The sequence below is a fragment of the Streptomyces sp. NPDC044002 genome (genome assembly GCF_056434525.1).
This window is the reverse complement of record NZ_JBWKEZ010000007.1, coordinates 167,029-224,699: the sequence shown is the minus strand read 5'-3', so window position 1 is coordinate 224,699 and position 57,671 is coordinate 167,029. Positions and strand designations below refer to the sequence as shown.

35 protein-coding genes (2 of these 35 only partly in view) are annotated in these 57,671 nt (G+C 75.1%); 26 read left to right on the top strand and 9 right to left on the bottom strand.

The genetic code is table 11. From position 1 onward, the window contains the following. The 8 genes from AC07A6_RS08240 to recQ all read left to right on the top strand — a co-directional run. Window positions 1-118, top strand: partial view of a zinc ribbon domain-containing protein YjdM gene (locus tag AC07A6_RS08240; protein ID WP_362466900.1) — the end only. Its footprint begins 239 nt before the window's first position; 118 of the gene's 357 nt are visible here — the last part of the coding sequence; its start codon lies off the left edge, out of view; its stop codon occupies window positions 116-118. 399 nt (window positions 119-517) lie between these two features. After that, window positions 518-703, top strand: a complete 186-nt coding sequence (locus AC07A6_RS08235; RefSeq protein ID WP_478776514.1) for a thiazolylpeptide-type bacteriocin — start codon at window positions 518-520, stop codon at window positions 701-703. Window positions 704-806: 103 nt separating this feature from the next. Beyond that, window positions 807-3,572: a lantibiotic dehydratase gene (locus tag AC07A6_RS08230; RefSeq protein ID WP_478776513.1), complete on the top strand. Its 2,766-nt coding sequence runs from the start codon at window positions 807-809 to the stop codon at window positions 3,570-3,572. A 29-nt stretch (window positions 3,573-3,601) separates the two neighbouring features. Further along, window positions 3,602-4,741: a hypothetical protein gene (locus AC07A6_RS08225; protein ID WP_478776512.1), complete on the top strand. Its 1,140-nt coding sequence runs from the start codon at window positions 3,602-3,604 to the stop codon at window positions 4,739-4,741. Then, on the top strand, window positions 4,738-6,657 hold the full coding sequence (locus tag AC07A6_RS08220) for a hypothetical protein (protein ID WP_478776511.1): 1,920 nt from the start codon (window positions 4,738-4,740) through the stop codon (window positions 6,655-6,657). Before AC07A6_RS08225 ends, AC07A6_RS08220 begins: the two co-directional genes overlap by 4 nt. After that, window positions 6,657-8,591, top strand: a complete 1,935-nt coding sequence (locus AC07A6_RS08215; RefSeq protein WP_478776510.1) for a TOMM precursor leader peptide-binding protein — start codon at window positions 6,657-6,659, stop codon at window positions 8,589-8,591. The genes AC07A6_RS08220 and AC07A6_RS08215 overlap by 1 nt, the downstream gene beginning before the upstream one ends. A 50-nt stretch (window positions 8,592-8,641) precedes the next feature. Further along, on the top strand, window positions 8,642-10,327 hold the full coding sequence (locus tag AC07A6_RS08210; protein WP_478776509.1) for a thiopeptide-type bacteriocin biosynthesis protein: 1,686 nt from the start codon (window positions 8,642-8,644) through the stop codon (window positions 10,325-10,327). Window positions 10,328-10,696: 369 nt separating this feature from the next. After that, window positions 10,697-12,694: a DNA helicase RecQ gene (recQ, locus tag AC07A6_RS08205; RefSeq protein ID WP_478776508.1), complete on the top strand. Its 1,998-nt coding sequence runs from the start codon at window positions 10,697-10,699 to the stop codon at window positions 12,692-12,694. Window positions 12,695-12,992: 298 nt separating this feature from the next. On the opposite strand, the gene AC07A6_RS08200 is transcribed toward recQ, so the two are convergent. Then, on the bottom strand, window positions 12,993-15,374 hold the full coding sequence (locus tag AC07A6_RS08200; protein WP_478776507.1) for an ATP-binding cassette domain-containing protein: 2,382 nt from the start codon (window positions 15,372-15,374) through the stop codon (window positions 12,993-12,995). Window positions 15,375-15,645: 271 nt separating this feature from the next. Here AC07A6_RS08200 and AC07A6_RS08195 point away from each other — a divergent pair, with 271 nt between their 5' ends. Continuing rightward, complete coding sequence (locus AC07A6_RS08195; RefSeq protein ID WP_478776506.1) at window positions 15,646-16,587, top strand: NAD-dependent epimerase/dehydratase family protein; 942 nt, start codon at window positions 15,646-15,648, stop codon at window positions 16,585-16,587. An 83-nt stretch (window positions 16,588-16,670) separates the two neighbouring features. Next, entirely contained in the window at window positions 16,671-19,964 is a 3,294-nt protein-coding gene (locus AC07A6_RS08190) for an aminotransferase class I/II-fold pyridoxal phosphate-dependent enzyme (protein WP_478776523.1), read from the top strand. A 7-nt stretch (window positions 19,965-19,971) separates the two neighbouring features. Here the strand turns inward: AC07A6_RS08190 and AC07A6_RS08185 are convergent, their stop codons facing one another. The 5 genes from AC07A6_RS08185 to AC07A6_RS08165 all read right to left on the bottom strand — a co-directional run bounded on the left by AC07A6_RS08185 (window position 19,972) and on the right by AC07A6_RS08165 (window position 24,279). Beyond that, window positions 19,972-20,544 carry a toxin gene (locus tag AC07A6_RS08185; protein ID WP_362466923.1) on the bottom strand — a complete coding sequence of 191 codons (573 nt, stop codon included), beginning with the start codon at window positions 20,542-20,544 and terminating at the stop codon, window positions 19,972-19,974. Further along, entirely contained in the window at window positions 20,541-20,993 is a 453-nt protein-coding gene (locus tag AC07A6_RS08180; protein WP_478776505.1) for a helix-turn-helix domain-containing protein, read from the bottom strand. Before AC07A6_RS08180 ends, AC07A6_RS08185 begins: the two co-directional genes overlap by 4 nt. Window positions 20,994-21,299: 306 nt before the next feature. Then, a complete protein-coding gene (locus AC07A6_RS08175) occupies window positions 21,300-22,454 on the bottom strand; it encodes an MAB_1171c family putative transporter (protein ID WP_362466925.1) in 1,155 nt (384 codons plus the stop codon). 41 nt (window positions 22,455-22,495) lie between these two features. Then, the gene (locus AC07A6_RS08170; protein ID WP_478776504.1) at window positions 22,496-23,224 is read right to left on the bottom strand and encodes a TetR/AcrR family transcriptional regulator; all 729 of its coding nucleotides are present in this window, start codon (window positions 23,222-23,224) and stop codon (window positions 22,496-22,498) included. Window positions 23,225-23,331: 107 nt separating this feature from the next. Then, window positions 23,332-24,279, bottom strand: coding sequence for a methionyl-tRNA formyltransferase (locus AC07A6_RS08165; RefSeq protein ID WP_478776503.1), 948 nt, complete (start codon window positions 24,277-24,279; stop codon window positions 23,332-23,334). 269 nt (window positions 24,280-24,548) lie between these two features. Between AC07A6_RS08165 and AC07A6_RS08160 the strand changes: the two genes are divergently transcribed. The 8 genes from AC07A6_RS08160 (at window position 24,549) to AC07A6_RS08125 (ending at window position 44,649) form a co-directional block, all read left to right on the top strand. Continuing rightward, window positions 24,549-25,907, top strand: a complete 1,359-nt coding sequence (locus AC07A6_RS08160) for a lysine N(6)-hydroxylase/L-ornithine N(5)-oxygenase family protein (protein WP_478776502.1) — start codon at window positions 24,549-24,551, stop codon at window positions 25,905-25,907. 23 nt (window positions 25,908-25,930) lie between these two features. Continuing rightward, window positions 25,931-26,989 carry a FecCD family ABC transporter permease gene (locus AC07A6_RS08155; RefSeq protein WP_362466932.1) on the top strand — a complete coding sequence of 353 codons (1,059 nt, stop codon included), beginning with the start codon at window positions 25,931-25,933 and terminating at the stop codon, window positions 26,987-26,989. After that, on the top strand, window positions 26,986-28,047 hold the full coding sequence (locus AC07A6_RS08150) for a FecCD family ABC transporter permease (protein ID WP_386270763.1): 1,062 nt from the start codon (window positions 26,986-26,988) through the stop codon (window positions 28,045-28,047). The genes AC07A6_RS08155 and AC07A6_RS08150 overlap by 4 nt, the downstream gene beginning before the upstream one ends. A gap of 38 nt (window positions 28,048-28,085) precedes the next feature. Then, a complete protein-coding gene (locus tag AC07A6_RS08145) occupies window positions 28,086-28,937 on the top strand; it encodes an ABC transporter ATP-binding protein (RefSeq protein ID WP_478776501.1) in 852 nt (283 codons plus the stop codon). Between the two features lie 103 nt (window positions 28,938-29,040). Beyond that, window positions 29,041-30,177, top strand: a complete 1,137-nt coding sequence (locus AC07A6_RS08140) for an iron-siderophore ABC transporter substrate-binding protein (RefSeq protein WP_478776500.1) — start codon at window positions 29,041-29,043, stop codon at window positions 30,175-30,177. Then, window positions 30,174-31,982, top strand: coding sequence for an ABC transporter ATP-binding protein (locus AC07A6_RS08135; RefSeq protein WP_362466936.1), 1,809 nt, complete (start codon window positions 30,174-30,176; stop codon window positions 31,980-31,982). The genes AC07A6_RS08140 and AC07A6_RS08135 overlap by 4 nt, the downstream gene beginning before the upstream one ends. A gap of 42 nt (window positions 31,983-32,024) precedes the next feature. Then, window positions 32,025-42,962 (top strand): non-ribosomal peptide synthetase, encoded by a 10,938-nt coding sequence (locus tag AC07A6_RS08130; protein ID WP_478776499.1) that lies wholly within the window; start codon window positions 32,025-32,027, stop codon window positions 42,960-42,962. Next, on the top strand, window positions 42,949-44,649 hold the full coding sequence (locus AC07A6_RS08125; RefSeq protein ID WP_478776498.1) for an ABC transporter ATP-binding protein: 1,701 nt from the start codon (window positions 42,949-42,951) through the stop codon (window positions 44,647-44,649). The genes AC07A6_RS08130 and AC07A6_RS08125 overlap by 14 nt, the downstream gene beginning before the upstream one ends. A gap of 15 nt (window positions 44,650-44,664) precedes the next feature. Here AC07A6_RS08125 and AC07A6_RS08120 read toward each other — a convergent pair whose 3' ends face one another. Continuing rightward, complete coding sequence (locus tag AC07A6_RS08120) at window positions 44,665-45,795, bottom strand: alpha/beta hydrolase-fold protein (protein WP_478776497.1); 1,131 nt, start codon at window positions 45,793-45,795, stop codon at window positions 44,665-44,667. A gap of 94 nt (window positions 45,796-45,889) precedes the next feature. Between AC07A6_RS08120 and AC07A6_RS08115 the strand changes: the two genes are divergently transcribed. Next, window positions 45,890-46,102, top strand: a complete 213-nt coding sequence (locus tag AC07A6_RS08115; RefSeq protein WP_478776496.1) for an MbtH family protein — start codon at window positions 45,890-45,892, stop codon at window positions 46,100-46,102. 15 nt (window positions 46,103-46,117) lie between these two features. Here the strand turns inward: AC07A6_RS08115 and AC07A6_RS08110 are convergent, their stop codons facing one another. Further along, a complete protein-coding gene (locus AC07A6_RS08110) occupies window positions 46,118-47,116 on the bottom strand; it encodes an Lrp/AsnC family transcriptional regulator (protein WP_386274267.1) in 999 nt (332 codons plus the stop codon). 546 nt (window positions 47,117-47,662) lie between these two features. On the opposite strand from AC07A6_RS08110, the gene AC07A6_RS08105 reads away from it, so the two are divergent. The 7 genes from AC07A6_RS08105 (at window position 47,663) to AC07A6_RS08075 (ending at window position 57,283) form a co-directional block, all read left to right on the top strand. Beyond that, window positions 47,663-49,129, top strand: coding sequence for an MFS transporter (locus AC07A6_RS08105; RefSeq protein WP_478776495.1), 1,467 nt, complete (start codon window positions 47,663-47,665; stop codon window positions 49,127-49,129). Continuing rightward, a complete protein-coding gene (locus AC07A6_RS08100; RefSeq protein WP_478776494.1) occupies window positions 49,126-50,334 on the top strand; it encodes a M20 family metallopeptidase in 1,209 nt (402 codons plus the stop codon). Before AC07A6_RS08105 ends, AC07A6_RS08100 begins: the two co-directional genes overlap by 4 nt. A gap of 84 nt (window positions 50,335-50,418) precedes the next feature. Next, complete coding sequence (locus tag AC07A6_RS08095; protein ID WP_362463510.1) at window positions 50,419-50,841, top strand: CBS domain-containing protein; 423 nt, start codon at window positions 50,419-50,421, stop codon at window positions 50,839-50,841. A gap of 102 nt (window positions 50,842-50,943) precedes the next feature. Further along, window positions 50,944-52,359, top strand: coding sequence for an amidase (locus AC07A6_RS08090; protein WP_478776493.1), 1,416 nt, complete (start codon window positions 50,944-50,946; stop codon window positions 52,357-52,359). A gap of 105 nt (window positions 52,360-52,464) precedes the next feature. Further along, complete coding sequence (locus AC07A6_RS08085) at window positions 52,465-54,018, top strand: alpha/beta fold hydrolase (RefSeq protein WP_478776492.1); 1,554 nt, start codon at window positions 52,465-52,467, stop codon at window positions 54,016-54,018. A gap of 13 nt (window positions 54,019-54,031) precedes the next feature. Further along, on the top strand, window positions 54,032-55,621 hold the full coding sequence (locus AC07A6_RS08080) for an alpha/beta fold hydrolase (RefSeq protein ID WP_478776491.1): 1,590 nt from the start codon (window positions 54,032-54,034) through the stop codon (window positions 55,619-55,621). A gap of 165 nt (window positions 55,622-55,786) precedes the next feature. Further along, on the top strand, window positions 55,787-57,283 hold the full coding sequence (locus AC07A6_RS08075; RefSeq protein ID WP_478776490.1) for a DHA2 family efflux MFS transporter permease subunit: 1,497 nt from the start codon (window positions 55,787-55,789) through the stop codon (window positions 57,281-57,283). Here the strand turns inward: AC07A6_RS08075 and AC07A6_RS08070 are convergent, their stop codons facing one another. Then, on the bottom strand, window positions 57,284-57,671 hold the 3' portion of the coding sequence (locus tag AC07A6_RS08070; RefSeq protein ID WP_478776489.1) for a GNAT family N-acetyltransferase. Its footprint extends 101 nt past the window's final position; 388 of the gene's 489 nt are visible here — the last part of the coding sequence; its start codon lies beyond the right edge, outside the window — the gene reads right to left on this strand; it ends in the stop codon at window positions 57,284-57,286.

Sequence of the window (57,671 nt, the reverse complement as noted above, 5' to 3'; positions counted from 1 at the left end):
GGGCACCAAGGTCCGGGGCATCCGCCTCGTCGACGGCGTGGACGGTCACGACATCGACTGCAAGATCGACGGCTTCGGCGCCATGCAGCTGAAGTCGAGCGTGGTGAGGAAAGGCTGATTTCCCACTGACGCCCCTGCCCTTTTCCGCCCCCGTCCACCTCTGGTGGACGGGGGCGTCGCCGTATCCGGACCGGCCATTGCCGCCCCATTTCGGCCACACCGGCTCAAGCCTGCCGATCCGGCGCCCGGTGGGGAGGGTTTTTCCGTGAAATCCCGCCACTTGCCGTACGGGTTCGGAAATGCGGCTGGATCTCCGCTCTAGCGGACCTTCGGGCACCTGCGTGATCCTGAATCCCGGGTCGGCCGCACCAGTGGCCGGAAGTCATCGACATCCGGCCGGGCCGCAACCCGAGTAAATCCGGCATTCCCTCCGGCGGCCCGCGAGCCGTTTCACCGGCCTGCGGAAAACCGCCCGGCGAACACTCCGGCTTTCCCATCCATATTCAGGGAGACACCCATGTCCGACACCGTGCGCACCCCCGAATTCGCCCTCGAGGACCTCGACCTGGACCTCGGGGACCTCACCGTCACCGCCATGCGGGACACCGTCGCGCTTCCCGAGGGCGGCGCGTCCTGGGGCTCCTGCTCCTGCCAGGCCTCCTCCTCCTGCAACAAGCCGCACATGGACATGCCGCTCGGCTGACCGTCCGCGACCGACCCGCACACCCGACCCACGCAAACCGCTTCCCGCCGCACCCCGAGTGCGGCGGGAAGCCCGCGCGCCACACCCACAGGAGGGGACCGGCATGCCGCAGCAGCAGCAGCACCGCACGCCGGCCGAGGCCGAAGCCGACGGCTACCGGGTGTGGGCCGCGCCGTACGCGCTGGTCCGCGCCACCGCACTGACCCATCCCGCCCAGAGCCCGGACGCCGCCGCGTTCCGCACCCTGCTCGCCCGCCTTCAGGAGACGGAGCGGCGACTGCTGGAGACCGCCGCACCGCTCTGCGACGACCTCCACGACAGCCGGGCCGGGCACCCCGCCGCCCTCCACCGCGACGTGGTCCTCCCGCTGCGCCGCGCCCTGCACAACGGACGCGAACCCCGGCCCGCCCTGCTGGAGCGCCTCGGCGACCTCCCGCAGCGGCTGCCCCGGCTCGCCGGCTGGCTCGCCCTGCGCGAACGCCGCACTGCGCTCCTCGCCGCCCTCGCGGCCGCCGCCGCACCCGCCCTGGCAGCCGAACGCGGCGCCCTGGCCGCCCTCTGCCGCGAGCCGGCCCTCGCCAAGGCCGTCGCCCTCACCAGCACCGACCTGCTGCGCGCCGTGGAACGGGCCGCCGCCGGGACCCAGGACCGCAGGACCCGCAAGGAGGAGGCGGCCGTCCTGCGCTACGCCCTGCGGGCCAGCACCAAGACCAGCCCGCTGTCCTGGTTCACCGCCGTCGGCTGGGGCCCGCTGCCCCCGGACCCGGCCCCCGCCGTCCCCTCCTGGGGGCGGGCGCCCCTGCTCGACGGCCCGCTCCGGTCCGTCGTACGGCCCAGCCGGGCCCTGACCAGCGCCCTCACCCTCGCCCTCCTGGACGCCCCGCACCGCCGGGCCGCCCTGCCCCACCGCATCACCAGCACCGCCCGCACCACCGGCGGGCGGGCCGCGTACTCCCGGGACCGGACCGCTTTCGCCGGGGGCCGCTACCTCGTGGCCGCGGAGGACGAGGCCGAGCTGCCCGCCACCGGCCCGCTGCGCCTGGTCACCGAACGGGCCGGGAACCCGGTACCGCTGGACGAGCTGACCGGACTGCTGGCCGCCGCCCTGAAGGGGGCCCCGACGGGGGCCGGCGGCGACGGCCGGGCCGCCGCGGCCGGCTTCCTCGCCCGGCTCGCCGACGCCGGGCTGCTGGTGCCCGGCGAACCCGTCCCGCCCCAGGACCCCGACCCGCTGGACCGCCTCGCGCACTGGCTGCGCTCCCCGGGCGGCGCCGACGCCGAGCACGCAGCCGACGCCGAGGACGCCGCCGACGACGCCGCCCACGCCGGGCGCCTCGGCGAACTCGCGCGGCTGACCTCCGGCTTCGCCGACACCCCCGCCACCGGCCGCCCCGCCCTGCTCTCCGTCCTCTCCGACCGCTGGACGCGCGCGCTGGCCGCCGCCGGCCGCCCCGTCCCCGCCGTGTCCGCCCCGCTCAGCACCGTCTCCGAGGACGTCGTCGCCCCGCACCCGCTCGACCTCGGCGGATTCCTCGGCGCCGCCGACCACGAGGCGCTCCGCGAGGTGTCCCCGCTGGCGGAGCTCTTCGACCTCGGCCACCTCCTGCGCCGCGTCGTCCGCGACCGCTTCGTCGCCCGCTACGGACCCGGCGGGACCTGCCCCCACCCGTGGGAGTTCGGGGCCGAGGTCGCCGAAGCCTGGGAGGCCGCCGGCCGGCTCTCCGCCCTCGACCCGGCCGACGCCCTCCCCACCGGCACGGGCCCGCTGGCGGCCCTGCGCGCCGAGGCCGTCGCCGCCGTCCGGGAAGCCGCCCACGGAGCCCCGTACGGCGACCCGCACGGAGCCCCGCACGGCGACCCGTACGCCGACCCGGCCGAGGCCGCCGAGCTCGTCCTGCCCCCGGACCTCCTCAAGGGCCTCGGCGACCGGCTCCCCGACTGGGCCCTGTCCCGCCCGCTCAGCCACGCGTACTTCCTCCAGCGCGACCCCCGCCACGGCCTGCTCTGCGTCAACCAGGTCTACGGCGGCTGGGGCCGTTTCACCAGCCGGTTCCTCGACACCCTCGACCCCCGCGCCGCCACCGAGGTCTCCCGGCAGGTCCGCCGCGCCCTCGGCCCCGACGCCCGGGCCGCACAGATCCGGCCCGTCGGCGGGTTCAACGCCAACCTCCACCCCCTCCTCGTCCCCGACGAGATCGGCCCCGACCGCCGCTGGAGCTCCCTCGGCGAAGCGGACCTGGACCTCGTCCACGACGAGGCCGACGACCAGGTGCGCATCCGGCTCCGCGAGACCGGCGAACTCCTCGACGTGCTCTACCCCGGCTTCCTCTCCCCGGTGCTGCTGCCGCGCCGCCTCGGCGCCCACCTCGCCGACCAGCCCCACGGCATCGTCGACCTCCGCCCGCTCGTCCCCCGCACCGCCCTCACCGCGCCCGGCGGCGGCACGGTCACCCGCACGCCCAGGCTGCGCCACCGCCACGTGGTCCTGCGCCGCCGCCGCTGGCTGCTCCCGCCCGGTGCCGTCGAGCGGCTGCGCGCCGACCTCACCGCCGGCGGCGAGGTCCCGGCGGAGGCCGCCGCCCGCTGGCGCGCCGCGCTGGGCCTGCCCGAACAGCTCTTCCTGCACCCCGCCGCCACCGCCCCCACCGGCCGCCCCGCCGAGGACTTCCTCAGCGGGCTGAGCCGCCCCAAGCCCCAGCTCGTCGACCTCGGCAACGCCCTGCACCTGCGCTGCCTGGCCAAGTGGCTCTCCCGCCACGGCGGCGGCGCCGTCCTCGAAGAGGCACTGCCCGCCCCCGGCGCCCAGGACGCGCCCGCCCGCGCCGTCGAACTCGTACTGGAGGTCTACCGGGCCGGACGGACCCGATGACCCGCCCCCGGACAGCAGAGGAACCGACCATGCCGGCACCCACCAGCCGCGCCCTCGACGTGATCGCCTACCACCACCACCCGGTCAAGGCCCCCCTGCTGCGCGGGGCGCTGCTCCCGCTCGCCGCCGCCGCCGCGCGGCAGGGGCTCGCCGCCCACGTCGAGCGGCACTGGCTGTACGGCCCCCACCTGCGGCTGCGCCTCCAGGGCCCGGCCGGCCGGGTGGAGGCCGCCGCCGAGTCCGCCGCCTCCACGATCCGCGACTGGCTGCGCCGGCACCCCTCGCGGAGCGACCGCACCGAGGCCGAACTGCTGGCGGCGGCCGCCGAGGCCGGGCGCGCCGAACTCGTTCCCCCGCCCTACGGGCCGATCACCCCCGACAACACCGTCCGCGTCGAGCCCGCCGACCGGTCCTCCGTACGCGCCCTGCTCGGCGACGACGGCGCCGCCCTGCGCGACGACCTGCTGCGCGGCGGGCTCGACGCGCTGCGGGCGGGCGCCGGCTTCCTCGGCGACAGCGGCGACGACGGGCGGGCCCGGATCCGGCTCGCGGTGACCGCGCTCGCCGCACATGCCGCCGCCCACCCCGACGGCCTGGCCGGCGGCCACTGGTCGTACGTCTCCCACCTGGAGGACTTCCTCCTCCACGACGACCCCGACGGACGGCTGAGGGCCTCCTTCGACCGGCAGTGGGAGCGCGCCGGTGACACCGTCACCGCGCTCGTCGGACGGATCGCCGACGGCGGCGCCCACGGCTGGGAACGGTCCTGGGCCGACTTCTCCGCCGGCGCCCGCCGGCTGGCCCGCTCCCGCCACGAGGCGGGCGCCGACCTGCACGGCAGCGCGCCCGCCTACCGGGACCGGGCCGCCGCCACCGGCGACCGGGCGGCGGCCGAACGCTGGAACCCGGACGCCCGCACCCGCTACAGCGAGTTCCACCGGCTGCTGAGCCGCGCCGACCCGGGCGGGGCCATGTTCACCGACCCCGGCTACCTGGTCCACCGGGCCGGCACCAACGCCCTCTACCGGCTCCTGGCCATCTGCGACGTCCGTCCCTTGGAGCGGTACCTCGCGGCGCACCTGGTGGTCCGCACGGTCCCCGCGCTGACCGGCTCCGACTGGCGCACGGAACTCGACGCGCTCGTCGCCGCCGCGGAGCGCGGCGCATGACCGCCGCGGAGCGGGCGACGGCCACCGCCGCCCGGGACGCGCGCAGGCTCCGGCCGGGCGTCGCCGTGACCCCGCTGCGGGCCGGACTCCACCTGCGGGGCCGGGCCGGCAGCGTCACCCTGGAGGGCAGCGCCGCACTGCCCGCCCTGTGGCAGTGGCTGGAGGGGCCGCTGCGCGCCGGCGCACTCGGCGTCCACCTCGACGCGGCCGGGGCCGGCCCGGCGCTGCGCACCGCCGTGGAGACCCTGCTCGGGCAGCTGGACGCCCACGGCCTGCTGGTGTCCGAGCCCGACGGGTCCGCCGGGACCGCGTACGGGGACCAGCGCCACGACCCCGTCGCGCTGTGGCTCGGGGCCACCGCCGAGCGGCCCGCCGCCGCCCGCACCGCCCTCGCCGCGGCGCGGGCCGAGGTCCTGGCCGGCGACCCCGGGGGGCCCTTGGCCCGGGCTGCCGCGCGGGCGCTGGAGCTGGCCGGCGTACCTGCCGCCCGCACCGCCGACCCCGCGCTGCCCGAGGGCCGGGTACTGCTCCACCTGCACGGCACCGGGCCGGTCCGCGCCCTCGCAGCAGGGCTCCGCCCCGACGGCGGCTACGCCACCGCCCCCGGCAGCCCGGCCCGGGCCCGCGCCGACGCGGCAGCCCTGGAGGCCCGGCTGGACCGCGGGGCGGGCGGCGGCGAGGGCGGCGCGGGGGGCGGTGCCGGGAGCCGCGGCGCGGACATCCCCGGGACGGGCGGCAACGGCAGCGCCGAGGGCCGGGCCGCAGGCAGCGCCGGGAGCCGCCGCGAGGGCAGCGCCGGCACGGGCGCCGGGGGCGGGGCAGCCGCCCCGGCGCTCGCCCCGCTGCTCGGCGGCGCCGCCGCGCACCGGCTGCTGTGCGCGGCGGCCGGGCTCCCCGACCCGGCGGGCGAAGGCGGCGACGACCGGCTGCTGCCCGGCCTCCCGGCGGTGCTCCTCGCCGAGGCCGCGCCCCCGCGGGCCGAGTACCGCACCTGGCTCGGGCCCCGCCCGCCGGCCCCCGACCGGTGGACGGGCCTCGCCCCCGCTGCCACCCTCGGCGAAGCCCTCCGGCGGCTGTCGGCCCTGACCGACGAGCGGTGCGGCGCCCTGCCCGCCCCGCTCGCGGCCGGACTGCGCCAGCTCCCGGTACCCCTCGCCACCTGCGAACTCCCCGGCGACGGCCCGGCCCGCCGACGCCTCACCGCCGGGGCGCCACGGCTGGACCTGGCCCGCCTGGAGCTGCTGTGCCGGACGGCGGAACTGCTGCTGCCCGGGCCGGGCCGCACCGTCGGCGCGAACCCCGGCCACGCCCGGGGCCGGGCCCTGCGCGCCGCCTTCGCCCGCCGCGCGGCCCGGACGCCCGGCGGCACCCCGGGGGCCGTGGACGTCGCCGCACCCGAGTGGTCCGGGCACCCGCAGTTCCGGCACTGGTGGCACACCCTGACGGCCCGTCTGGAGGTGCCCGCCGGGATCCGGGTGCGGCGGGCCGGTACGGACGGGGTGCACCACGCCGTGGTCCGCCGGGACGGCGGGGACGAGGGGGTGCTGGGGGAGGCCGTGGAGGCCACCGCGGCCGACGCGGCCGCCTTCGCCGCGCTCGCCGCCGTGGCCGCCGTCCAGGCCGGCGGGCCCGGCGGCGTCCCGCCCTCCGGCGGCGCCGTCGCCCCGCTGGCCGCGGCCGGTGCCCGCGCCGCCGGCTGGGAGGACGACGGCTGGACCGGCCGCTGGCTGGCCGGCATCGCCGGCCGCGAGGAGGCCTTCCAGGCCGCCCTGCGCCGCCCGGCCGGAGCGCCCCGGGACACCGCCACCGCCACCGCCACCGCCACCGCCACCGCCGGCCCGGCCCGGGACGGCGAACTCCCCGAGCTGCTGCGGGCCTTCGGGTTCACCGTCCTGCACACCCCCGAGGAGCCGTGATGACCACAGCCGTCCGCCCCGCCCCGGCCGCGGCGGCCCTCCGCGCCGCCCTGCCCGTCCCGGTCCTCGACGCCGCAGCCGCGCTGGCGGCCACCGCCGGCCCGGCCGCCGTCCTGCTCACCGACTGGACGCGGGGGCTCGCCGAGGACCTGAGCCGGCACGCGCTGGCCCACCCCGTGGCCCTGGTGCCCGTACGCTTCGACGGGCCGCTCGCGGTGGTCGGGCCGCTGCTCGCACCCGGCGCGCCGGCCTGCCTGTGCTGCGCCGAGTACCAGCGCCTGGCCACGGCCGGCGGACGCGTTCCCCGGCAGAGCCCGCAGCTGGCGCTGGCCGGCGTACCGTCCCCGGCGCTGGCCGAGTCCCTCGGCGCCCTCGTACGCGACCTCCTGGACGGCCACGCCCGGCCGGAGCCCGCCCAGGACCCGCCGACGGCCGCCGTCCACCTGCTCCACCAGGGACGCGGCACCTGGTCCGGCCACCGGATCCGCCCGGTCGGCGGCTGCGCCGTCTGCCACCCGCTGCCCGCCGACTCCGCCGCCCCGGCGGCCCCGCTGCCCGCGGCGCCCCGCCCGCTGCCCGACCCGTACCTGCTGCGCGCCCCCAACCCCCGCACCACGGCCGAAGCCTTGCGCGCGGCCCTGTACGACGAGCGGTTCGGGCCGGTCCGCGGCCTGTTCCGCGCGGAGGACTCGGCCTTCTGCCTGACCAGCGCCCTCGTCACCGACGACCGGGACGTCGACGACGGCGGCTACGGCCGGGCCGGGGACTTCGCCGACAGCGAGCGGATCGCCCTCTTCGAGGCCGTCGAGCGGTACGCCGGGATGCGCCCCACCGGCCGCCGCTCCGACCTGCGGGCCTCCTTCGCCGCACTCGGCCCCGAACGCGCCCTGGACCCCGAACGCCTCGGCCTGCCCGACCCCGCCCACCACGGGCACCCGGCGTCGCCGACCGTCCCCTACACGCCCAGCCTGGAACTGGACTGGGTACGGGGCTGGTCGCTCACCCGGCGCCGGGAGATCGCCGTCCCCGAACACGTCGCGTACTGGGACCCGCCCGGCGAGGGCCGCCCGCGCGTCGTGTACGAGTCCTCCAACGGCTGCGGCCTCGGCAACAGCCCCGAGGAGGCCGCGCTCTACGGCCTGTTCGAGGTCGCCGAGCGGGACGCCTTCCTGATGGCCTGGTACACCGCCACCCCGCTGCGCCGCGTCCAGCCGCCGCCCGAGGACACCGACACGGCCCTGCTCGCCGACCGGGCCGCCCTGGCCGGCTACCGGCTCCTGCTGCTCGACGCGACGAACGACTTCGGGATCCCGGCCGTCGTCGCCGTCTGCCGCTACGAGGGCTCCCACCCCGACGCCCCGCGGATGTTCCTCGCCGCCGGCGCCCACCACGACCCGCGCACGGCGATCCGCTCCGCGGTGGCCGAGGCCGTCACCAACGTGCTGGAGTCCGCGCAGCGCGCCCTCGCCGAGGACCGCCCGCGCGATCCCGAACGGCTGCGCCCGATGCTGGACCGTCCCGAGCTGGTGGTCACCCTCGACGACCACGTCGGGGTGAACGCCCTGCCCGAGGCGGCCCCGAGGCTGGAGTTCCTCTACGCCGACACCCCGTGCCTGACCGTCGCCGAGACCTGGCCGGGAGCGCCCGAGCCGGTCACCGACCTCTCCGCCCTGCTCGCCGCGACGGTGGACCGGCTGGAGGCGGCCGGCCTGGAGGTGGTCACCGTCGACCAGACCGAGCCGGGACTGCGCCGGCGCCTCGGCCTGCACTGCGTGAAGACCGTCGTGCCCGGCTCACTGCCGATGACCTTCGGGCACGTCAACCGCCGCACCCTGGGCCTGCCCCGGCTGCTGGAGGTGCCCCACCGGCTGGGCCGCACGGACCGGCCGCTGCGCCACGAGGACCTCGCCCTCCACCCGCACCCCTTCCCCTGACCCCCCCGTCCCCCCTGCCGAACCGAACGAGGACCGGACGTGACGCCGTGATGACCCCCGACACCTGGCACAGCCACCACCTCTACCTGCACTCCGCCACCGAGGACACGGACGCGTTCCTGGTCCACGGGGCGGCCCCGCTCCTCGACGGGCTCGTCGCGGCGGGCGAGGCCGCCGGATGGTTCTTCATCCGCTACGGCGAGGGCGGACCCCACGTACGCGTCCGGGTCCGCGGCCTCGGCGCCGCTGCCGCCGCCGCGCTCCCCGGCGAACTGGCCCGTGCGGCGAAGGCGGTGCCCGAGGTGCCGGGCCCCTGGCCGTCCCGCCACGGCGAGGTCCGCGCCGTCCCGTACGAACCGGAGACCGATCGCTACGGCGGCCCGCGGGCGCTGCCCGTCGCCGAGGAGGTCTTCGAGGCCTCCACCCGGGCGGCCCTCGACACCCTGCGCGCCCTGCCCGCCGGCGGCGGAACCGGAGCCCGGCTGACCGCCGCCGCCGACCTGGCGCACACGACGGTGCACGCGCTCGGCACGGACCCGCTCACCGCGGCGAGATGGCTGCGCGGGCACGCCGCCGGCTGGCGGTGGGTCACCGAGGTGCCGCTGCTGCCCGCCGCGTCCGTCCACACCCGGGTCAACACCGTGTACGCGGCGCAGCGCACCGGCCTCGGGCGGCGGGCCGGGGAACTGCGCGAGCGGCTCGGCGCGGGCACCGCGGCGCCCCGCCTCCTGCGGTGGGCGGCCGCGGTCCGCGGGGCCGACGGACGGCTGCGGGACCTGGGGGAGGAGCTGCGGGCCTGGGTGTGGGGCTCACAGCTCCACATGCTGTTCAACCGGCTCGGGATCACCCCCGACGAGGAGCGGGCCGTGTGCCGGCTGGCCGCCCGCACCCTGCTGGAGACGGAGGAGACGGAGGAGGCACCCGACTACTTCCCGGAGGGCCGCACCGCCGCCGACTTCCGCTACCTGGAGAGGAGCAAGTTCCAGATCGGCCGTGGCGAGGACAGCGAACTGCGCGACCTCCCGGAGGGCGCCGGACGGGCGTGGACGGACCGCGCGTGGGCCGCGGGGCCCGAACTGGCCCTGCCCGCCGCCCCGCTGCCCGAGGTGCCGCTGTCCGCCGTGCTGGCAGCCCGCACCTCGATGCGCGGCCGGCTCCGGGGACCGCTGGACGCCGCGACCCTGGGCTCACTGCTGTGGCACTCCCTCGCCGAGAGCGCCCGCACCGAGCAGCCGGACCCGGACGGCGGCCCGCCGCTGACCCTGTCCCACCGTCCGTACCCGAGCGCGGGCGCCCTCTACACCGCCCGGGTACGGCTGCTGGTGTTCGACGTGGCGGGGGTCCCGGCGGGTACGTACGACTGCCTGCCGGAGCGGCGCGCCCTGCGCCCGGTCGGCCCGGCGCCGGCCGTGGCCGACCTCAAGGCGCTCTCCACGTACCTGTCCCGGCCGGACACGGCCCCCCACTGGATCGGCGTCGACGAGGCGCCCGCGGTCCTGGCCGTGTACGCGGACCTCGGCCTGCTGCGCCGCCGCTACGGCCTGCGCGCCCTGCGCCTGGCCCTGCTGGAGGCCGGCCACCTCACCCAGACCCTGCTGCTGACCGGCGCGGCGCTGGGCCTGGCCGGTACACCGCTGGGGGGATTCCATGACGACCTCGCGCACGAACTCCTGGGCCTGGACGACCTGGAGCAGCCGCTCCAGTACCTGCTGCCGCTGGGGCGGCGCACGCCCTGAGCGCCCGGGAGCCTCAAGAACATCGGGCCGCCTTGGTCCACGCCGCCCTGCACGGCGCGGACACCCCGGCACTGGTCCTGACCTACGCCTGGGAGCGGCTGGTCGTCGACCCCGTCCCCGGCCCCGGCGCGCCACCGACCTCCACGGCACCGAACCCGCCGCGCCGGACGTCGTCCTGGTCACCCCCGGGACCCGGCCCGTCGCCCCGGCCGGCTCCCTGCTCCCGCGGCTGTCCGGCGCACGGCGGCCCCGTGAGCGGCTTCTCGGAGATCGAACGCGAACGCCGCCGCCCCGCTGTGGCGGCTGGGTCCGGCCACCGGCCGTCCACAGGCGGGACGGGGTGTCGGCGGGGGCCGCTAGGCTTCTCGAATGGCTCTTTCGGACGCTTCCCCCGAGATCTCGGACTCCCTGCAGGTACTGCACCGCGTGTTCGGCTACACCTCCTTCCGCGGTGAGCAGGAGCAGATCATCGAGCAGGTCGCCGGGGGCGGCGACGCCCTCGTGCTGATGCCGACCGGTGGCGGCAAGTCGCTCTGCTACCAGATCCCGGCGCTCGTCAGAGAGGGCACCGGCATCGTCATCTCGCCGCTGATCGCGCTGATGCAGGACCAGGTGGACGCGCTCACCGCCCTCGGGGTGCGGGCCGGGTTCCTCAACTCCACCCAGGACCCGTACGAGCGGCAGGCCGTCGAGCAGGCCTTCCTCGCCGACGGGCTGGACCTGCTCTACCTGGCCCCCGAGCGGCTGCGCACCGAGGGCACCCAGCGGCTGCTCGACCGGGGCAAGGTGTCCCTGTTCGCCATCGACGAGGCGCACTGCGTCGCCCAGTGGGGCCACGACTTCCGGCCGGACTACCTGGCCCTGTCGATGCTGCACGAGCGGTGGCCGAAGGTGCCGCGGATCGCCCTGACCGCGACCGCCACCGAGGCCACCCACGCCGAGATCGCGAAACGGCTGGGCCTGGAGGACGCCCGGCACTTCGTCGCCAGCTTCGACCGGCCGAACATCCAGTACCGCATCGCCGCCAAGGACAAGCCGCTGGCGCAGCTGCTGGAGCTGATCAGGTCCGAGCACGACGGGGACGCCGGCGTCGTCTACTGCCTGTCGCGGTCCTCGGTGGAGAAGACCGCGGCCTTCCTGGTGGAGCAGGGCATCGACGCCGTGGCCTACCACGCCGGGATGGACGCCCGCACGCGCGCCGCGAACCAGGCGCGCTTCCTGCGCGAGGACGGCGTCGTGGTGGTGGCCACGATCGCCTTCGGCATGGGCATCGACAAGCCCGACGTGCGCTTCGTGGCCCACCTGGACCTGCCCAAGTCCGTCGAGGGCTACTACCAGGAGACCGGCCGCGCCGGCCGCGACGGCGAGCCGGCCACCGCCTGGCTCGCGTACGGCCTCCAGGACGTGGTCCAGCAGCGCAAGCTCATCGACGGCTCCGAGGGCGACGAGAACCACCGCCGCTCCCTGGCCGCGCACCTGGACGCCATGCTGGCGCTGTGCGAGACCGTCGACTGCCGGCGGGTCCGGCTGCTCGCGTACTTCGGGCAGTCCGGCGAGCCCTGCGGCAACTGCGACACCTGCCTGACGCCCGCCGAGTCCTGGGACGGGACGGTCGCCGCGCAGAAGCTGCTGTCCACGGTGTGGCGCCTTGCGCGGGAGCGGCGCCAGAAGTTCGGCGCCGGGCAGATCATCGACATCCTCCAGGGCAAGAAGACCGCCAAGGTCATCCAGTTCGACCACGACGCCCTGTCGGTGTTCGGCGTCGGCGCGGACCTGAGCACCGGGGAGTGGCGCGGGGTCGTCCGCCAGCTGCTGGCGCTGGGACTGCTGGCGGTGGAGGGCGACTACGGCACCCTCGTGCTGACGGACGCGAGCGGCGAGGTGCTGGGCGGGCGCCGCACCGTCCAGATGCGCAAGGAGAAGGCCCCGGCCGCCGCCTCCCGGAAGAAGGACTCCGGCTCGCGCTCCGGCAAGAGCGCCCGGGTCCCGGTCGACCTGCCCGCCGGGGCCGTGCCGGTCTTCGAGGCCCTGCGGGCCTGGCGGGCCGCGACGGCGCGCGAGCAGGGCGTCCCGGCGTACGTCGTCTTCCACGACGCCACGCTGCGGGAGATCGCGACGCTCCTGCCCGGCACGGTGGAGGAGCTGTCCGGGGTGGGCGGCGTCGGCGAGGCCAAGCTCGCCAAGTACGGCGAGGGCGTCATCGGGGCCCTCGCCGACTTCACCGCCGCCAAGGCGACCCAGGCCACCCAGGCTGCCGCGGCCCCGGCCCCGGCCCCGGCCGCCGCCGAAGCGGAACCCCCGCTCTCCCACGAGGACGAACCGCCCTTCGACCTGGACGAGGACCCGCCCTGGGACGACTGGCAGTAGCCCCGCCGAACCGGAACGGGATCGTCAGGCCCGCGTCAAAGATCGGTCTCCTTGTGCAAAGGGCGCGTCAGGAAGTGCGCCCAGGGGAGTCGGCCGGCCACAGACTGGTGGTGCGACGGAGCCGGACGACGGCCGGCGGCACGCCGAACGGAGCACGGTCCCACCGTGGGGGTACGGACCGGGCGACGCGGGCGCGTGCCGTCTCCGTTCGCACAGCACGGGCCGTCCGGCCTCCGGTGTGGGGATACCGGTGCCCGGACGGCCCGCGTACTGCCGGGGGAGTGCCGCCGGGAGCCGATCACGCTCCGGCGTAGGCGGCGAGGTGCTCGGCGGTGAGGGTGGAGCCGTCGGCGACGAGGTCGGCCGGCGTGCCCTCGAACACGATCCGGCCGCCGTCGTGTCCGGCACCCGGCCCGAGGTCGATGATCCAGTCCGCGTGCGCCATGACCGCCGGGTGGTGCTCGACGACGATCACCGACTTGCCGGAGTCGACCAGCCGGTCCAGCAGCCCGAGCAGCTGCTCCACGTCCGCCAGGTGCAGGCCCGTCGTCGGCTCGTCCAGGACGTAGACCCCGCCCTTGTCCGCCATGTGGGTGGCCAGCTTCAGCCGCTGCCGCTCGCCGCCCGACAGCGTGGTGAGCGGCTGGCCGAGGGTGAGGTAGCCGAGCCCGACGTCGGAGAGCCGGCCCAGGATGCGGTGCGCGGCCGGGACGCGGGCCCCGCCGGAAGCGAAGAACTCCTCCGCCTCGCGCACCGGCATCGCCAGCACCTCGCTGATGTCACGGTCCCCGAGCCGGTAGTCCAGCACCGACGCCTGGTAGCGCTTCCCCTCGCAGTCCTCGCAGGTGGAGGAGACGCCCGCCATCATCCCCAGGTCCGTGAAGACCACGCCCGCGCCGTTGCAGGCCGGGCAGGCACCCTCGGAATTGGCGCTGAACAGCGCGGGCTTCACCCCGTTGGCCTTGGCGAACGCCGAACGGATCGGGTCGAGCAGCCCTGTGTACGTCGCGGGGTTGCTGCGGCGCGAGCCGCGGATCGGGCCCTGGTCGACGGAGACCACGCCCTCCTCCGCCGGGATCGAGCCGTGCACCAGCGAGCTCTTGCCGGAGCCGGCGACCCCGGTGACCACCACCAGCACCCCGAGCGGGACGTCCACGTCGACCGCCCGCAGGTTGTGCTCGTCCGCCCCGCGGATCTCCAGGGCGCCCGAGGGCGTCCGCACCGTCTTCTTCAGGCCGGTGCGGTCGCCCAGGTGGCGGCCCGTGACCGTGCCGGAGGCCCGCAGCCCCTCCACGGTGCCCTCGAAGCAGACCGTGCCGCCCGCGGTGCCCGCCCCGGGACCGAGGTCGACGACGTGGTCGGCGATCGCGATGGTCTGCGGCTTGTGCTCCACGACCAGCACCGTGTTGCCCTTGTCGCGCAGCCGCAGCAGCAGGTCGTTCATCCGCCGGATGTCGTGGGGGTGCAGGCCGGTGGTGGGCTCGTCGAAGACGTAGGTGACGTCGGTGAGCGCCGAGCCGAGGTGGCGGATCATCTTGACGCGCTGCGCCTCGCCGCCCGAGAGGGTGCCTGCCGGGCGGTCGAGCGCGAGGTAGCCCAGGCCGATCTCCACGAAGGAGTCCAGGGTGTGCCGGAGCTTGTCCAGCAGCGGCGCCACCGAGGGCTCCTCCAGGCCGCGCACCCAGGCGGCCAGGTCGCTGATCTGCATCGCGCAGGCGTCCGCGATGCTGATCCCCCCGATCTTCGAGGAGCGGGCCTCCGCGGTGAGCCGGGTCCCCTCGCACTCGGGACAGGTGGCGAAGGTCGTGGCCCGCTCCACGAACGCCCGGATGTGCGGCTGGAGCGCTTCGACGTCCTTGGACAGCATCGACTTCTGGATCTTCGGGATCAGTCCCTCGTAGGTGAGGTTGATGCCGTCGACCTTGATCTTGGTCGGCTCCTTGTGGAGGAGGTCGGCCAGTTCCCTCTTGGTGAACTTCCGGATCGGCTTGTCCGGGTCGAAGAAGCCGCAGCCGCCGTAGATCCGCCCGTACCAGCCGTCCATGCTGTAGCCGGGAATGGTGAGCGCGCCCTCGTTGAGGGACTTGGAGTCGTCGTAGAGCTGGGTCAGGTCGATGTCGGAGACGGTGCCGCGGCCCTCGCAGCGCGGGCACATGCCGCCGGTGCGGTTGAAGGTCGCCTTCACCGTCTTCTTGGTGCCCTTCTCGACGGTGATCGCCCCGCTCGCCCGGACCGAGGGCACGTTGAAGGCGTACGCGCCGGGCGGGCCGACGTGCGGGTCGCCGAGGCGGCTGAAGAGGATGCGCAGCATCGCGTTGGCGTCGGTGGCGGTGCCGACCGTGGAGCGGGGGTCGGCGCCCATCCGCTGCTGGTCGACGATGATCGCCGTGGTCAGCCCTTCGAGCACGTCGGCATCGGGCCGCGCCTGCGTGGGCATGAAGCCCTGGACGAAGGCACTGTAGGTCTCGTTGATCATCCGCTGGGACTCGGCGGCGATCGTGTCGAACACCAGCGAGCTCTTCCCCGAGCCGGAGACGCCCGTGAACACCGTCAGCCGGCGCTTGGGGATCTCGATCGCGACGTCCTTGAGGTTGTTGACGCGTGCGCCGTGCACGCGGATCAGACCGTGGCTGTCGGCGATGTGGGGCGCGGGCGACCCCGTGTCCGTCCTCTTGGCCATGCTCTTCGTGTCTCCATCGCTCGCTCCGGCCCGTGCGGCGTGACCGCCGCCCTACGGCAGCCACGCTATGCGGGGTCCAAGGTCCGGCGCTTCTCGAATCCTGATCCGTTCCTGATCCGTCCGCCGCGTCCCGCCCCGCACCCGTGGCCCGTTCCACTGCGCAAAGCCCTCCTGACCGGCGCAAACCGCTGGGCGTCTTCAAGCCAAACGGACCGGTGCGACCGGAGGGTGCCGTACCGGGGACCGGTGCCCGCCGCGCTACTGTGCGTACGTGAACTCTCATGTCGTCATAGGTTTCGGGCCCGCCGGGGCCGCCACCGCTCGGCTGCTCGCCGAACGGGGCCACTCAGTCAAGGTCGTCACCGCCTCGGGCCGGGCCCCGGAGCCCGGCATCGAGCACATCGCAGTGGACGCCCGGGACAGCGGGCGGCTGACCGAGGTGGCGCGGGACGCCGTCGCCCTCTACAACTGCGCCTCGCCGCCCTACCACCGCTGGGCCGCTGAATGGCCCGCGCTGGCCGCCTCGTTGTGCACGGCCGCCGAGGCCACCGGTGCCGTCCTGGTCATGCTCGGCAACCTCTACGGGTACGGCCCGGTGGACGTCCCCATGACGGAGGACCTGCCGCTCGCGGCGACCGGCCCCAAGGGGCGGGTCCGCGCGGCCGTCTGGGAGCGGGCGCGCGCCCTGCACGAACAGGGCCGCGTCAAGGCCGTCGAGGTGCGGGCCTCGGACTTCTTCGGACCCGGCGTCACCGACGGCGGGCACCTGGCCGCCCGCGTCCTGCCCCCGCTGCTGCGCGGCAAGCCCGTCTCCACCCTCGGCGACCCGGACGCCCCGCACAGCTGGACCTACCTCCCCGACGTGGCCCGGGCCCTGGCCGAGGCCGCGGGCGACGAGCGCGCCTGGGGCCGGGCCTGGCACGTGCCGACCGGACCCGCGCTGTCCGTCCGCGAGATGACGCGCCGGCTGGCCGACGAGGCGGGCACCGGACCGGTCGCGGTGCGCGGGCTGCCCGCCGCCGTCCTGGCCGTCGGCGGGCTGTTCTCCCCGTTGCTGCGCGAACTCAAGGAGATCCGCTACCAGTTCGACCGTCCCTTCGTCGTCGACACGAGCGCCTGGGAAACCGCGTTCGGCGTGCGGGCCACGCCCGTCGACGAGCAGGTGAAGGCGACCGTGGCGTGGTGGCGCGAGCGCCTGGCAGCCGGCCGATGACCCCGCCCGGCCAGTCCTCCCCGCACCTGTCCCTTCCGGCCCCGCCTTCCGTGGTGACGCGCGACGACATCGCCGTCGTCGGCATGGCGTGCCGGTTCCCCGGCGCCCGCGACGTCAACCAGTACTGGCGGCTCCTGACGGACCCGCAGCCGCAGTTCTCCGGCATACCCGACTCGCGGTGGCGCGCCGCCGCCTTCCTCAGCGACGACTTCCGCGACACCTCCGCCGCCTACACGGACACCATGGCCCTGCTGCCGGACGTGGACCGGTTCGACGCCGCGCACTACGGCATCCCGCCGCGCCGGGCCAGGGCCATGGACCCCCAGCACCGGCTGCTGATCGACCTCGCCCGCGAGGCGGTCCAGGACGCCGGGTGGGAGGTCGACGGCTTCGACCGCGAGGAGACCTCGGTCATCACCGCCCTCACCGAGAGCGGCTACCGCCAGCTCAGCACCATGCGGCTGCGCATGCGCCAGCTGGCCGGCGGCGAGTTCGGGGCCCGGGCGGCCGACCCGCACTGGCAGGAGACCGTCCGCGCGGTCGACGGCCTGCACGGCACCTCCGCCGCCGGGCTGCTGCTCAACATGGGGCCGAACACCATCAGCTCGGTCTTCGACCTGCACGGCGAGAGCTACGCCCTGGACTCCGCCTGCTCCGGCGGCCTCATGGCCGTGGCCAACGCCGTGTACGCGCTGCGCGCGGGCCGCACCCGCATCGCGCTGGCGGGCGGCGCGCAGCTGGTGCTCACCCCCGACCTGCTGGTGGGCCTGTGCCGGATCGGCGCGATCTCCCGCAGCGGCCGGTGCCTGCCCTTCGGGGCGAAGGCCGACGGGTTCGTCCTCGGGGAGGGCGCCGGGATCCTGGTCCTGCGGCCCCTGTCCGACGCCCTGGCCGCCGGCGACCGCGTGTACGCGGTGATCCGGGGCATCGGCACGGCCAACGACGGGACCGTGCAGGGCGGGATGCACCCCCAGGCGGCCGGCCAGCTCCGCGCCCTGCGCCGCGCCTACCGGGACGCCGGCCTGGCACCGGACGCGGTGGACTACCTGGAGGCGCACGGCACCGGCACCACGGTCGGCGACCCCGTCGAGCTCGACGTCCTGCGCGAACTGCGCGGCGAGGGCGCCCGCCCGGCCCATCTCGGCGCCGTGAAGGCGGTGGTCGGCCACTCGCTGAACTCCGCCGGCATGGCCGGGCTCATCAAGTCCGTGCTGGCCGTGCACCGGGGAGTGATCCCGCCCCAGCCGGAGTTCGAACCGGCCGACGGCGCCCTGCTGGACTCCGCGGGGCTGACCGTCCCGACGGCACCGGTCCGCTGGCCGGAGACCGGCGGACCGCGGCGGGCCGGGGTGAGCGCCTTCGGCTTCGGCGGCACCGGCGTCCACATGGTGGTGGAGCAGGCCCCCGCCCCGGCCGTGCCCGCCGCGCCGGGGCAGGGGCCGCACGTGCTGGTGCTCACCGCCCGCGACCGGGCGGGGCTGGCCCGGCACGCCCGGGAGCTGGCCGCGGTGATCGCCGAGGACCGGCCGGAGCCGGCCGCGGTGGCGGACACCCTGGCCCGCCGGGCTCCGCTCGGGGAACGTCTGGCGCTGGTGGTGGAGGACGCCGACGACGCCGTGGCGCGGCTGACGGAGGCCGCCGCCGGGGTGGAGGCGGGGCGTACGCCGGACCCCGGGGCGGAGCGGCCCGCGGTGCCCGGGCCGCGGGTACCGCCGTGCACGCTGCCGCCGAGCCCGCTCGCCCCGCGCCGGCACTGGGCCGTGGACGAGTCGGCCCGCGAGGCGGCCGGGCCGGACGCGCCCGGAGCGTGGGCCGCGGAGCGGACGACGGCGGCCCCGGCGGCCGCCCCCGGCGCGGAGTCCGTCGCCACCGTCGTGCTGGAGGAGGTCTCGCGGGCCGGTGTCTTCCCGCTCTCGGACCTGAGCACGGGCATGTCGCTCGTGACCGACCTCGGCTTCGACTCCCTGATGCTCCAGGAGCTGGAGGTCAGCATCGGCAAGCGGGTGCCGGGCTTCCGCGCCGCGGAGCTGTTCACGCCCGGCCTCACCATCGGCCGGCTGATCGCCGTGGCGGCCGGGGAGGGGGACCAGGACGCGCCGGAGCTCCCGCCGGCCTTTGAGGAAACGATTTTTCTCGACGTGCCGCCGCAGTGGAGCCCCGACTCCGCCCGGGTCGACGAGTTCCCCGAGGTGGCCCGGTTCGAGGAGCGGCTCGAAGCGGTCGAGGGCAGCCCCGCGGGGTACCCGTACTTCCGGGTCCACGAGGGCACCATCACCGACACCACGGTGATCGGCGGCCGCCCGTACCTGTCCTTCGGCAGCTACAACTACCTCGGCCTGTCCGGCCATCCGGCGGTCAACGCGGCCGTGCACGAGGCGGTGGACCGCTACGGGACCTCCGTATCGGCGAGCCGGGTGCTCTCCGGCGAACGCGAACTGACCGTGCGGCTGGAGCGGGCGCTCACCGAGTTCCTCGGCGTCGGGGACTGCCTCACGCTGGTCAGCGGCCACGCCACCAACGTCACCGCGATCGGTCACCTCGTGGGCCCCGGCGACCTCGTGGTCCACGACGCGCTCGCCCACGACAGCATCCTCCAGGGCTGCGCCCTGTCGGGAGCCGCCCGCCGCCCCTTCGCCCACAACGACATGGGCGAGCTGGAGCGGATGCTGAGGCTCAACCGGTCCCGGTTCCGGCGGGTCCTGATCGCCGTCGAGGGCGCGTACAGCATGGACGGGGACCTCGTCGACCTGCCCGCCGTGATCGAGCTGAAGAAGCGCTTCGGCGCCCTGCTGATGGTGGACGAGGCGCACAGCATCGGCACCGTGGGCGAACACGGCCGGGGCGTCGGCGAGTTCCACGGGGTCGACCGCTCCGACGTGGACCTGTGGATGGGCACCCTCTCCAAGGCCTTCGCCAGCTGCGGCGGCTACCTCGGCGGCTCGGCCCGGATGGTGCGCTGGCTGCGCCACACGCTCCCCGGCTTCGTCTACAGCGTCGGCCTGACCCCGGCCAACGCGGCGGCGGCACTGGCCGCCACCGAGCTGATGACGGCGCAGCCGGAGCGGGTCCGGGCGCTGCGGCGCAACTCCGCGCTCTTCCTGGACCTCGCCGCCGCGGCCGGGCTGTCGACGGGCCCCAGCGCGGGCACTCCGATCGTGCCGTGCATCCTCGGGGACTCGGCGAAGACCCTGCGGGTCGCGCACGGCCTCTTCGAGCGGGGCGTGATCGCCGACCCCATCTTCCACCCGGCGGTGGAGGAGGGGCTCTCGCGGCTGCGGTTCTTCGTCACCAGCGAGCACCGCGAGGACGACATCAGGCGTGCCGTCGCCCTGCTGGCCGGGGAGGTGGCGTCCGCCTCGGGAGGTGCCGCCGGGTAAGCGCACCTCAGATCAGGGTGCGTTCGATGCGGCTGAGGGTGGCGCTCTTGGCGGGGGCGTCACCCTCCTGCGCGTCAGGGTCGGTGCCGTGCGGCTGTTCGGCGCCGCCCATGCGCTGCGAGAGCAGGTAGGCGATGATCTCCGCCTCCTGTTCCTGGACGTCGTCGTAGGTCGCGCGCAGGAGCATGTCGCGCACGATGTCGGGGTCGAGGTCGGGGAACAGGAGGCGGGCGGCCGCCTCGTCCAGTCCGCCGGCCCCGCGGTGGCAGCAGATGATGTGGCCCAGCTCGTGCAAGATGATGTGCTCCTGATGCGCGCTGGTGGTGTTGGCGTCGTAGAAGATCAGGTCCTCGTCGCGGGCGGCGACCCACATGCCGCACGGGTGCGACGAGGGCATCTGCATCGGGACCAGGATGATCGGGCGGTCGCGGACCTCGCCGAGGTGGCGGCAGAGCTCGGCGACGTCGGGGGCCTCGGGGAGGTCGAGTTCGGCGAGCCTGCGGGCCCCGGCCTTGCGCAGCTTCTTCAGCCGGCTGCGGCGGTCGTGGTCGGCGGCCCGCTCCTTCCAGACGCCCCTCATTCGGGGTCGTTGGAGTCGGTGACGGGGGGAAGGCCCTGCAGCTGCCGGTACTGGTCCATGATGGCCGTGATCGCGGCGAGGTTCTCCTTCTTCATGCCCGCCGCGCGCATCGCCACGGCGCGGACGCCGGACTGGCGCAGTGCCTCGATGGCGGCCACCTGGCTGAGCACGGACTCGGCGACCTTGTCGTCGAAGAAGTAGGCGACCGAGACGCCGAAGAAGCGCGCGAGGGCGGCCAGGAGGTCGGGCGAGGGGTTGGAACGCTTGCCGGTCCGCAGCTGGGACAGGTAGACACCGCCGACCTTGAGTTCGGGGTTGGCCCGCTTGAGCTCCTCCGCCACCTCGGCGTTCGTCCAGTGCTTGCCCTTGGGGCGGACGGTCTTGAAGAGGTCGTCGAGGCGCGTCGCGAGCAGGGGCCGGTCGTCGGCCTCGGTCTCGGTGTCGGTCATGGTGATCCTTCCTCCCGTCACCTCCTCGGTATAGCCCTTGGCTATACGTCAGTTTCACAGATTAGCGGTCAGTTGACAATTGGGCTGGACTCCGCCAACGTTGGGTCTCGCCGATAGCTGGCAGTTAACTCGACTCACGGGGGTTTGTCGGTTGGCTTGCCGGTGAAAAACGGACTGGCCCGGCCCTCGGGGGATGGGCCGGGCCAGTCCGGGCGGTGAACCGCCCGTCCCGCCCCGTGCGGAGACGGGGGGTAACGGGGGAGCTGCCCGCCCGGTTTGACGGGGGATGCAAACCGGGCGGGCGCTTCAACTCGCGGTGCCGAGCTTACTGTAGGCAGCCGCCACTTTGGTGAGCCATGCGACCTCCGCCGTGAAGTTGTCGGTGTCGCGGTCGTCGAAATCGCCGGCGTCCTTGTTGTCGTGAGGGACGGTGCCGTTCCGCTTCGCCAGCAGGGCCTGCTTGATCTGCGCCGCTTCCGTGAACGCCTGCCGCAGCTCCTCGCTGGCGTCCTTGCCGGGCCCCCCCGAACCGGGGGCGGTGCGGTCGATGTAGGGGCGCAGATCCCGCCACCCGTCGCGTATCTCCACGACCCGGCGGTGCAGCCGGTAGTCCATCTCGGAGACCGAGGCGCCCGGCGGCTCCAGCGCGATGTCCGGGGAGGACTCGTACAGGTCCCGCCACAGCGGGTACAGCGCCCGGTAGGACCGGTAGCTGCGCGCCCAGTCCAGCAGCCGGGTGGCCGAGGGGCCCCAGGAGGAGTTGGTCAGGCTCAGCGACAGGATCACGATGCCCGTCGCGCTGAAGATGTTCGACGCGAGCTTCCAGACGCCGATGTCGATCCCCGCCGCCGACGTCAGGATGTTGACCGTCCTCGCCGAGCAGTACAGGAAGAGGACCACGGCGGCGACGCGCAGCATCCGCAGCGCCTGCCGCAGCGAGGCGTTGTCGGTCATCTCGGCGTAGGGGCCGCACTGGCGGAAGATCGTGACGCAGGGAACCGCCTGCGACACGATGAAGGCCAGCAGGTACGTGAGCACCAGCGGCTGGCCGCTGCCCGTGTCGAAGTCGGAGGACGGCCGGTTCGTGCCGTCCGCGAGCAGGAACAGCGCGACGAGCCCCACGTTCAGCGCGAAGCCGGTGACGGTCCACCAGCGCGCCCTGCGCAGCGCCTCCTCGTCGGCGTCCGCCCACTTCAGCAGGATGATCTGCGAGCTGACGCAGAAGGCCACCGCCGCCAGGTGCATGAGGAGGATGGCGAGGTTGCCGACGCCGAGGATGCTGCCGCCGCCCATGGCGACGGCGCCCATGGTGAAGGTCAGGCACTGGAGCAGGAGGGTGGTGATCAGCGCGCGGTAGGCGCTGTCCCGCCAGCTGCGGCGCGCCTGGCACAGCCGGTAGACGAGCGCCGCGTACGACGAGAGCGCCGCGATGACGAAGCAGAGGGTTCTGGTGGTGTTCACGTCCTGGATTTTCTGCGGGTGCCGTGTAGGGGGCGGACGGGTCAGGCGGTCTTCTCGGTCAGGGGGACGTCGAGTCCGACGCTCTCGGCCGCCACGGCGATCGCGTAGTCGAAGAAGGCGGCCTCGTCGCTGACGCTGTCGTGGGTGCGGCTGAAGACCTGGAAGACCAGCAGGCCGATCAGGTTGCTCCACAGCACGATGCCGCGCTCGATGATGTCCGAGAACGGAGCCCCGGGCACGCCGCCGAAGGCCGCCACGGCCTCGGGCAGCAGGAGCCGGCGGGCGGGCGGCGTCCGCCGGGGCGGGGTGAGTTCACCGGCCTCCAGGGCCGAGCGGATGACCCCGGCGAGCACGGCGGGCGTCCGGGAGGCGGGCGGGACCGTGTCCTGCGGCGCGTGGTAGCCGGGTACGGGCGAGCCGTAGATCAGGGTGAACTCGGCCGGGTTCTCGAACGACCACTGCCGCAGCGCCCGCGTGGCCGCGAGCAGCCGCGCACCCGCCGGGGCCCCCGCGGCCGCGGCGTCGGCGTCGGCACGCTCCATCGCGGCGCCGGAGGCGTCGTACGCGTCGATGACCAGGGCGGTCAACAGGTCGTCGCGGTGCGGGAAGACGGCTTCCACTTCCGTGACGGCGAGGCCGCACTCGTGCGCGACGGCCTCCGGGGACAGCCCTGCGGCCCCCCGCTCCGCCAGCTGCGCACGCGCGGCGTCCAGGATCCGGGCCGCCTGGCCCGTGCGTTCGGGATTCGAACTCTTTGCGGAAACGTCCATGCCGGAACCGTACCGGCCGGGGGTCGGCGGCCGTGAGCGCGCCCGCCCGGACGCCCGGGCCGGGCGCCCGGTTCAGGCCACCGCGCGCGCCCGCCCGCCCCCGGGGGTCAGGGCGTGCGGGTCAGGTAGCCGCCCATGGAGGTGAAGTACTCGGCCGCGGGCAGTTCCCGCCCGTCCTCGGTGCGCACGCGCGTGATGGCCAGGCCGTGGTTGCGGCCGGTGGCGGCGTCGGCGCCGGCGACGATCACCACGCCGTCGCCCTCGCGGTAGAAGATCCGGCCGGGCGTGCCGCCGTACCGGGCGCGGGAGACCCTGGCGGCCAGGACCTCGACGCGCCGGCCCCGGTGGAAGGTGAAGGCGCTGGGGTACGGGTCGGACTGGGCGCGGACCAGGCGTTCGAGGGTCTGGGCGGGCCAGGTCCAGTCGATGCGGCCGTCCTCGACGGAGCGCTTGTGGAAGAAGCTCGCCTGCGCGCGGTCCTGGCGGGTGAACTCCCGCTGTCCGGAGGCGATCAGGCCGAGCGCGCCGATGGTGACCGGGGCGATCAGGTCGACGGTCTTGTGGAAGAGGTCGGTGGCGGTGTCCTCCGGTCCGACCGGGACCGCCTCCTGCCGCACGATGTCGCCGGCGTCGAGTTCGTCGTTCATCATGTGCGCGGTGACGCCCACTTCGGTCTCCCCGTTGATCAGGGCCCAGATCAGCGGGGAGAAGCCGGCGTACTTCGGGAGCAGCGAGTCGTGCACGTTCAGCGTGCCGTGGCGGGGGAGGCCGAAGACGCGCGGGGGGATCCAGGTGCGCCAGTTGTTGGCGACGATGACGTCCGGGTCGGCCGCCTTGAGGCGCTCGAACAGCTCCTCGTCGTCGGGCCGGTTGCGCAGCAGCACCGGGACGCCGTGCTCCTCGGCGAGGTCGGCGACGGAGTCGCTCCAGATCTTCTCGTAGACGTGCTCGCTCCTGGGGTGCGTGACGACCAGCACCACGTCGTGTTCGGAGTCCAGGAGGGCTTGCAGGGTGCGGTGCCCCCACGTCTGGTAGCCGAACATGACGACCCGCATGGAGTTCCTCCTCAGCGCAGGGGGTTGGCCGCCGGTCAGTTAAGCAAGGCTTGCCTAAGCGCGCAACGGGGCGCATTGAGGGGCGCGTTGGCGTCGGCGTGCTCCCGCCGGCCCCGGCAGGCCCCTCGACAGCCGCGAGAACATCAGCTTAGCCTTACCTAAGTTTCGGGCCGGGCCCCGGCCGGCGGGCCCCCTTCCCGTACGTCCCCGCTGCCCGACCGACGGCCGCCGCGCGGCGCTGCGGCCACCCCCCGCACGATGGGAGTGACATGGCACAGGCTCGTCCCGGCGACGCCCCTCCGATCCACGACCTCGTAGGCATCGGCTTCGGGCCCTCGAACGTGGCCATGGCGATCGCGCTCAGCGAGCACAACGCACGCGTCGGCAGACAGGACGCCGTCACCGCCCAGTTCTTCGAGGTGCAGCCGCGCTTCGGCTGGCACCGGGGCATGCTCATCGACGACGCCACCATGCAGGTGTCCTTCCTCAAGGACCTGGTGACCCTGCGGAACCCGGCCAGCGGGTTCAGCTTCCTGTGCTACCTCAAGAGCAGGGGCCGGCTGGTCGACTTCATCAACCACAAGAGCCTCTTCCCCCTGCGGGTGGAGTTCCACGACTACCTGGAATGGGCGGCGGCCCAGGTCGACGACATGGTCTGCTACGGCCACGAGGTCGTGGGGGTGACCCCCGTCCTGTCGGACGGGGTCGTGGAACACCTCGACGTCACCGTCCGCTCGGGCGAGGGGCTCGCCCTGCACCGGGCCCGCAACCTCGTCATCGGCACCGGGCTGCGCCCCCTGATGCCGGAGGGCGTGGAACGCACGGAGCACGTCTGGCACACCTCCGAACTGCTGACCAGGGTCGAGGAGATGGCGGGGGCCGCGCCCTCCCGGTTCGTCGTCGTGGGTGCGGGGCAGAGCGCCGCGGAGAACGTGGCCTACCTGCACCGGCGCTTCCCCGGGGCCGAGGTCTGCGCCGTCTTCACCCGCTACGGCTACAGCCCCGCCGACGACAGCGGTTTCGCCAACCGGATCTTCGACCCGGAGGCGGTCGACGAGTTCTTCACCGCCCCCGAGGACGTCAAGCGCGGCCTGATGGACTACCACCGCAACACCAACTACTCGGTGGTGGACATCGACCTGATCGACGACCTGTACCGGCAGATGTACCAGGAGAAGGTCCTCGGCACCGAGCGCCTGCGCTTCCTCAACGTCTCCCGGCTGACGGAGGTGAAGGAGGCCCCCGGCGCCGGCGTACGGGCCACCGTGCGGTCCCTGGTCACCGGCGAGGAGACCCTCCTGGACGCCGACGCCGTGGTCTTCGCCACCGGCTACCGGCCCGCCGACCCCCTCGGCCTCCTCGGAGAGGTCGCCGACCGCTGCCTGCGGGACGAGGAGGGGCGCGTACGCGTCGGACGCGACTACCGCATCGGCACCGAACCGGGCGTGCGCTGCGGCATCTACGTACAGGGCGGAACCGAGCACACGCACGGCATCACCTCCTCCCTGCTGTCCAACACCGCCGTCAGGGTCGGCGAGATCCTCGACTCGCTCCTCGGCCGGAGTCCCGGATCCGGCTCCGTCGCGGCCAGGACCGTCGCGGACGGCACCGGCCGCACCGCCCGCTAGCGGAAGGGAGGGTTCACGAGGACATGGGCACGAGCACGGTGGAACGCCGGGCCGCCGGGGGTGCCTCCCGGGTGCCGCGCCGACGGCGGGTGGGGCCGGGCACGCTGGTGGCGGTCCTGCTGGCGGCCGCCCTGGTCTCGCTGGCCGTCGGCGCCCGCGCGCTGACCCCCGCGGAGGTCTGGCAGGGCCTGTTCGCGGCGCCGGACCCCGACCGCAGGCTCACCGAGATCAGGCTCATCGTGCAGACCGTACGGGTGCCCCGGACGGTGCTCGCGATCGTGGCGGGCACCGCCCTGGGGGTCGGCGGGGCGCTGATCCAGGGGTACACGCGCAACCCGATCGCCGACACGGGCCTGCTGGGGGTGAACTCCGGAGCCTCGTTCGCCGTGGTGACCGTCATCGCGGTGTTCGGGCTCACCAGCCCGTTCCAGTACGTGTGGTTCGCCTTCCTGGGGGCGGCGGTGGCCGGGGCCGTCGTGTTCGGGCTGGCGAGCATCGGGCGGGGGGCCGGCCATCCGCTGACCCTGGCACTGGCCGGGCAAGGGGTGACGGTGTTCCTCGCGGCGATGACCACGGCGGTCGCGCTGTCGGACCAGGCGTCGCTGAACGCGCTGCGGTTCTGGAACGCGGGCTCCGTTTCCGGGGTCGGCTTCGACGTCATCCGGCCGGTGGCCGCGTTCGTCGCGGCCGGGCTGGTACTGGCCCTGGTCACCCTGCCCGCGGTCAACCTGCTGAACCTGGGGGACGACGTGGCGCGCGGGCTCGGCGTGAACATCACGCTGGTGCGGACCGCCGGCATCGTCGCGATCACCCTGCTGGCGGGCGCGGCGACGGCGGCGTGCGGCCCCATCGCGTTCCTCGGCCTGATGGTGGCCCACGTGGCCCGGTACCTGGCCGGGCCGGACTACCGCCGGCTCGTGCCGTATGCGGGCCTGCTCGGCGCGATCGTCCTGCTGGTCTGCGACATCGCGGGACGTCTGGTGGTGCGGCCGGGCGAGCTGGACGCGGGGGTCCTGGTGGCCCTGCTCGGGGCGCCGTTCTTCGCGGTGCTGGTGTGGCGCGGGAGGTTCAGGAGCGCGTGAACGGGGCGGACGTGAGGGCAGTGGTGGCGCCGGGCGTGCGGCTCGGCCGGGTGTCGTTCGTGTGGCGGCCGTGGATCGCGGCGGTCACCCTGCTGCTGGCCGCGGCGGTCTTCCTGCTGGGCTGCCTGTCCATCGGCGTGGGGGAGTTCCCCATCGCCCTGCCGCAGGTGATCGCCACCGTCCTGGGCGGCGGCGAAAGGGTCGACCAGTTCGTGATCATGGACCTGCGGATGCCGAGGGCGCTGGCCGGGCTGGTCGTGGGCGTGGCCCTCGGGGTGTCCGGGGCGATCACCCAGTCCGTCGCGCGCAATCCGCTGGCCAGCCCGGACATCCTGGGGATCACCGGCGGCGCCGGCATGGTGGCGGTCTTCCTGGTCACGGTATCGGGAGGGGCCGCCGCGGCGGTCGCCGACGCGGTGGGCCTGTCGGCCGCGGCGCTCGCGGGCGGGCTCGGCGCGGGCCTGCTGGTCTACTTCCTGGCGTGGCGGCGGGGGATCGACGGCTTCCGGCTGATCCTGATCGGCATCTCGGTCAGCGCCGTCACGGAGGCGGTCACGACCTGGCTGCTGGTCACGGCCGACATCCGGGACGTGGCCCGGGCGCAGGCGTGGCTGATCGGCTCGCTGGACGGCCGCTCGTGGGGCGAGGTCCGGGTGGCGTTCTGGTGCACCGTCGTGCTGCTGGGGGTGGTGGCGTGCGCGGCCTTCCAGTTCAAGCCGCTGCACCTGGGCGACGAGATCGCCGCCGGGCTGGGCGTGCGCCACTCGGCCGTACGGGCCGTGCTGCTGCTGTGCGCGGTGCTGCTGGCCGGTGTCGCGGTGAGTGCGGCGGGCCCGGTCCCGTTCGTGGCGCTGGTGGCGCCGCAGGCGGCGATGCGTCTGGCGAGGTGCCCGACGCCGCCGTTGGCGGCCTCCGGGCTGGTGGGGGCGCTGCTGCTGATCGGGGCGGACCTGGTCGCCCGTACGGCGCTGCCCGTCACCCTTCCCGTCGGCGTGGTCACGGCCGCGGTCGGCGGACCCTTCCTCGTATACCTGCTGGTGCGGGCCAACCTCCGCTAGCGGGCACGGATTCGGGCACACACGGAACAGGGGGACCAGTGGCAGCGGAGCACGGAACCGGGGGCGCCGGCGGGGCCGGCGGCGCCTCCCGGCTGGCCGCCAGGGGCGTCACGGTCGGGTACGGCGGCCGGAGCGTCATCGAGGACCTCGACGTGGAGATCCCGGCCGGGGTGGTCACCACCATCATCGGACCCAACGGCTGCGGGAAGTCGACCCTGCTGCGGACCCTGTCGAGGCTGCTCAGGCCGACCGGCGGAACAGTGGTGCTGGACGGCGAGGACATCGGCCGGCTCCGCACCAGGGACGTGGCGAAGAAGCTCGGCCTGCTGCCGCAGGCGCCGGTCGCGCCGGACGGGCTCACGGTGTCCGACCTGGTCGCCCGGGGCCGGCACCCGCACCAGGGCTGGCTGCGGCAGTGGTCCTCGGACGACGCCGCCGTGGTGGAGCGGGCCCTCGCCATGACCGGGGTGTCCGACCTGGCCGACCGCGCGGTGGACACCCTCTCGGGAGGGCAGCGCCAGCGCGTGTGGATCTCGATGGCGCTGGCCCAGGGCACCGACCTGCTGCTGCTCGACGAGCCGACCACCTACCTGGACCTGGCGCACGCGATCGACGTCCTCGACCTGGTGGACGACCTGCACGAGGGCGGCCGCACGGTGGTCATGGTGCTGCACGACCTCAACCTCGCCACCCGCTACAGCGACAACCTCGTGGTGATGAGGGCCGGTTCGGTCCTGGCGCAGGGCCACCCGCGCGAGGTCGTCACCGCCGGCCTGCTGCAGGAGGCGTTCGGCCTGCGCGCGGAGGTCATCGAGGACCCGGTGGGCGACCGCCCGCTCATCGTCCCGATAGGCCGCGCGCACGTGCGGCGGGGCCCGGCTCGGACATAGATACGGGCCCAAGTAAGGCTAGGCTCCCCTTAGTTGGAGCGCTAGGGTGTGGCTGCCCCAGGGCGGCACTGCAACGGACGGCACAAGAGCAAGGGATGTGCGGATGCTCCTCCAGCGAACTGCCCCACGCACGGCACCGGGAACGGCCCCGGGCACAGCACCGGCCACGGCACCGGCCACGGCACCGCGCACGGCACCGCCTGCGAACCCGTGGCGGCGGCCGGCCGCCGCCCTGTCCGCCGCGGCCCTCGGGGCCGCCCTCCTCGCCGGCTGCGGCTCCGGAACGGCGGACCCGGCCCCCGGGAAGGAGGACGGCGCCCCCGCAGCCGCGGCCGGCACCTTCCCCGTCACCGTGGAGCACGCGTTCGGGACCACCGAGGTCGCCAAGGCCCCCCGCCGGGTCGTCTCCGTCGGCTACACCGACGACCAGGCCGTCCTCGCGCTCGGCATCAAGCCGGTCGGCATGGTCGACCAGTACCCCAACCCGCCGGGCACGAGCCCCGACGTCAACACCCAGTGGCCCTGGGTCAAGGACAAGTGGGGCGACGCCCGCCCCGAGGTCGTCATGAACAACGGCGACACCGCCCCGAACTACGAGAAGATCGCCGCCCTGCGCCCCGACCTGATCATCGCCGTCTACTCCGAGATCGACCGCGCCGCCTACGACAAGCTCTCCAAGATCGCCCCCACGGTCGGCCGCACCAAGGCCGAGAAGGAGCCGTTCAGCGCCCCCTGGCAGGACAACGCCGTCCACATCGCCAAGGCCCTCGGCCAGGAACGCAAGGGCGCCGCACTGGTCAAGGGCATCCAGGACAGGCTGGACGCGGCCCGCGCCGCCCACCCCGAGTTCGCCGCCCAGACGGCCGTCGCGCTCTCCTGGTACAAGGACGCGGCGGCGCCGTTCACCACCACCGACGTACGCGGACGCCTGGTGACGGGCATCGGCTACAAGGGGCAGACCGAGATCGACAGGATCGCGGACGGCAAGTTCTTCACCGTGCTCTCCCCGGAGCGGATGGACCTGATCGACGTCGACCGCATCTTCGTCATCAACGACAAGGCCGACCAGGAAGCCCTGAAGAAGTCCGAGCTGTTCGCCAACCTCAAGGCCGTCAGGAACGGAAAGGTCTCCTACCTCCTGGACAGCGAGGGACCGGCGGTCGGCGCCGCCATGTCCCAGGGCACCCTGCTCTCCCTGCCCTACGCGATCGACGAACTCGTCAAGTCGGCCGGGCAGTGAGTGCCACCGCGACCGGCACCGACACCCGCCCCGCCCCGTCGGCCCTGCGCACGACGACGGGCCGCGAGGCCGCCCGCTGGGTCGCGGCGCACTGCCGCGACCGGCCCTGGCTGACCTCCGCCACCGTGCTCAGCACGGTGGCGGGGGCCGCGCTCCAGGTGCTCCCGCTGCTGCTGCTCGGCCGGGTGGTCGACGCGGCCGCCGCCGGCGGACCCCGCTCCGTCCTGTTCACCACCGGGGCCGTGATGGCGGCCGCCGCGCTGGGCGGCGCGGTGGCCGCCGCCCTCTCCACGTACCTCGTCGGACGGCTCGGAGCGGACCTCCTCGCCCGGCTGCGCGAGGGCGCCGTCCGGGCCGTCCTGGCCATGCCCAGCACCCGGATCGAGCAGGTCGGCCGCGGCGACGTCCTCTCCCGCGTCGGCGACGACGTCGCCGTGCTGTCCCGGGGCATCCGCTCGGCCGTGCCCACGGTGTTCTCCGCCGGAGTGCTCGTCGCCATCGCCACGGCCGGCATGTTCGGCCTGGACTGGCGGCTCGGCCTGGCCGGCGCCGGCGCGCTCCCCGCGTACGCGCTCGCCCTGCGCTGGTACCTGCCCCGCTCCGCCCCCCTCTACCGCCGGCAGCGCGCCGTCCAGGCCGACCGGGCACAGGCGCTGATCAGCGGGCTCGACGGGATCGACACGGTCCGGGCCTACCGGCTCGAAGGAGCCGTCCGCGAGAAGGTCACCGCCGAGTCCTGGCGGGTGCGCGAGCTCGGCATCGAGGTGTTCCGGCTCTTCGGCCGCTTCGTCGGCCGGGAGAACCGGGCCGAGTTCATCGGACTGGTCCTGATCATCCTGGTGGGCTACGCCCTGCTGGAGGCCGGCGCCGCGACCCTGGGCGAGGTGGCGGCGGCCCCGCTGGTGTTCCACCGGCTCTTCACCCCGCTCGGCTCCATCATGTTCACCTTCGACGAGGCCCAGAAGTCCGGCGCGAGCCTGACCCGGCTCGTCGGCGTGCTCGGGGAAGGCGCCGCCGGCCGGCTCGTGGGCGCACCGGCCGCCGCACCGGCGGGGGACGGCGCCCACCCGGTCACCGTCAAGGGCCTGACCTTCACCTACCCCGGCGCCGAGGAGCCGGTGCTGCGGGACGTCGACCTGGCGATCCCGGCGGGCGGCTCCCTCGCCCTGGTCGGGGCCACCGGCGCCGGCAAGTCCACCCTGGCCGCGCTCGTCGCGGGCATCGGCACCCCGCAGGCGGGCTCCGTGCACATCGGCCCGGCCGACCTCGCCGACCTCGACGAGGCAGGAGCCCGGGCCCTGGTGAGCATCCTGACCCAGGAGACGCACGTCTTCTCCGGGACGCTCGCCGACGACCTGCGCCTCGCCGCACCCGGGGCGTCCGACGCCGAACTGGCGGACGCCCTGCGCACCGTCGGCGCCGACGAGTGGGCCGGGGCCCTGCCCGACGGGCTGGACACCCCGGTCGGCGAGGGCGGCGAACGGCCGGACGCCACCCTGGTCGCCCGGATCGCCCTCGCCCGGCTGGTGCTGGGCCGCACCCCCGTGGTGGTGCTCGACGAGTCCACCGCGGAGGCGGGCAGCGAGGGCGCCGCCGGACTGGAACGGGCCGTGCGCGCCGCCTGCGCGGGCCGCACCACCCTGTTCGTGGCGCACCGGCTGACCCAGGCGATGGCGGCGGACCGGATCGCCGTACTGGACGCGGGACGCGTGGCCGAACAGGGCACCCACGAGGAACTGGTCGCCCTGGGCGGCCGGTACGCGGACCTGTGGCGGGCCTGGCGCGAAGGAAGCCGGCCCACCTGACCCGGTGGGCCGCCGTATCGAAACCGAAGGGGCGTTGAGGCTTTGACGACCGAACCGACCGCTCGTCTCGTACGGCTGTCTCCCACCCGGCTGGCCGGTGTGCGCCGGCGGGCCGGCGACCACGGCGACAGGACCATCACCACGGCCTGCGCCATCGGGCTGGCGTACTGGGCGACGGGCCGCGGCCCCGACGGCACGGAACTCACCCCCGCCACCCCCTTCACCGACCTCCTCGCCCTGGCCGGCAACGGCGGGGCGGCCGCGCCCGCCGGCTGGGAGGTCGGCGCGGACGGCCGGAGCATCACCGTCCCCGCGGGCGTCGGACGGGACGACGCGCAGCGGGCGCTGGACGACCTGGCGGACTTCCCGGCCCGCCCCCTCGGCACCGTCGGACCGGGCGGCGCCGCCGAGCGCGCCCGGACCCTGGCCGCCTGGAACGACACCGGGGCCGAGCGGGACCGTCCGACCGTCGTGGAGATGTTCCTCGAACAGGCGCGGACCAGGCCGGACGCCGTCGCCGTCGTGGACGGGCACCGGTCGCTGACCTACCGCCGGGCAGCGGAACTGGCCGCCCAGCTGGCCCACCACCTGACCGGGCGCGGGGTCACCGCCGAACAGGTCGTCGGCATCTCCCTGCCCCGCTCCGCCGACATGGTGATCGCCCTCCTCGGCGTGCTCCGGGCGGGGGCCGCGTTCGTGCCCCTCGACCCGCAGTGGCCGGCCGCGCGCCGGGCCGCCGCCATCCAGGACGCCGGCGTCGTCCTCCAGCTCAACGACACCGGCGAACACGACCCCGCCGAACCGGAGGCGGTGGCCGTCGACCTCGGCGACTGGGCCTTCGACGCCCACCCCTGCGACGGACCCGCCACCCCCGTCCCCGGCGCCGCCCTCGCCTACGTGATCTTCACGTCCGGGTCGACCGGCCGGCCCAAGGGCGCGATGATCCGGCACGAGGCCATCAGCGAACGCCTGCTCTGGCAGAGCCGGGAGGTCCTCGGCTTCGGACCCGACGACGCCTCGCTGTTCAAGGCCCCGCTCTCCTTCGACATCTCCGTCAACGAGATCTTCCTGCCGCTGGTCACCGGCGGCCGGCTGGTGGTCCTGCGGCCCGGCGGCGAACGCGACCCGCACCACCTGCTCCGCGTCATCGCCGAGCAGCGCGTCACCTTCACCTACCTCGTCCCCTCCATGCTGGACGTGCTCCTGGAGATCGCCGGCGACTCCGGGCGGCTCGACACCCTGCGGCACGTCTGGTGCGGCGGCGAAGTCCTCACCCCCGAGCTGTACGAACGCTTCCGCGCCCGGCTCGGCATCCCCCTGTACCACGGCTACGGCCCGGCCGAGACGACCATCGGCGTCTCCCACGTCGTCTACCGGGGCGCCGCCGAACGCCTCACCACCTCCATCGGCCGCGCCAACCCCAACACCCGGCTGTACGTCCTCGACGAGGAACTGCGCCCCGTCCCCGTCGGCGTCGGCGGCGAGCTGTACGTCGGCGGCTTCCTGCTCGGCCGCGGATACGCGGGCGCGCCCGGCCTCACCGCCTCCCGCTTCGTCGCCGACCCCTTCGCCGCCGACGGCTCCCGGCTCTACCGCACCGGCGACCTCGCCCGCTACGCCCCGGACGGCTCGCTGGACTTCCTCGGCCGGGCCGACAACCAGGTCAAGATCCGCGGCATGCGGCTGGAGACCGAGGACGTCGAGGCCGGCCTCGCCGAACACCCCGAGGTCAGGCACACCTGCGTCGTCGCCCGCAAGAACCCCGCCGGCGCCACCCACCTCGTGGCGTACGTCATCCCCGTCGCCGGCTGCGAACACCTGCGGGCCGACGAGGTCGGGGACTGGGCCGCCGCCCACATGGTCGAGTACATGGTCCCCGCCCGCGTCGTCGTGCTGAAGGAGTTCCCCCTCACCGCCAACGGCAAGATCGACCGGGACGCGCTGCCGGAGCCCGAGACCGCGGCCGGCCCGCTCGTCGCACCCGCCACCGAGAACGAACGCCTGGTCTGCGCGGCCGTCGCGGCCGTGCTCCGGCTCGACGAGGTGGGCGTCGACCAGGACTTCTTCCGCCTCGGCGGGGACAGCCTCCTGGCGATATCCCTGCTCAGCGCCTTACGGGACGCCGGACTGCACGTCACGGCCCGGCAGATATTCACCCACGGCGTCGTGCGCGACCTGGCGGCGGTGGCCGCACGCGAAGGCGCCGCCCCCGCCGACGACACCGGCACCGCCACCGGCCCCGTGACCGGATCACCGATCCTGCGGTGGCTCGGCGAGACCACCGACGCCGTCGACGGCTTCGTCCAGTCGGTGGTGCTCGACACCCCCGCGGAGCTCACCGCCGAAGCCCTCGACCGGATCCTGACCGCCCTGCTGAGGCGGCACGACATGCTCCGCGCCCGCCTGGTCCGCGGCGACCACTGGGGCTTCGACGTCCCGGACGCCGGCCGGGCCCGCGCCCGGTGGGAGGAGAGCGACCGGCCCCTCGACGCGTGCGTGGCGCTCGCCACCGCCGGCCTGGACCCGGAAGGCGGCGTGATGCTGCGCGCCGTCTGGCGCCGCGCGGACCGCCAACTGGTCCTGGTCGTCCACCACGTGGTGGTCGACGGGGTGTCCTGGCGGATCCTGCGCGACGACCTCGCCACGGCCTGGCGGCAGACGGCCGCGGGCGGACCCGTCGAACTCCCCCCGGTCCCCACGTCGTTCCGGCGCTGGACCCAACTGCTGGAACGGGCCGACTTCGCCGCCGACCGGGACCACTACCGGCGGCCGCTGCCCGGACCCGACGCGCCCATCGGCCGGCGCCCGCTGACCGGCGCCGACACCGTCGCACGGGAGCGGGCGGCCACCGTCACCGTCGGCCCCGGGGACACGGCCGCCCTGCTCGGCACGGTACCCGCGCGGTTCCACACCGGCGCGGGCCCCGTCCTGCTCACCGCGCTCGCCGTCACCCTCGCCCGGTGGCGCCGCCGGCTCGGCCAGGACCAGACGTACGCCCACGTCGAACTGGAGGGCCACGGCCGCGAGAGCGGCCCGCTCGCGGACACCGCCGGCTCCGAACCCGACCTGTCGCGCACCGTCGGCTGGTTCACCACCCTCTTCCCCGTGACCGTGGACCCGGGACCGGCGACCGACCCCACCGCGCCCGCGTACCTGGCAGCCGCGCTCAAGGCGGTCAAGGACGACCTCGCCCGCGTCCCCGGCAACGGCCTCTCCTACGGAGTCCTGCGCCACCTCGCCGGCACCGCCTTCGACGCCCCCGCCCCCCAGGTCCTCTTCAACTACCTGGGCCGGTCCGGCGCCGGCACGCCCGGCGACTGGGAACTCTCCGGCACGACCTCCCAGCTGGGGGAGCGGCGCGACCCCCGGATGCGGCTGCCGCGCGCCCTGGAGTTCAACTCCGTCGCCGAACCGGACCCGGCCGGCGGACACCGGCTGGTCACCACCCTCACCTGGCCCGAGGGGATGTTCACCGACGAGGACGCCGCCGTCCTCACCGGCTGGTTCCGGGAGGCCCTCACCGGACTGGCCGCCCTGGCCCCCCTGGGCCTCGGCGGCCACTCGCCGGGCGACTTCCCCCTGGTGGCGCTCACCCAGGCCGACGTGGACGGCCTCGACGGGCCCGCCCTGCGGGACGTCCTGCCGCTGACCCCGCTCCAGGAAGGCCTCTACTTCCACTCCGTCTTCGACGACGACTCCCCGGGCAGCTACGTCGAGCAGCAGCTGCTGACCCTGGAGGGCGAGGTGGACCCCGGCCGGCTCGCGGCGGCCGCCACCCGGCTCCTCGCGCTCTTCCCGAACCTGGCCGCGCGGTTCACCGGCCTCGCCGACGGCCGGGTGGTGTCCGTACTGGAGGGCGGCGCCGACGCCCCGTTCACCACCCTGGACCGGCCCGGCGCCACCGCGGAGGAGATCGGCGCGTACGCCGAGCAGGACCGCCGCGCCGGGTTCGACCTGGCCGCCGGCCCGCTCATGCGGTACACGCTGATCCGCACGGCACCCGGACGGAGCGTCCTGGTGCAGACCGTCCACCACCTCGTCGCCGACGGCTGGTCCGTGCCGCCGATGCTCCGCGCCCTGCTGGCCGAGTACCACGCGCCGGGCAGCGCGCACCCGCGCGACGGCTTCACCGACTACGTACGGTGGCTGGCCGGGCGCGACCAGGACGAGAGCGACCGGGTGTGGGACGAACAGCTCGCCGCACTGCCCGGCCCCTCGCTCGTCGCCGAAGGGCACACCCCCTCCGACCGGTTCGCCGACGCCGCCGCCGACGCGCACGGGGACCCCGACGCGGCCGCCCGCGCCGCCGGAATCCCGCTCAGCGCGGCCGTGCACAGCGCCTGGGCGCTGACCCTGGGCGGCCTCCTGCACGGCACCGACGTGGTGTTCGGCTCCACCGTGTCCGGGCGAGACTGCGGCCTGCCCGGCATCGAGGACATGGTCGGCCTGTTCATCAACACCGTCCCCGTACGGGCCCGGTGGACCGCCGCCACCACCGCCCGCGAACTCCTCGACTCCGTGCGCGCGCACCAGGGCGCGGTCCTGGCGCACCAGCACGTCTCCCTGGCGCGCACCACCCGGCGGGCCGGAGCCGGGCCGCTCTTCGACACCCTCGTCGTCTTCGACGTCGCCACCGACCCGGCCGCCCTGCGCGGCCCCGGCCACACCCTCGCCGTCACCGCCGTCGTCAACGAGGGCGCCCCGCACTACCCCCTCACCCTCGTGGTGGAACGCCCCGGCGGAGGCCGCCCGCGCTTCAACCTGATCCACGACCGGGCACTGCTGCGCGAGGAGGACGCCCGCGCCCTCCTCGACACCTTCAGCCGCACCCTCACCACCCTGCTCACCCGCCCCGACACCCCCGTCGCCGGCCTGGCCCCCGCCGGCGGGGCCCGGCTCCCCGCCGCGACCGCCCGTACGACCCTTGGCGCGCTCTTCGACGCCGCCGCCCGCCGGGACCCGGCGGCGACCGCCGTCACCGGGTGCACCCTGGACGGCGCCACCCGCTCCCTGACCTACGGCGAACTGGACGCCGCGCAGCGGGAACTGGCCTCCGTCCTGCGCGCCGCCGGCGTCGGGCCGGGGGTCCGGGTCGCCATCGCCCTGCCGCGCGGCCCGGAGCAGGTCACAGCCGTGCTCGCGGTCGCCGGCGCGGGCGGCGCGTACGTACCGCTGGACCCGGCCCACCCGGACGAACGCCTGGAGTTCCTCCTCGCCGACTCCGCCCCGCAGGCCGTGCTCGTCGACGCCGGGCAGCGGGAGCGCCTCGGCCGGCTGCTGGTACGGGCGGGGGTGACGGCCCGGCTGCTGGTGCCGGGGGAGGAACCGGCGCCGGAGGCCACCGCCGGCCCGCACACGGAGGCGGGCCCGCACGACCCCGCGTACGTGATCTACACCTCGGGCTCCACCGGCAGGCCCAAGGGCGTCGTCGTCACCCACGCCTCTGTGGCGGCCCTGCTGGCGAACACCTGGCACGACCTGGACCCCTCACCGGACGACGTCTGGGTGCAGTTCCACTCGTACGCCTTCGACTTCGCGGTCTGGGAACTGTGGGGCGCGCTCGCCCACGGCGGCGAACTCCTCGTCCCGGACCACGCGCTGACCCGCTCCCCGGCCGACTTCCACCGGCTGGTCCGCGAGCGCGGCGTGACCGTCCTCAACCAGACCCCCTCGGCCTTCCACCAGTTCACCGAGGCCGACCGGCAGGCCGGCTCCCCGGCCACCGCCCTGCGCCGGATCGTCTTCGGCGGGGAGCCCCTGGACCTCGCCCGGCTGCGCGGCTGGGTCGAACGCCACGGCACGGACGCGCCCGAGCTGGTCAACATGTACGGGATCACCGAGACCACCGTCCACGTCACCCACCGGAGGCTGACCGACGCGGACTTCGGCCGCGACGACGGCGCCGGCCCCATCGGGACCCCGCTCCCCGGCCTGGCCGTCCACCTGCTCGACGACCGGCTCCGGCCGGTGCCGCCCGGCCGGGCCGGCGCCGTCTACGTGGCCGGCGACCAGGTCGCCCTCGGCTACCTCGGCCGGCCCGGGCTCACGGCGGGCCGCTTCGTGGCCGACCCGTTCGCGGCCGACGGCTCCCGCATGTACCACACGGGCGACCTCGCCCGCCGCACCCTCGGCGGCGGCCTGGAGTTCACCGGCCGCGCCGACGACCAGGTCCAGCTCAAGGGCTTCCGCATCGAACCCGGCGAGGTCGAGGCCGCGATCAGGGAACTCGACGGCGTGGCCGACGCGGCCGTCACCGTGGCCGGCGGCGACCACCTCGTCGCCCACGTCGTCGGCCGCCTCCCGGGCGGCCCCGACGCCCTCATCCGCGCGCTCTCCGCCCGGCTGCCCGCCCACATGGTGCCCGCCCGGGTCCTCACGGCCGACGCCCTGCCGCTGACCGTCAACGGCAAACTGGACCGCGCGGCCCTGACCGAGCGGGCCGAACGCCCGCAGGACCTCCCGGCGGCGCCGGCCGGCCCCGCCCTGGACGCACTGGTCGCCGTCTTCTCCGACACCCTGCCCGGCACCGCCGTCGACGCCGACAGCGACTTCTTCCGGGCCGGCGGCGACAGCATCCTCGCCATCACCGTCGTCAACCGGGCCCGGGCGCTGGGCCACCCGATCACGCCCCGGGACGTGTTCCTGCTCCGGACCCCGCGCGCGCTCGCCGGACACCTTGCGGCGGACACTCCGCAGGCCCCGCCCGCATCCGCACCCGCTCCCGGCGACGGCGAAGGCCCGCTGCCCCCCACCCCGATCTTCCTGCGCCAACGGGAACTGGGCGGCTCCCTCGACCGGTTCGCCCAGGCCCGGACCCTCACCGCCCCCGAGGGCACCGGTCCCGCCGACGCCGAGCGCGCCGCGAACGCCGTCGTCGCCGCGCACCCCGTCCTGCGGCTGCGGCTGAGCACCGCTCACGGCGTGTGGTCGCCGAGCACCGGACCCGCCCGCCCGGTGGACCTCGTACGGGCGGACACGGCCGACGCGGAGGCCGCCGCGAACGAGGCCGCCGGACGGCTCGACCCCGCAGGCGGGGACGTCGTCGCCTTCACCTGGCTGGAACCGGCCCGGACCCTGGTGGTCACCGCGCACCACCTCGCCGTCGACGCCGTGTCCTGGCTGGTCCTGCTGGACGACCTGGCCGCCGCCCTGCGCGGTGCCCCGCCCGCCCCGCCGACCACCTCCTACGCCGCGTACGCGCGGGCACTCGCGCACGGCACCGCCGACGGCGCCGGGGACCTCGGACACTGGATCCACACCCTCCAGGCGCCCCCGCTGCTGCCCGGCGGGCCCTCCGGCCGGCCGCGCACGACCACGGCCGTCCTCCCGCCCGCCACCGCCGGCCTCCTCACCCGTATTGCCCCCGACGCCCTCGGCACCGGCCTCACCGAACTGCTGTGCGGCGCCCTGCGCTGCGCCCTCACCCGGGTCCAGCCCGCGCCCGCCGACCTCGCGGTCGACCTGGAGCGGCACGGCCGGGACCCGGTGCTGCCCGGCCACGACTACACCCGCACCGTCGGCTGGTTCACCTCCATCGCCCCCGTACGGCTCACCGCCCACACCGACCCCGTCGCCGCCGCCCGCGAGGCCGCCGAACGCCGGCCCGACGCCGCGGCGCACCTCGCCTACGGACGGCTGCGCCACCTCGACCCGCAGACCGCCCCGCTGCTGGCCGCCGCCGGCACCCCGCAGGTGCTCCTCAACTACCTCGGCCGGAGCGGCGAGTCACAGGTGCCGCGCATCACCGGCGGCCCGCAGGACAGCCCGTACGCCGTGGAGGTCAACGCCTGGACCGACGCCGACACCGGCGCCCTGCACGCCGAGTTCACCCTCGCCGACGGCGTCCCCGACGAGATCACCCGCCACTGGCTGGACGCCCTGGAGCAGCTCGCGGACGCCGCCGGGACGGCCGGGCGCAGGGCGCCGGTCACCCCGCTCCAGCGAGGCCTGTACTTCCAGGCGCAGCTCGGCGGCCCGGCCGGACACTACGTCGCACAGAGCTGGTTCACCTTCGACCGCCGCCTCGACACCGCCGCCCTCGCCGACGCCATGGCCTGGGTGACGGCACGCCACCCCGCCGTCGGCGCCGGCTTCACCACCGACGACGACGGCAACCCGGTCCAGGTCCTCGCGGCCGGCCGGCGCGCCCCCGTCCGCACCCTCTCCCTCACCACCGGCGCGGAGGTCGAGGCCCTCCTCGCCGAGGACCGCGACACCGGATTCGACCCCGGCGAGCCGCCGCTGCTCCGGCTGACCGTGGTGCGCCTGCCCGGCGGCCACGACGGCCTGCTCCTCAGCTACCACCTGCTGCTGTGGGACGGCTGGTCCCGCGAGACCGTGCTGCGCGACCTGTTCGACGCCTACGAGGCCGCCCTCGCCGGGACCCTCACGGCCCCCGCACCCGCCCGGCCCGGCTTCGAGGAGTACGCCCGGGACCTCGCCGCCCGGGACACCGCGGCGTCGGAACGCTTCTGGGCGCAGCACCTCGCCGGCCTCCCCGGCCCGACCCTGCTCGCCGGAGCGGCGCCGGCCCTCGCCGACGGCCTGCCCCGCACCCTCGTCGACACCCTCTCCGCCGAACGCTCGCAGCGCCTGCGGGACACCGCCAGGGCGCACGGCGTCACCCTGAACACGGTGCTCACCGGCGCGTTCGGCCTGCTGCTCGGCGCGCGCACCGGCCGCTCCGACGCCGTGTTCGGCGCGACCGTCTCCGGCCGCGAGGGCGAGGGCCTGTCCGGCATCGTCGGCGTGCTCCTCAACACCGTGCCCGTGTGGACGAGGCCCCGGCCGGCCGCGACGGTACGGGAGTACCTGACCGAGGTGCAGGCGGCCCGGGTCGCGGCGATGGACCACGAGCACCTGGGGCTCGGCGAGATCCAGCGGGCCGGCGGCCACGACACCCTCTTCGACAACCTGTTCGTGCTCCAGAACTTCCTCGACATGGACGCCTTCGCCGCGATGAACACCCGGCACGGCATCACCTCGGTGCGCGCCGACGACTCCACCCACTACCCGTTCACCTGGGTCGTCACCCCGGGCGACCGCCTCACCGTCAAACTGGAGTACCGCGACCACGACACGCCCGCCGCGCGCCGCCTCCTCGACGACTACCTGCGCGTCCTCGACGACCTGGCCCGCGCCGAGGGACCCGTCGGCGCCCTGCCGGGACTCGGCCCCCGGCCCGTGGCCGGCGTCCGCACGGACATCGGCACGGACACCGTCGTCGACCGGTTCGACCGTGCGGCGGACCGCCACCCGGAGCGGGTCGCGCTCGTCGCCCACGGCCGCGAGCTGACCTTCGGCCGGCTCCGCGACGACAGCCGCCGGGTCGCCGGGGTCCTCGCCCGCCGCGGTATCGGCCCCGAGAAGACCGTGGCCCTCGCCGTCCCGCGCTCCCTCGACTCGATCGTGGCGCTGTTCGCCGTGCTGCGCACCGGGGCCGCGTACGTGCCGCTGGAGCTGGACCACCCCGACGAGCGGATCGCCGCCCTCCTCGCGGACGCCCGCCCCGACGCGGTCCTCACCGTCAGCGCCGTCGCCCCCCGGCTGACCGGCGAACTGATCGAGCTGGACCGGCCGCTCCCCGAGGCCCCACCGCTCGCGACGTTCGCGCCCGGGGACCCGTACCGGCTGCGGCACCCCGCCTACACCATCCACACCTCCGGATCCACCGGCCGGCCCAAGGGCGTGGTCACCGAGTACGCCGGGCTCACCAACATGCTGCTCAACCACCAGCGCCGGATCTTCGAGCCCGTCCTCGCCGCACACCGGCACCGCACCTTCCGCATCGCCCACACCGTGTCCTTCGCCTTCGACATGTCGTGGGAGGAGCTGCTGTGGCTCGCCGACGGCCACGAAGTGCACGTCTGCGACGAGGAACTGCGCCGCGACGCCCCCCGGCTGACCGCGTACTGCCTCGAACACCGCATCGACGTCGTCAACGTCACCCCGACCTACGCGCAGCAGCTGGTGGCCGAAGGCCTCCTCGACGACCCGGAACGCCGCCCCGCGCTGGTGCTGCTGGGCGGGGAGGCCGTCACCCCGGCCCTGTGGCAGCGGCTCGCCGGCACCCGCGGCACCGCCGGCTACAACCTGTACGGGCCCACCGAGTACACCATCAACACCCTCGGCGTCGGCACCTTCGAATGCCAGGACCCGGTGGTGGGCGTGCCCATCGACAACACCGACGTGTACGTGCTCGACCCCTGGCTGCGGCCGCTGCCCGACGGGGTGCCCGGCGAGCTGTACGTGTCGGGCATCGGCATCGCCCGCGGCTACCTCGGGCAGCCCGGCCGTACCTCGCACCGCTTCGTGGCCTGCCCGTTCGGGACGCCCGGCGAACGGATGTACCGCACCGGCGACCTGGTGCTGCGCCGGCCCGACGGGAACCTCGCGTACCTCGGCCGCACCGACCAGCAGGTCAAGATCCGGGGCCACCGGGTCGAACCCGGCGAGGTCGAGGCCGCGTTCACCGCGCACCCGGCGGTCCGGTTCGCGGCAGCCGTCGCCCAGCCCGACCCGGTGACCGCCGGAGCCCACCGGCTGGCGGCGTACCTCGTCCTGGAGGACGGCGCCGAACTGGCCGGCGTCGCCGCCGAGGTGTGCGCCGCGCTGCCGGACTTCCTGCGCCCGACCCACTACGCGCGGGTCGACGGCATACCGCTGACCGTCAACGGGAAGGCCGACACCGGGGCGCTGCCGGAGGCCAGGCCGCTCGGCGCGCTCACCACCGCGGGGGAGCGGGGCCCGCGCCCCGGGACCGAGACCGTGGTCCGCGGGTACTTCGCGGAGGCACTGGACCTGGACGACGACGAGGTGAGCGCGGTGGGCGACTTCACGTCCCTCGGGGGCCACTCCATGCTGGCGGTGCGGCTCATCGGGCTGCTCCGCCGCGAGTACGGTCCCGTCATCACCGTCCGAGACCTGTTCGCCCTGCGCACCCCGGAAGGGATCGCCCGCCACCTCGATGAACACTCCTGACACGCGGGAGCCGCGCACGGGCTCCGACATCCTGCGCACCGCGCTGCGCCGCAACCTCGGCGCCATGACCCGGGGCACCGTCCTCATGGGGCTGTACCAGGCGGGCGAGACCGCCTTCCCCATCGCGCTCGGCCTGATCGTGGAGCTCGCGCTGCGGGAGCGGAGCCCGGGCGCGCTCGTCCTGTCGGTCGCCGCACTGGCGGTGATCATCACGACCGTGTCGCTGTCGTGGCGGTTCGGCATGCGCGTCCTGCAGAAGGCCAACACCACCGAGGCGCACCGCTGGCGGGTCCGCGTCGCGGACTGCGGACTCCAGCCGGTGGCCCGGGACACCGGCCTGAAGTCCGGCGAGGTGCTGACCCTCGCCACCGAGGACGCCGACCAGACCGCCGACATCATCGAGGTGGTGCCGCTGCTGATCAGCTCGCTCGTCGCGGTCCTCGTCGCGGCCGTCGCACTCGGCTTGGCCGACCTCCGGCTCGGCCTGCTGGTCATCGCCGGCACCGTGGCGATCCTGTCGGTCCTGAGCGTCCTGTCCCGGCGGATCGGGGCCGGCACCCGCGAACAGCAGGCCCGGGTGGCGCGCGCGGGAGCCAAGGTCGCCGACCTGATCACCGGCCTGCGCCCGCTGCACGGCTTCGGCGGCAACCACGCGGCGTTCCGCTCGTACCGGAAGGTCAGCACGGAGGCGAGACGGCAGGCGGTCGCCGTCGCCCGGGTCAACGGCGCGTACGCGGGCACCGCGCTCGCCCTCAACGCGGTCCTCGCCGCCGCGGTGACCCTCACCGCCGGCGTGCTGGCCTTCGAGGGCGCGATCACCATCGGCCAGCTCGTCATGGCCGTGGGCCTCGCGCAGTTCGTCATGGAGCCGCTCAAGCTGTTCTCGGACATGCCGAAGTACGTGATGACGGCGCGCGCCTCCGCCGAGCGCATGGCCCTGCTGCTGGCCGCGCCCCCCGTGGCGGTCCCGGGCGCGGACCGCCCGGCCCCCGGAGCGGACCTGGAGGTCGACGGCGTCCGCCACGGAGCGCTGGACGGGCTGCGGTTCCGCGTGCCGGCGGGGGAGTTCGTGGCGATCGCCGCCTACCAGCCGCGCGCCGCCGCCGACCTCGCCTCGGTGCTGGCCCTGCGGGTGCCGCCGGGCGCGTACGAGGGGGCGGTGCGGCTCGGCGGCCGGGACGTCGCGGGCCTGTCGGTGGACGCGGTCCGGGCGCAGCTGCTGGTGAACCCGTACGACGCGGAGATCTTCGCGGGGACCCTCCGTACCAACATCGACCCTTCGGGCACCAGTGCGAAGGTCCCCGAGGCGGTCGGGGCGTCGATGCTGGGTGACGTCGTCGCCCTGCACCGCGAGGGCCTCGACCACCCCGTCCGCGACCGCGGCGCGAACCTCTCCGGGGGACAGCGCCAACGCCTCTCCCTGGCCCGGGCGCTGGCCGCCGACAGCGAGATCCTGGTCCTGCACGACCCGACGACGGCCGTCGACGCGGTCACGGAACAGCTCATCGCGCGGGGCGTCGCGGAGCTGCGCCGGGGCCGCACCACGGTCGTGATCACCAGCAGTCCGCCGCTGCTGGACGCCGCCGACCGGGTCCTCGTCCTGGACGGCGGAGTCATCACCGCCGAGGACACCCACCGCAACCTGCTGGCCGGCGACGCCGGCTACGGCCGGGCCGTGGCCCGTTGACCGGGGCCGGCGGCGTCAGCCGAGAGCCCAGGCGACGTCCCGCAGCAGGGCGTGGCGCCACCCCGCCCGGTCGTGCGCCGACGCCGAGCGCGAGACGCGTACGGCCGCCCCGGCCCGCTCGGCCAGGGTCTCGGTCAGCGCGCAGTGCGGCAGCATCCGCGTCTCGTGCTCCCCGACGTCGAAGGCGACCCGCAGTCCGGACAGGTCGGGGCGTTCGCGCAGCCGCGCCGCGAGGGCGCCGCCGACCGGCCCGCCCAGCGGGTCCGGCGACGCCGGTGCGCCGGGCGTCCACCAGAAGGAGCCCGACTGGCAGGCCACGCGGGACACCAGCTCCGGGAACTCCAGCGCCGCGTACACCGCGCTGAGCCCGCCGAGGCTCTGCCCCGCGACCACGAGGCGGTCCGGGTCCGCGGGCACCCCGGACTGCGCCACCAGCGGCAGCAGTTCGTCCCGGACCGCCTCCCACAGCCGCGGACCGCACGCGAACTCGGCCTCCCGGTCCTTGGCCGGCAGGAAGACGAGGGTGACGGGGGGCACCGCGCCGGCGGCCGCGGCCGCGTCGAAGGCGGCCATCGCCGGGTGCAGGTACAGCCAGTCGTCCCCGTCGAGCAGCAGCACCACCGGCCCGCCGCCGCCCACCGGGTGGAGGCGTACGGTGCGCCGCCCGCCGGTCCCCGCAGCGGCCCAGCGGATCCGGGCGAGGGGCAGGGGCAGCACGGCGTCCGGGCCGAGGCCGGGCCAGTACGGCTGGGCGGGGGCGTCCGGGGTCGCGGCGATGGACCGGTCGCCGCCCGCCCCGAACGGGTTGAAGGGGTCGGCGTGCGCGGCGCCGCCCGCGCGGAACCAGTAGGTCACGCGCAGCCGTTCGGGCATCCGCACCTCGGCGTACCAGCAGTCCGTGCCGGCCCACCGGCGCAGCGGCACGGGGTCGGACCAGCTCTCGAATACCACGTCCGCCGGGGAGCCGCGCCACAGGAACAGGGTCGTCCAGCCCGCGCCGTCGACGGCGGGCACCGACGCGGGAGGGCCCGCCGCGCCCACGGCCGGCCAGAACTCCCTGCTGCCGGGACGGGCGGATATCCCGTAGCCGGTGAAGGGGCTCCCGGGGCCCTCCGAAGGGTGGTTGACCGCGTCCGTGGGTCGCATCGAGGTCTCCTTGTGAGCGGCAAGGGGGAACGTCTAAGCTCATCGCAGTCAGGTGAGCCTAACCTAATGTGAACGTTCCGGGGAGGCAGCGACCGTGAGCACCAATCCGTTCGACGACGCCGAAGGCCGTTTCCTGGTCCTGGTCAACGACGAGGGCCAGCACTCGCTCTGGCCCTCCTTCGCCCCGGTGCCGGGCGGCTGGACGACCGTCTTCGGCGAGGACAGCCGGGACGCATGCCTGGACTTCGTCGACACCCACTGGACCGACCTGCGCCCCCGCTCCCTCGCCGAGTCCATGGACTCCTGACCCGGGGCGTCCCCGTCAGGCGCGTTCGGCGGCCCCGGCCCGCTTGTAGGTGCGCATCAGCAGGGCGGTCTCCACCCGGGCGGTGCCGCCCAGCCGGGCGAACACGCGGGACGTGAAGGCGTGCAGGTCCGCGAGGTCGCGGTGGCTGGAGTAGCCGAGCAGCCCGGCGTCCCCGGTGGTGACGACCAGGTGGCGCACCGCCGGCTCGCCCGCCAGCAGCCGGACCGCGGCGCCCAGCCGGCGGTGCGCCACGGCGATCCGGAACCGGGCCTCCACCGGGTAGCCGAGCACCGCCGGATCCGCGAGCAGCCTCAGGTGCAGGATGTGCGAGGTCATCAGGCGGGCGAGGCGGCGCCGGGCGGTCGTCTCGCCGACCTGCAGCTCGCGGGCCAGCCGGGTCGTCGACATCCGGGCGTCCCGGCCCAGCAGTTCCACCAGCCGCCGGTCCAGCCCGTCCACGGCGAGCGGCGCGGGCAGCTCCAGCCCGGCCATGGCCAGCCGGCGCACCTCGGTCGGCTCGTCGTCGTACGGGGCCCAGTCCCCGGCGGTCAGCAGCAGCCGCAGCACCACGCTGGAGTGCACGTCCACCACCCCCTCCAGCCGCCCGATCACCGAGTCCACCAGGGTCAGCAGGGCGTCCTGGCCGGGCGCGTTCAGCTCGGCGAACACCTCCAGGGCGCCCGTGGCCACCTCCACGGACCGGGTCTCGGGCCGCCGGGCCAGGGTCAGCGCCGTCTCGTGGACCCGCCCCGGCGCGCACCGCACGGCCAGCTCCGCGGTGATCCCCTCGCGCTGGTACTCGGGGACGAGCGCGGCCGTGAAGCGGACGTGCCCGCTGGAGGTCATCCGCTCCAGGCGGCGGGCCACGGTCCGCTCGTGGACCCCGACCGCCTGGGCCACGTCGGCGAAGGCGGCGCGCGGGTCGCGGTGCAGGATGCGGAGCACCGCGTGGTCGACGGCGTCGAGGTCGGGCGGCGCGGCGCCGCGCCCCGCGCCTCCGGCGGTGGTCTCCATGGCTCCCTCCGTCCTGCCGGCCCGCCGCGCGGGGGCCCGGCAGCGTCCGGATCCTCCGGCCGCCGGCCGAGCCCGGTCCGCCCGGCCGAGCCCGGCCGAGCCCGGTCCGCCCGGTCCGCCCGGGCCTCCCGGTCCCGGGCCTCCCGGCCCCGGTCCGCCCGGCCCCGGTCCGCCCGGGCCTCCCGGCCCCGGTCCGCCCGGCCCCGGTCCGCCCGGGCCTCCCGGCCCCGGTCCGCCCGGGCCTCCCGGCCCCGGTCCGCCTGGGCCGCCCGGCCCCGGTGCGCCCAGGCCGATCGGTCCGGTCCGACGGCGAAGCTGACCGTCCGGGTCGGCAGCGGCCGTCACCCGAGTGGCGTGTTCAGGGGCGCCGGGGTGCCGGAATCCGCCGCGCGGCAGGGGGTCCGTGCCCCCTTCACCCGATTATGCGCCCCACTCTTGCCCGCGCAGCGACCCGCACCGGACATTGTGGTGCGGCTTCCGCCCCCGCAGGCGGGCCGCCCCCTCCCCGCCCCGGCCGCACGGCCGCATCCCGGACAGGTGATACGTATGACGGACACGGACGCCAGACCCGCGCACGCCCCGGCCCCGGGGCCGCCCCGCGTCCGCGCCACCCCCGCCGGCGCCGTCATCGCCTCCGTGGTGCTCGTGGAGCTCTCCAGCGGCATCACCCAGGGCTTCCTCTCGCCCCTGTTGCGCGGCCTCACCGACACCCTCGGCGTCACCGCGGCCGACCTCAACTGGATCAGCGTCGCGAACCTGCTGGCCAGCGTCGCCTTCACCCCGATCCTGTCCCGGCTGGGAGACCTGCACGGGCACCGCCGCGTGCTCCGCTGGAACCTGCTGATCGTGCTGCTCGGCTCGGTGCTCGTCGGCCTCAGCCGCGACTTCACCACCCTCCTCGCCGGGCAGATCCTCCAGGGCGCCTTCGCCGGCTTCTTCCCGCTGCTCGTCGGCATCCTGCGCAACCGCAACGGCAACGGCGGCCGCGACGGCGACGCGGAGAGCCGGCGCGGCATCAGCGTCATGGTCGCCGCGCTCGTCGCGGGCCTCGCGCTGGGCCTCGTCGCCAGCGGCTTCGTCGCCGGCGCCGTCGACAGCCCCACGGCGGCCCTGTGGGTGCCCGCCGTCGCCACCGCCGTGGCCCTCGCCGTCACCTGGCCCCTGCTGCCCGAGTCGGAGCACCGGCCCGGCGGCCGGATCGACTGGGCGGGCGGCGTACTGCTCTGCCTCGGCCTGACCGCCGTCATGCTGGGCCTCGGCCTCGGCGGCACCCCCGGCTGGGAGTGGACCTCCGCCCGCACCCTGGCCTGCCTCGCCGGCGGCGCCCTCGTCACCGCCCTGTGGGTACGGGTGGAACTGCGCACCGCCGAGCCGATGATCGACGTACGGATGTTCCGCCGCCGGGGCGTCGTCACCGTCTCCCTCGTCACGCTGACCTTCACCTTCTGCATGATCGGGCTGATGGTCGCCAACGCCGTGTTCATGGGGACCGACCCGGCCGCCCACGGCTACGGGCTCGGCCTGGACCCCTTCGGGACCGCCCTCGCCACCCTGCCCAACCTGCTGGCCCTCACCCTCGGGGCGCTCCTCGCGCCGGCCGTGGCCGCCGCGGTCACCGACCGGCTCACCCTGGCCGCCGGCTCGCTGCTGATGGCCGCCGGCTACCTGCTGTCCCTGTCCTTCCACACCGACCTGGTCCTCTTCCTCGCCGGCACCGCCGTCGCCGGCCTCGGCACGGGCTTCCTCCAGCACTCCACCCGCACCCTCGCCGTGGAATCCGTGCCGCGCGACCGCACCTCGGTCGGCTCCGGCATCAACGAACTCCTGATCAACGTCGGCGGGTCCCTCGGCGCCGCCGCCGTCCTGACGGTCTTCGCCGCCCACACCGCACCCGGCAGCCTGCTGCCCGATGCGGGCGCCTACACCGTCTCCTGGACGGTCTGCGCCCTGGTCTCGCTGGCCGGCGCCGCCCTCGCCCTGCTCTACCGCACCCCGCCGCGGGAGGACCGATGAACGGCACCGACCTGCTGCGCGCACGCAGCCGGGCCTTCCTGACCACCCGCCAGGACGCGGTGCTCGGCCTCAGCCACGCACTCCACGCCGACCCCGAACTCGCCTACGGGGAACACCGCGCCGCCCGCCGCATCACCGACCTGGTGGAGCGGGCCGGATTCGAGGTCACCCGCGGCGCGTACGGCCTGCCCACCGCCTTCAGCGCCACCGCCGGCAGCGGCGAGCTCGTCATCGGGATCTGCGCCGAGTACGACGCCCTCCCCGGCATCGGCCACGCCTGCGGCCACAACGTCAACGGCGCCGCCTCCGTGGCCGCCGCCCTGACCCTCGCCCCCCTCGCCGACGAGCTGGGCATCACCGTCAAGCTCCTCGGCACCCCCGCCGAGGAGTCCGGCGGCGGCAAGGTCGACATGCTCCGCGAAGGCGCCTTCGACGACGTGGCCGCCGCGATGATGGTGCACGCGGCCCCCTCCGACTCCGTCGGCATGAGCTCGCTCGCCATCAGCAGCTGGCGGGTCGGCTACACCGGGCGCGCCGCACACGCCGCCGCCATGCCCGAGCGCGGCGTGAACGCCGCCGACGCCATGATGATCGCCCAGGTCGCCATCGCCGCCTACCGGCAGCAGATGCGGCCCGGCGCCGTGGTGTCGGGGGTGGTCACCCGGGGCGGCGACGCCGCCAACGTCATCCCGGACCACACCGCCGCCGAGTACGACTGCCGGGCGGTCACCAGCGAGGAGCTCGCCGAGCTCCAGGCCCGCGTACGGGCCTGCTTCGAGGCCGGAGCCCTGGCCACCGGAGCCGAACTCGCCCTGGAGACCGTCGGGAACGACTACGCCGACCTGCGCCAGGACTTCGCCATCGGCCGGAGCTACCTCACCGCCGCCCGCGAGCTCGGACGCCGCGTCCAGGACCTGGACCCGACCCTGCGGGGCGGCTCGACGGACATGGGCAACGTCTCCCACCTCGTGCCCACCATCCACCCGATGATCGGCTACGACTGCGGGGACGCGATCATGCACAACCCGGAGTTCACCCGCTACGGGGTCACCGCCCAGGCCGACCGCGCCGTGCTCGACGGGGGCCTGCTCATGGCCTGGACGGCCATCGACCTCGCGACCGCACCGGACCACCGCCGCTCCCTGCTCACCCGCCTCGCCGCCCGCCGGGACGCCCCCGCCGCCGCCGGCACCGGAGCGCGGTAGCCCCCGGGGCCCGGACGGGGGGCGTACGGGCCGCCGGAGCGGGTAGGCGCCCGGCAGCAGCAGCTTCCAGCAACGGGAGGACCCATGACCCGGAGCGTCCACGAGGTGATGACCTCGAACCCGGTGACCGTCGGGAAGCTGACTTCGCTGGCGGAAGCCGCGCGGGTGATGCGCGACGCGGACATCGGGGACGTCCTCGTCGTCGACGAGGGCCGGCTCCACGGCATCGTGACCGACCGGGACCTCGTCATCCGGGGCATGGCCGAGAACCTGGACCCGGCCGAGACGACCGTGCACGCCGTCTGCACCACCGAGCCGCTCACCGTCCGCCCGGGCGACGACGTCCACCACGCCGTCGCCCTCATGCGCCGGGCCGCGCTGCGCCGGCTGCCCGTGCAGACGGAGGACGGGGAGCTGGTCGGCGTCGTCACCCTGGGCGACCTCGCGGTCGAGAGCGATCCCGGCTCCGCCCTCGCCGCCATCGCGGCCGCCGAACCCGGCAGCTGATCCCGCGCCGAACCCCGCCCAACCCCGTGGAACCCCTCCCGTGTTACTTCTCGGTAGGCCATGATGGCGGGCGACCACTCACACGGCGGGGGCTGATCAGCGGTGACCACTTTCGACGACCGGACCAGGGTGCACGCGTTCCGGGACGACGCCCTCGGCGAGCACGACGCCGTCGGCCTCGCCGCGGCGATCCGGCGGGGCGAGGTCTCCGCCGCCGAGGCCGCCCGGGACGCCCGGGAACGGGTCCGGGCGGTCGAGGACCGGCTCCACGCGGTCCAGGTGTACGCGGACACCCCCGCCCCCGCCCCGGCGGCGGCCGGAGCCTTCGCGGGCGTGCCCACCTTCGTCAAGGACAACACCGACTACCAGGGGCTCCCCACCGGCCACGGCAGCACCGCCTTCCGGCCCGGCCCGGCCCGCCGGCACGCGCCCTTCGCCCGGCAGCTGCTGAGCAGCGGCGTCACGGTGCTCGGCAAGACCCGGCTGCCCGAATTCGGCTTCAGCCCGAGCACCGAGTACGAGGCCGCCGAGCCCGTCCGCAACCCCTGGCACACGGACCACTCCGCCGGCGGCTCCTCGGGCGGCGCGGCGGCCCTCGTCGCCGCCGGAGCGGTGCCCCTCGCGCACGCCAACGACGGCGGCGGCTCGATCCGGATCCCCGCCGCCTGCTGCGGACTCGTCGGCCTCAAGCCGACCCGCGGCCGGGTCGTGCCGAACGACCAGAGCCGCCGGCTCCCGCTCGACCTCGTCTGCGACGGCGTCGTGACCCGCTCCGTACGCGACGCCGCCGCCTTCCTCGCCGCCGCCGAGACGTACCGGCGCAACCCCGCGCTGCCGCCCGTCGGCCTGGCCGAAGGCCCCTCGGGGCAGCGGCTGCACATCGGCTTCCTGGCGGACTCGCCGAACGGCGTCCGGTCCGACGACGCCACCCGCGAGGCGGTCGCCTCCACCGTGGCAGCGCTCCAGGGGCTCGGGCACACCGTGGAGCCGGTGGAGATGGCCATCGACCCCGCCTTCACCGACGACTTCCTCACCTACTGGGGCATGCTGTCCTTCCTCATCGGCGTCACGGGCCGCACCCTCGGCCCGGACTTCGACCGCAACCGCATGGACCCCCTCAGCCGGGGCCTGCGCGAGACCTACCTGGAGAACTGGCGGCGCACCCCCGGGGTGCTGCGCAGGCTGGGGCGCACCAAGGAGGCGTACGCGGCCGCCTTCCGGGGGCTCGACCTCGTCCTCACCCCCGTGCTCGCCCACACCACCCCGCCGATCGGCCACCTCAGCCCCGCCGTCCCCTACCCGGCCCTGATCGAGCGGATCCTCGCCTACGTGGCCTTCACCCCGGTCGACAACGTCGTCGGCACCCCCTCGCTCTCGCTGCCCGCACCCGCCACCACGCCGGACGGCCTGCCCGTGGGCGTCATGTTCTCCGCCCGCCCCGGCGGCGAACGCACCCTGCTGGAGATCGCCTTCCAGTTGGAGGCGGAGCACCCCTTCCGGCGCATCCAGGACCGGTGACGCGCGGCCGGAGTGCAGGGGCCCCGACCCGGCGGTAGCGTCGGTGGTGTGCGTTCCGTCCGCACCGCCCAGCTCGGGGAAGCCTGCCGAGGAGCGGGATCCGGTATGACGAAGCACACCCTCCACGCGGCCGCCGCCGCGGCCGCCCTCGCCTGCCTCTCGGCCTTCGGCCCCGCCCAGGGCACCGCCGCCGGGGCACCGGCGCAGCCCGCCGGGACCGGCCCGGCGGCGCCGTCCGCACGGTTCGTGCCCGGCGCCTGCCCCAGGACGCCCGAGCCGATCGAGGCGCTGAGCACGGCACGCTGCGGATACCTGGAGGTCCCCGAGAACCGGGCCCGCCCCGGCGGCCGGACCATCCGGCTCGCCGTGGCGGTCATCAAGCCGGCCACGGCCGAGCCCGCCCCGGACCCGGTGGTGTTCATGGCCGGCGGCCCCGGCGCCGACACCTTCGACGACATCCCCTTCCTGGTCGAATCCGGCCTCAACAAGGACCGCGAACTGATCGTCATGGCCCAGCGAGGCAACCTCTACGACCAGCCGAACCTCGCCTGCCCGGAGGTCGACCGGGCCAACGAGAAGACCGTCGCCTTCGGCTGGGACGCGCCGGAGGCCAAGCAGCTCATGGTGAAGGCGTACCAGGAGTGCCGGGACCGCCTGACGGCCGCCGGGACCGACCTGAGCGCCTACAACAGCACCGAGAACGCCGCCGACTTCGCCGACCTGCGCACCGCCCTCGGCATCGCGCAGTGGAACGTCTACGGGTACTCGTACGGCACCAACCTGGGCCTCACCTACCTGCGCCTGCACCCCGAGGGGATCCGGGCGCTGGCGATCGACTCGCTCAGCCCCCCGCAGGTCACGATCCTGCCGTGGGGCTGGAGCAGCGCCCGGGAAGGGCTCGACGCCGTCTTCGACGCCTGCGCGGCCCAGCCCGCCTGCAAGAGCCGCTACCCCGGCCTCGACAAGACCCTGGACGAACAGGTGGCCAGGCTGGAGGCGAACCCCCTGACGCTCGACGCCCGACCGCCGGGCGACGGGAAGCCGGTGAAGGTCGTCCTCGACGGCGGCACCCTGCTGAACATGATGGTCGGCTTCAACGTCAAGCCGGTCGACGTCCCGGCAGCGCTGGAGGAGCTGGGCCGGGGCGACCCGCGGCGCTTCGCGCAGGGCCGCGCCAAGGACTCCGTCCAGCCCACCGGTCTGGTGGCGCACGGCCTGACCCAGTCGGTGGCGTGCGCCGAGTGGATCCCGGGCACCTCGGAACCCGACGTCCTCGCCGCCGGGCGCGAGGCCTTCCCCGGCTGGCCGCGGACCGTCCTGGCACAGACACCGCAACTGCCCTTCGAGTACGACGTCTGCAAGGTCTGGAACGTCGCGGACAACGCGGCCCGGCACCGGGTGGCCACCGTCAGTTCCGTACCGGCGCTCGTCATCTCCGGGACGTTCGACATGAAGACCGGGGCGAGCTACGCGAAGGACGCCTCCCGCACCCTGTCCCGCTCCACCTCCGTGCTGATCCCCGGGATCGGGCACTGGGTGGTCCCGCAGTCGAAGTGCGCGCAGCAGGTGCTGGCCTCGTTCCTCGCGCGTCCGACCGCACCCGACACCAGCTGCGTCGCCGGCCTCACGCCGGCACCGTTCACGATCACCCCGAAGTGACCGGGAGTACAGGATGGCTTCCCACCGCACGCCCCACCGCCGCACCGCACGCCGGATCCGCGCCACAGCGGCCGGCGCCGCGACCGGGCTCCTCATCACGGGCCTGCTCGCCGCCCCCGCCCAGGCGCAGGACGACACCGGCGGGCCGGTCGGAACGGCCGCCGGGAAGGCGGGCGACGCCTCCTACGAGCCGGGGCCCTGCCCGAAGACGCAGCAGCCCGTCCCCGAACTCGAAGGGGCCCGCTGCGGCACGCTCACCGTGCCCGAGAACCGCGCCGAGCCGGGCAGCCGCACCATCAGGCTCGGCGTCGCGATCGTGCCGGCCAAGGCCGCCCAGCCGAAGCCCGACCCCATCGTCTGGCTCGCCGGCGGACCCGGCGACGACGCGGTCGGAGAGGCGAAGCTGGCCGTCGACGGCGGCCTCAACCGCGACCGCGACCTGATCCTCATGACCCAGCGGGGCACCTACGCGGCCGACCCCGCGCTCACCTGCCCGGGCGTCGACGAGTTCAACGCACGCGTGGTCGGCCTCGCCTACAACGCGGCGTCCACCGAAACCCTGCACGTCCAGGCCACGAAGGCGTGCCGCGACCGGCTGGCCGCCCTCGGCGCCGACCTGAGCGCGTACAACGACATCGAGAGCTCCGCCGACCTCGCGGACCTGCGCACCGCGCTGGGCCTCAAGGAATGGAACGTCTTCGGCATCTCCTACGGCACCCACCTGGCGCTGGTGTACATGCGCCTGCACCCGGAAGGCATCCGAGCCGTCGGCCTCGACGGCATCCTGCCGCCCTCCAGGGGAGGTTCGGCGGCGGCCTGGAGCAGCGCCCGGCAGGGCTTCGACGGCCTGTTCAAGGCCTGCGCGGAGCAGCCCGCCTGCAACAGCCGCTATCCGAACCTTTCGGCCACCTTCGAACGGCTCGTCCGCGAGCTCGAAGCCAAGCCGGTCACCACCACGGTCACGGTCCCCGGGCAGGCGAAGCCCGTGAAGGTCGTCCTGGACGGCGGAGCCCTGCTCACCTGGATGACCTCCGCGACCCACACGGCGACCGAGGTCCCCCGCGCCCTCGACGACCTGGCCAACGGCAAGCCGGAGCGGATCGCGCGGCAGTGGGCGGGATGGAGACTCGCCCCCCAGGCCATCGGGGCCACCTCGCACGGGCTCGTCTACGGAGTCTTCTGCAGCGAGTGGATCCCGTTCGAGACGCAGGAACAGGCGCTCAAGGCGGGCCAGGAGGCCTTCCCCTCCTTCCCCCGCTCGATACAGGAGCAGGCCCCGCAGCTCAACTCCCTGCGGCCCGACTGCGACGTCTGGAAGGTTCCCCCGGCGCCCGCCTCGATCCGTGACGCCACCGAGAGCGACATCCCCACCCTCGCCATCTCCGGCGGCTTCGACGCCCAGACCGGCGCGGACAACGGCCCCTACGTGGCACGGACCCTGAGCAAGGCCCACGTCGTGACGGTCCCCTACGAACCCCACGTGGTCTTCGCGACGTCGAAGTGCGCCCAGGAGATCACCGTCTCCTTCTTCGACGACCCGGCCGCACCGGACACGAGCTGCCTGAGCGGGCTCAAGCCCCCCGCGTTCGAGACCGGCCCCTGACCGGCGTTCGGACGGCGGGGTGCCATTCGGACAGGCCGACAAAATGGTTTGAGCTCCGGCGGGCGTGCCGAGAGGATCGGGTGACACCGATGAGTTCTTCCTGCCGCCACGGTCTGTCCTCGTGACCGGCCGCGTGCACAGGAAGCTCACCCGACGGAAGGCACCATGTCCGTACCCCCCGCATCTCCCGCCCATCCGCCCGCCCGCGTCACCGCCGTGCTGCGGGTCCTCGTGCTGTCCACGTTCGTCGTCTTCCTCAACGAGACGATCATGGTCAACGCGATCCCGAGGCTCATGCGCGAGTTCGAGGTCACCGCGGCGGCCGCCGGGTGGCTCTCCACGGCCTTCATGCTCACCATGGCCGTCGTCATCCCCGTGACGGGGTGGTTCCTCCAGCGCGTGACGACCCGGACCGCCTTCGGCCTCGCCATGACGCTGTTCCTCGTCGGCACGGCCCTGGCCGCGGCCGCGCCCGCCTTCCCCGTCCTGCTGGCCGCCCGCGTCATCCAGGCCAGCGGCACCGCCGTCATGATGCCGCTGCTCATGACGACGCTGATGACGCTGGTGCCGCCGCAGGACCGCGGCCGCGTCATGGGCAACATCACCCTCGTCATCTCCGTCGCGCCCGCCCTGGGCCCCGCGGTCTCCGGAGTACTGCTCCAGCTGGGCAGCTGGCGCCTGCTGTTCCTGGCCGTGCTGCCCATCGCCGTGGCCATGGCCCTCTTCGGCCGGCGCACCCTGGTCAACATCGGCGAACCGCAGGCCGGCCCGATCGACTGGCTGTCCGTCCCGCTGGCGGCGGCAGGCTTCGGCGCCCTGGTCTACGGGCTGAGCGAGCTCGGCGCCGGGGACGCCTCCCAGGCCCCCGTCTCCCCGGCGGTCACGACCGTGGTGGGCGCCGTACTGGTCGTGCTGTTCGCCTGGCGGCAGCTGGCGCTGCAGCGCTCGTCCACACCGCTGCTGGACCTGCGGACCTTCACGTTCCGCCACTTCTCCGTCGCACTCGCCCTGATGTGCCTGTCCTTCATGGGCCTCATGGGCGCGTTCATCCTCCTGCCGATCTACCTCCAGGAGGTGTGCGGCCTGACCTCGCTGCAGACCGGTCTGCTCCTGATCCCCGGCGGCCTCACCATGGGCCTGCTCGGCCCGCAGGTCGGCAAGCTCTACGACCGGCTCGGCGCCCCGCGCCTGGTCGTACCCGGGGCCGTGCTCACGGCGGTCTGCCTCGCGCTGTTCGCCCTCACCGGCGAAGGGACCTCGCCGTGGCTGGTGCTCGCCCTGCACGTGGCCCTGAGCGCGGGCATGGCGTTCGTCTTCACTCCCGTCTTCACCTCGGGCCTGTCCGTCCTGCCGCCGCACCTCTACCCCCACGGCTCCGCCATCCTGGGCTCGCTCCAGCAGGTCTCCGCCGCCGCCGGGACCGCCCTGGTCATCAGCGTGATGACGGGACACGCCGCCTCGGCGGCGGCCGACGGCGCCGACGCCACCGGCGCGCTGGCGACGGGCGTCCGGTGGGGCTTCGGCGTGGGCGCCGTGCTCGGCGCGCTGACCGTGCTGGTCGCGCTCCTGGTCCGCACCCCTCCCGTCCCGGAGCCGCCGGCCGCCCCGCAGCCCCAGGACGAGGACGGCACCACGACGGACAAGACCGCCGGGGCGCGGTAGTCAGGACGGCGCGGTGACGCGTTCGAAGCCGTGGCAGCGCCCGATGACGGTGAAGCCGCGCCGTCCGTACCAGTGGTGCGGCCAGTCGTCGGCGTCGGCGGTCAGGAAACGCGTGCCGCAGCCGGCGTCCGCCGCCCGGCGCAGCGCGGCGGTCAGGACCGCGTCGGCGTGGCCGCGGCGCCGGTGGTCCACGGCGGTCATCAGGTCCTCGATCTGAGCGATCCCGAGGCCGGGTTCGAGGTAGAGGTCCGTCCAGGCGGCCACGTCGCCGTTCCGCGCCCGGGGGGGGGGGGGGGGGGAGGGGGGGGGGAGGGGGGGGGGGGGAGGGGGGGGGGGGGGGGAAAAGGGGAGCGACCCCCCCCCCGCCCGACTAAGGAGGAGACGCCCA

Excerpts from the sequence above, each read along its gene's own strand:
- AC07A6_RS08140 (WP_478776500.1), top strand. The coding sequence starts at position 29,041 with ATGCTCCTCCAGCGAACTGCCCCACGCACGGCACCGGGAACGGCCCCG.
- AC07A6_RS08120 (WP_478776497.1), bottom strand. The coding sequence starts at position 45,795 with ATGCGACCCACGGACGCGGTCAACCACCCTTCGGAGGGCCCCGGGAGC.
- recQ (WP_478776508.1), top strand. The coding sequence starts at position 10,697 with ATGGCTCTTTCGGACGCTTCCCCCGAGATCTCGGACTCCCTGCAGGTA.
- AC07A6_RS08155 (WP_362466932.1), top strand. The coding sequence starts at position 25,931 with ATGGGCACGAGCACGGTGGAACGCCGGGCCGCCGGGGGTGCCTCCCGG.
- AC07A6_RS08085 (WP_478776492.1), top strand. The coding sequence starts at position 52,465 with ATGACGAAGCACACCCTCCACGCGGCCGCCGCCGCGGCCGCCCTCGCC.
- AC07A6_RS08165 (WP_478776503.1), bottom strand. The coding sequence starts at position 24,279 with ATGCGGGTCGTCATGTTCGGCTACCAGACGTGGGGGCACCGCACCCTG.
- AC07A6_RS08225 (WP_478776512.1), top strand. The coding sequence starts at position 3,602 with ATGCCGGCACCCACCAGCCGCGCCCTCGACGTGATCGCCTACCACCAC.
- AC07A6_RS08075 (WP_478776490.1), top strand. The coding sequence starts at position 55,787 with ATGTCCGTACCCCCCGCATCTCCCGCCCATCCGCCCGCCCGCGTCACC.
- AC07A6_RS08230 (WP_478776513.1), top strand. The coding sequence starts at position 807 with ATGCCGCAGCAGCAGCAGCACCGCACGCCGGCCGAGGCCGAAGCCGAC.
- AC07A6_RS08210 (WP_478776509.1), top strand. The coding sequence starts at position 8,642 with ATGACCCCCGACACCTGGCACAGCCACCACCTCTACCTGCACTCCGCC.
- AC07A6_RS08185 (WP_362466923.1), bottom strand. The coding sequence starts at position 20,544 with ATGAGGGGCGTCTGGAAGGAGCGGGCCGCCGACCACGACCGCCGCAGC.
- AC07A6_RS08190 (WP_478776523.1), top strand. The coding sequence starts at position 16,671 with ATGGCGTGCCGGTTCCCCGGCGCCCGCGACGTCAACCAGTACTGGCGG.
- AC07A6_RS08125 (WP_478776498.1), top strand. The coding sequence starts at position 42,949 with ATGAACACTCCTGACACGCGGGAGCCGCGCACGGGCTCCGACATCCTG.
- AC07A6_RS08180 (WP_478776505.1), bottom strand. The coding sequence starts at position 20,993 with ATGACCGACACCGAGACCGAGGCCGACGACCGGCCCCTGCTCGCGACG.
- AC07A6_RS08105 (WP_478776495.1), top strand. The coding sequence starts at position 47,663 with ATGACGGACACGGACGCCAGACCCGCGCACGCCCCGGCCCCGGGGCCG.
- AC07A6_RS08160 (WP_478776502.1), top strand. The coding sequence starts at position 24,549 with ATGGCACAGGCTCGTCCCGGCGACGCCCCTCCGATCCACGACCTCGTA.
- AC07A6_RS08170 (WP_478776504.1), bottom strand. The coding sequence starts at position 23,224 with ATGGACGTTTCCGCAAAGAGTTCGAATCCCGAACGCACGGGCCAGGCG.
- AC07A6_RS08235 (WP_478776514.1), top strand. The coding sequence starts at position 518 with ATGTCCGACACCGTGCGCACCCCCGAATTCGCCCTCGAGGACCTCGAC.
- AC07A6_RS08080 (WP_478776491.1), top strand. The coding sequence starts at position 54,032 with ATGGCTTCCCACCGCACGCCCCACCGCCGCACCGCACGCCGGATCCGC.
- AC07A6_RS08215 (WP_478776510.1), top strand. The coding sequence starts at position 6,657 with ATGACCACAGCCGTCCGCCCCGCCCCGGCCGCGGCGGCCCTCCGCGCC.
- AC07A6_RS08220 (WP_478776511.1), top strand. The coding sequence starts at position 4,738 with ATGACCGCCGCGGAGCGGGCGACGGCCACCGCCGCCCGGGACGCGCGC.
- AC07A6_RS08100 (WP_478776494.1), top strand. The coding sequence starts at position 49,126 with ATGAACGGCACCGACCTGCTGCGCGCACGCAGCCGGGCCTTCCTGACC.
- AC07A6_RS08110 (WP_386274267.1), bottom strand. The coding sequence starts at position 47,116 with ATGGAGACCACCGCCGGAGGCGCGGGGCGCGGCGCCGCGCCGCCCGAC.
- AC07A6_RS08200 (WP_478776507.1), bottom strand. The coding sequence starts at position 15,374 with ATGGCCAAGAGGACGGACACGGGGTCGCCCGCGCCCCACATCGCCGAC.
- AC07A6_RS08095 (WP_362463510.1), top strand. The coding sequence starts at position 50,419 with ATGACCCGGAGCGTCCACGAGGTGATGACCTCGAACCCGGTGACCGTC.